Consider the following 57,671-nt stretch of genomic DNA (forward strand, 5'->3'; position numbering starts at 1 on the left):
CAACCTCTTCAATCGAGCCGAATGCTGGAACTTCTTCAAAGCGGCAGGATGTGCCCCGGATTAATCGTACGATGCTCTAGCCTCAGGCGGCTTTCTGCTGGGCTGCGGCGTTGACAGCCGTCTCGGCCAGTTTGGTGAGGTCCTCGTCGGTGCGGGATTCCTCTTCCAGCGTCATGTCGAGCAGCTTGACGGCGTCCTTGTAACCGAGCTGGTTGGCCCAGGTGCGCAGCGTCCCGTAGCGGGTGATCTCATAGTGCTCGACCGCCTGGGCCGAGGAAATGAGACCGGCGTCGAGAGCCGGGGCGCCCTTGAACTCGTCCATGATCTCTTCGCCTTCGGCGATGATGCCCTGGATGGCTTCGCAGGTCTTGCCCTGGGCGCGCTTGCCGATCAGTTCGAACACCTGCTGGAGGCGCTCGATCTGGCCCTGGGTTTCTTCCTTGTGCTTTTCAAAAGCCTGCTTCAGCTTCGGGTCGGTGGCGCTGCGCGCCATCTTCGGAAGAGCCTTCAGAATTTGACGCTCGGCGTAATAGATATCCTTGAGCGTATCGTAGAACAGATCATCGAGCATTTTCTGAGCCATGTTTTTCTCCTTAGGGAATAGTTTCCAATGAGGGAGAGAGATTGGATATATGCTTTGAAACGCCAAACTCCGCCCATCTGCGAAAGAGGCGTCAACCTCAGATCCGCATGCTTACCGCGTTTCCGACGCATGCCTTTCTCGAAGGGGATGATAGAGAAAGTTGCAGGCGTCACGCGGCCTCCAAACGAAAGGCATGCGTGGAAAGTTCCTGATCCGAGACGAGATTCGCGGCAAACGGGTCTGACGGCGCTAGCAACGGAAAGTCGTCTCGGTGACCAGATCGACGGAACCTTTCCTTCCCCGAGAAGTTTTTGGAGCACGGCAACACGCTACGGCGCGCCGACGGTTCAAAGTAAATGCGGCAGCATGGAAAAGACAGATAAAGATTAACTCAAGGAGATCGCGTGATGAAAAGCTTTTTGGCAACGACAGCAATTGTGCTCGTGATGGGCGGCAGCGCCTTTGCACAGTCTTCCGACCAGTCGACCACGACGCCGGCCGCAACCGCCGGGGCCGCGTCGCAGTTCAGCGCCTACCAGGCTGGCCCGTCCGATATCCGCGCTTCGGAATTCATCGGTCAGCGCGTCTATGCGACCGAACAGGCCATGGCGACCGATCAGGCCGTGCAGCCGGGCGCCGAGCGCGACTGGGATGACATCGGCGAAATCAACGAAGTGCTGCTGGACCGTCAGGGCGACGTGAAGGCCGTGGTGCTCGGCGTCGGCGGCTTCCTCGGCATCGGCGAAAAGAACGTCGCCGTGGCGATGGATCAGGTGAAGTTCGTCAAGAATGGCGATGGCGCCGACGACTACTTCCTGGTGATCAACGCCAACAAGCAGGCTCTGAACGACGCCCCCGCTTGGAAAGCTCCGGAAGAAACCGCTGACGCCGCGAACGACGCAACCCAGAATCAGGCCGGCGCCACCACGGCGACGGACACCAACATGGCTGCCGCTCCCGCGGCCACGGATGCCGGAGCCTCCGGCGCGGCCGGCTCGACTGATATGGCCGCCGGCAACACCAAACCCAATGGCGCCGCCACCGGCATGAACTCCGGCGTCGATACACAGGCCTCCAACACCACGACGGCGACCCCGCCGGCGACCGGCCAGGCCACGAATGACGCGGCCGCCCAGCAGGACATGCAGACGACGGCTTCGACCAATACCGGCGCCGCGATGGACGACAACCGCACGCGTCTGACCGCTCCCTCGGTCACCCGCGAAGGCTATGAAACCGCCCAGCCGACCGAACTGACGGCCGAAAAGCTGCAGGGCGCCACTGTCTACGGCCCGAATGACGAAGACGTCGCCACGATCAACCGTCTGGTGATGAACGAACAGGGCCAGATCAAGGACGTCGTCCTCGATGTCGGCGGCTTCCTCGGCATCGGCGCGCGCGAAATCGCCGTCACGCCGGAAGAGCTCAACATCATGCGCAACACCAAGGGCGACGATGTCCGCGTCTATATCGACGCCAACAAGGACACGCTGAAGGCTCAGCCGGAATACAAGGCTTCGGCCGAGTAATCCGCCTCCGTCCAGACATTCGAAGGGTCGCCGTTTCGGCGGCCCTTTTCGTTGCCGTCTTTCCGCACGGAAATCGGGTGTCGCGCTGCCTGCTCACTCCCTATGCCTGGGCCTTCAGCAACAGGAGAACCAGTCATGGGCGTTTTGGACAACAAGGTCGCGATCATCAGCGGCGCATCCTCGGGCATCGGCAAGGCGGCGGCGCATCTTTTCGCTCAGGAAGGCGCGAGTCTCATTCTGAATGCGCGCGGCCAGCAGGCGCTTGAGCGCGCCGCCGCCGAGATCCGGGCTGGCGGCGGCAAAGCGATAGCGATCTCAGGCGATGTCGAATTGGCCGGCACCCATGCGGAACTGGTGGACGAAGCAAAAAGCAGATTTGGTGGAGTGGACATTGCTTTCAACAACGCCGGCATGGTCGGCGCGATCAAACCGCTCGCGGAACTCTCGGTGGAGGACTGGCAGGCGGCGCTCACCTCCAATCTGACCGCCGCTTTTCTCGCAAGCCGCGTCCAGATCCCCGCGATGCTGGCACGCGGCGGCGGCGCGATCGTCTTTACCTCGAGCTTTGTCGGCACGAGCGTCGGCCTTCCCGGCATGGGCGCCTATGCCGCCGCCAAAGCCGGCCTGATGGGCCTGGTCAAATCCATAGCCGCCGATTACGGCGCGAAAAACATCCGCGCCAATGCGCTTCTGCCCGGCGGAACCGACACCGGCATGGCCGGCGATCAGGCCCAGAAGGACTGGGCCGCCAGCCTGCACGCCATGAAACGCATCGCGGAGCCCGATGAAATCGCGCGCGCGGCGCTGTTTCTCGCAAGCCCTGCCGCGAGTTTCGTCACCGGTTCGGCGCTTTACGCCGATGGTGGGAATTCGGCGGTAAAATAGACTGCGCGTTCGGATCGGCTCCACCCCGGCTGGGCGGTCACATGCATGAGCCAGGCGCTATGAGTATAGCGCTGACAGTGCGGCTGCTCCCCGGATCATGCCCTTCTTGGAATCTTTTGGGAAGCCGCGTCTTTAGACGCGGCTTCCGGTCGAAACGACACGCGATTGCGGTCAACTCGCAGCGCGCTGCGTGCAGGTCGGCTCCCGTCTCGCTAGGTCTGCGAACAGGTGGGCGTCCTCGCCGATACCGGAATTCGGCGTGGTGAGCAGCGTGTCGCCATAGAACACCGAATTGGCGCCCGCGACGAGACAGAGAATTTGCGCCTCACGGTTCAACGCAGACCGTCCGGCGGAGAGGCGAACCGTCGAACCGGGCATGACCAACCGCGCCGTCGCCACCATTCGAACCAGCTCGAGAGGATCGATGCGCGCGCGGTTCGCCAGCGGCGTGCCTTCGACCGGCACAAGGGCGTTTATCGGCACGCTTTCCGGATGCGGCGCCATTGTCGCCAGGACCTGCAACATGGACGCCCGGTCGCGCATCGTCTCTCCCATGCCGATAATGCCGCCGCAGCACAGATCGATGCCGAAGGAGCGCACGATCGCCAGCGTCTCCAGCCGGTCCTCATACGTGCGTGTGCTGATGATCTGTCCGTAGAATTCCGGACTCGTATCGAGATTGTGATTGTAGGCGGTCAGCCCCGCCGCCGCGAGGCGCTCGGCCTGATGCGGCTTCAGCATACCGAGCGTGACGCAGGCTTCCATGCCGAGAGCGCGAACGCCGGCGACCATATCGATCACGGCGTCGAACTCCTTGCCGTCCCGAACCTGTCGCCATGCCGCGCCCATGCAGAACCGCTCCGCCCCCGCCGCCTTGGCCGTTTCAGCCAAGGCGATGACTTTCTCAGGGTCCATCAGCCGATCGCGAGTCAGGTCGACTTCGCGATGATGGGCAGACTGCGGGCAATAGGCGCAGTCTTCAGGACAACCGCCCGTCTTGATCGACAGAAGGCTCGCTTTCTGGACCTTGTTGGGATCGTGATGTTGCCGGTGCACGGCATTGGCCCGGCCCACGAGTTCGAGCAACGGCGCGTCCTGAAGATCGAGGATCTCTTCGACCGTCCAGTCGTACCGGATGACGCCATCCAAAGCCGTCATTCGCTTTTGCTCCGGAGGCGGATGCCCAAGGCAGGAAGCGCTGCGCTGCCCAAAGCCACCACGGCTATTTTGACCAGATCACCCGGCAGGAAAGGCAAAACGCCGACCGCAAGAAGCTGAGCCGCCGGGACATAGAGCGCCAGCCAGGCTGCGCCGATCCCGTAGATCAGCGCCATTCCGGCGAGCATCGCCCCGGCGCGGCCGATCATTCCCCTGCCGGCAGCCAAGACGCCGACAACCCAGGACGCGACGAGAAAGCCGAGCAGATAACCGCCGGTCGGGCCGACCATGTAAGCGAGGCCGATACCCCGTTCCGGCGAACCCGAGAACACCGGAAGGCCCGCAGCGCCCGCGGCGAGATAGGCGAGAAAGATCGAAACCGCCATCCGCGGCCCGAACGCGACGGCGAAGGCCATGACGGCCATCGTGTGGAGCGTCATCGGCACCGGCCAGAACGGAATCTGGACTTTTGCGGCCAGCGTCATCAGCGCCGCGCCCGCTATGATCATCGCGCCCGTGCGGATGGCTTTGGATCCAGGCCTTGCGGCCTGCTTCGTAACGATATCCGACATTCCATGTCTCCTTCATTCCATAATTATAGATAATTTTTAGAGTCTATCGCTAAATGAATCCACAAAAATACAATCGTGGCAATAGCCGCGTGCGGCGCGCGATCATTTTAGAATGTGATGGGAAACGCAGGAGCGTCTATTTGGGCTTTTTCTGCCCAATCGTCTGGACGTGACGCGCAAGCGTGGTTGCCGCGATTTCGGTCTGCCCGGCTCTCAACGCGTCAAGGATGGCGCGGTGGTCGCGATCCGTGGGGGCCTCCCATTCGGCGCGCCAGCCGGAAAACAGAAAGCGGGCGCTCGCAGTATGCAGATCATCGATCGCCTTCAGCAAGCGGGGCATGCCGCATGGAGCCAGGAGGATACGGTGAAAGGCGCGATTGGCCATTTCCCACGCCTGAACATTAAGCGCTCGATCCCCGGCCCGGTTGGCTTCTTCGGCCTGATCCAGAATGGCTCTGGTCAAATGCGGGACCGCATTGCGCAACGCCAGAGTTTCGAGGGCGGCGCGCATCTCGGCCACTTCGCGCACTTCGTCGACGCTGAAGCCGGCGACGCGGACGCCGCGACGCGGCTCGCTGACGACCAGGCCCTGCGACTCCAGTCGCTTGAACGCTTCGCGAACCGGAACATGGCTCGCGCCGAACTCCTCGGCGATATGATCCTGTCGCAGCTTGGCGCCGGCCTCGATCTCGCCGGCGATAATCCGCGCGGCGAGCGTCTTGCTGATCTGGGCGGCAATCGTTTCTGATTTGGCGGTCGTCATGATTTTATAGATAATTCGGATGAGACCGCGTGTCGATCAGCGATTGACCGGAAATGAACCGCGCTTCACCCCACCGCCAACCTGATCTCATACCCCGTCGCGCCAGACCGGCTGACGAGGCTGCGAAACAGCGCCGCATATCTCCCCGCGCTGCGCTCCCAGGAGAACCGCGCCTTCATCGCCTGCGTCTGCAATTGCCGCCATTGGGCGGGATCGGCATAGACGTCCATGGCGCGGCGGATGGCGTGGCAGAGGCCGTCGGTGGTGACCGGGTGGAACTGGAAGCCGGTGGCCACCTCGGCGTTCATGGCGGCGTCATTGGCGTCGATGACCGTTTCCGCCAGCCCGCCGGTGCGGGAGACGACCGGGATCGCGCCATAGCGCAGGCCGTAAAGCTGCGTCAGGCCGCAGGGTTCGAAACGCGAAGGCTGGATGATGGCGTCGGAGCCGCCATGGATCAGATGGGCCAGCTCCTCGCTATAGCCGATGCTGACAGCGATGCGGCCGGGATGGCGCGCCTGCATGGCCTGCAGCATGCCTTCGATTTCCGGATCGCCTTTGCCGCAGATCACCAGCTTGCCGCCGTTGAAGACGAGGTAATCGGCGGCGTAGGCCACCATGTCCATGCCCTTCTGCCAGGTCAGACGGCTGATGCAGGAGAAGATCGGCGCATCGTCGTCATGCAGGCCGAGTCGGGCGTTGAGCGCCTTCTTGTTGACCGCCTTCAAATCTAGGCTGTCGACATCGAAGGCCTGCGGAAGGAGCGGATCGTGTCCCGGATCCCAGATATCCTCGTCGATGCCGTTGAGAATCCCGCGCATATCTTCGCGGCGATAGCGCAGCACGCCGTCGAGCCCCATGCCGAAACGGGGCGTGAGGATTTCCCGTGCATAAGTGGGGCTGACCGTGGTGATCAGATCCGACGTCATCAGCCCGCCCTTGAGGAAGCAGATGTCGCCGTAATATTCGAGGCAATCCATGCTGAGCGCGCTGGGCGGCAGGTGCAGATAGGGCAGAAGCGCTGCCGAATACTGACCCTGGAAGGCGATGTTGTGAATGGTCAGGACCACGGGCTTATCGCAGCCCATATGGCGCATATAGACCGAGGTCAGCGCCGACTGCCAGTCATGCGTATGCACCAGATCCGGGCTCCAGCCGGGCAATTCGCCATTGGCGATCAGCGCGCCGGCGAGCGACAGGGCCGCGAAACGCTTCCAGTTGTCGGGATGGTCGACCCCATGCTCGTTGACATAGGGGCCCCCGGGACGACGATAGAGCGCGGGAATATCGAGGACGAAGAGCGCCGCGTCGGGCGTCTGCACGAAATGCAAAGCCGCTTCTTCGCCGAGGATCTCGTCGAAGCGGAACAATGGCGGCTGCGCGCCCAAGAGCGTATCGAAAACGGAGTAGCCGGGCACCAGGGTAATCGAGTCGACGCCGAAGACTTTCAAGGCCTTCGGGAGAGAACCAGTCACATCCGCGAGGCCGCCAGTCTTGATATAGGGAAAAACCTCAGAAGTGACGGACAGGATTTTCATGGGCGTTTCCCACTGATGGGTTCTGATCTCTGCGGCATGCTGCCCCCCGGCTAGGTTCCAAAAATGAAATCTGGTATCCGCTACAACTTCGCTGGGCTTTTCCGGTTCCTCCCGCGTTGCCGAATCATATTCATTTTGTCGGAGAAACCGTGACAGCGACATTATCATCAGATTGAAGTTATTAAAATATTTTTGACGGCTGCAAAGGTTGCCGGCTTATGTTCGCTTATGACCAAATCAATCTTCGCCGAGACTTACTGAGCAAAGCGGCCGACGGAAAACCGATCGGTAAGTTTGTAACTCAAGTTTATGAAATACAATATTCTGACGTTAGGGAAGTCAGCTTCGATTGGGTGCGCAGAAAGTTACAAATCATGCAGGCAGGGCTGACAGATACCGATTTCTTCAATCGATCCGCCGAAAGCGTGGCGCGGGATCTTCTTGGAATGACTCTTATTTTTCGCGGTTGCGGCGGCGTGATCGTGGAGACGGAAGCCTATCATCGCGACGATCCCGCCTCGCACAGCTATCGCGGTCGGACGCCGCGCAACGGCGCGATGTTCGGCCCGGCGGGCCGCGCCTATGTCTATCGCTCCTATGGCGTGCATTGGTGCCTGAATGTGGTGTGCGAACCCGGAAGCGCGGTGTTGATTCGCGCGCTCGTCCCGACCGAGGGGGTAGAGGTCATGCGCGATCGTCGCGGCGGCCTCGCCGACCGCCTTCTCTGCTCCGGCCCTGGGCGGCTGACCGCCGCGCTCGGGGTCACCGGCGTGGAGGACGGCGCGGCGATTACCGCTCCGCCCTTCTGCCTGCAAAGCCGAGCATCGGAACCGGACATCGTGATCGGGCCACGCATCGGCATCACCAAGGCGGTCGAAGCACCGCTCCGCTTCGGCGTCCGGGGCTCGCCCCATCTGAGCAAGCCGTTCCGCTAGATCATATTTGTAGTCGTCATCGTCCGGCGTCCCTGGCCAACCGGTTGTTGGCACTTTCAGTTTGCGCCGGTCAGGCGTAGCAAACCCTCGAGCCTCAAGCCTTTGCCCAGACCATGACCGAGACGAACCGTCTGGACATCGCCGCCGCAGAAGCGGCGCTCGACCGAGCCAACACCAGAAGCCTGACCAACATCGATTGAGACGTCGGCGGGGCGCACCCCACGCGACCATCACCCGCTCTTCGGTTTGTCGGTCTGGCAACGAAGTCTGTTCTGGACCGGCAGGCCGCCCACGCGCGCGGCAATGTCGGCGGCGATCACCACTTCCTCCGGATAGAGCACAATGCCGTCGAGCACGATGGCGCCGTCGACTTCCGTCACCGCCACCTGGGTGGCGTCGAGATCGGCGGCGCACGCCAGCGCATCGGCCACCCTCGCCTCGACCTGGGCGCCGCCGGCGGATTTGTCGATTTCCGGCGTGTCGCCATGAAAGGTCTGGGGTTTGAACACCATGCGGCAGCTCCTGCTTTTGCTCTCACGCAACAACAGGCGGACGGCGCTTCGGGTTCCCGCGCGCTCGCGCCGCTCGGGAACCTCCTGCCGAGGCTGCGGTTGTTGAACGGCACAGGAGAACGTCATGACGGAAGACAGCAGCGACACGACCAAGATCCGCAAGGACGCCGAGGGCCAGTTCGCGCCCAGCCAGGCCGACCGCAAGTCAAGCGGCGTGGCGAGCGCCAAGCCCACGGTGATCACCGGCACGGAAGACGCGACAGCCGCGAAAAACCCGGGCCAGAAGAAAGGCCCGGGCGACTGGGATGTCAATTATGATGAGCGGGATACGGAAAACCCGGAACCGGATCATTGAGCGTGACCGCTCACACATGCCTCGGCGGCGCGCGGGTTTCGTCGGGGTTCGGCGAAGGATCTTCGTCGGGGAGGCGATCGGGTTCAGGCTCCTGAACCGGCGGATCGGGCTTCCAAACCGGCGGCGGCATCACGTCCGGGTCCGAAGGGTGCGGCGATCCGGGCTCGATGGACGACGAGAATGTTTCATATTTCAGCATCGTATGTCTCCTTCCTGTCAGCCAAACACCTCTCGCCGGGACTTGTTCCCATTGCGGGTTGCCGATCAGGACCGCTCGGCCCGGAGGCGCGCCGCGTCCACGATCCGCCGGATTTCGTCCGCATGAGCATGTTCGAGCGCAAAAGCCTCGCTCGGCAACACGCCGGGATCTTCCTGACCATTCATGAACTGGGTCTCCGGCGCGAGATGATAGAGGATCTCGGTCTGGCCGTTCCTGGCCAGAGCCGCGACGATGGTGGTGAGCACGTCTCGATGCGCGTTCAATCGACGTTCGAGTTCATCAGCGTCCATTTCGTGCTCCCGGAAATCAGTCGATGAAGGCGCCTCGGCTCATGGAGAAGCCGGCGCGGTTGGCTTTGGCGGTTCGATGGCGATGGGATCATTGACCTTCGGCGGCGGCGTCACGATGTCGGGATCGCCCAATCCTTTGGGTTTCAGCACGCTGTTGCAATCCTGCAAGCGCTCGGTGAGAGGCTGGGCGGGATCTGCCTGACCATCCGGACGCACATGGCAGTCCTCTTGCGCGCCGCCGGGCGTATCGAGCGCCCGCTGCGGAGCGTTTTGCGCCAAAGAGGGGTGCGTCGTCGCAAACATCACTGCAATGAGCCCAACCGAGGCGGCAAACGAGTGGATCTTTTTGATCGACGACATGAGATCGCTCCCTGTTTGCTCAGGGAAACAATATCACCGTGACAACGTTCCATCGGACAAATTCAACCCTATGCACAAAACCCACTAGCTTTGCGCCCTCTCAACACCCATAATATGAACAGCGCCTAACAGACCGTGGCGCGTACTTCGGAGGAGAAACGAGATTGGCCGGGTCACGGACATCAGGCGAACACTTCGGCGTAAACGACAGCCGCGAGACGGCGGGCGCAGCGAATTCGACGACGATCTCGGCGCGCGCCGCACGCAGCGTCAAGCCCGTGAAACCGGCGGCGTCGGGCCGAAAACTCCTGGTGCTTGAAGACGATTATCTCATCGGCGAACAGCTGGCGTCGGAACCTCTGGCGGACGGCTATACGGTGTCCGGCCCTTATACCTGCGTGCAGGACGCGCTTGTCGCGCTCAGGGCAGACAATGACATCACCGCCGCCATTCTCGATCTCAACCTGAACGGTCGAATTGCGTTCGATCTCGCATCCGAGCTCGTGGCGCGGAAAATTCCGTACATCTTCTACACCGGCTATGAAAGCGCCATCGTGCCGGAGGCCTTCCGCGACGCGGCTAGGGTGAGCAAGCCCGCCCCATGGCCCGTCATCCGGCGCGCGCTGGAACAGGCCGAAGCGGAAGCGAAGAACAACGGCGCTGAAACCTCAGAAGACGAGCGCAATTTTCTGGCTCTGCTGCCGCTGTTGCGCCAGAGAGCCCGTCAGATCACCCCCACGGACGAATCCGCCGAAACGCTGGTCGAACGGGCGCTGGAACGCGCCATTCAGGAAATCGAAAGCTGCCCGGCCGACGTTCCGGTCGAAAAATGGCTGGTGACCCTGCTCGAAACCACCGGCATCGGCGAACCCCGCCTGATCAATTGATCGATGGATAGCTCCCGAGGGTAAAAATCCGGCGCAAGGTCAGGCTCAATCCCGCGACGCAGGTTGTGGCCGTTATGAACACGCCGCCCTTCATGCAGTAAGTGGATGAATCCGGCGATGTTGATGCGGGACCGCGCAAAGCGCCGCCGCCGCGGAGGAGTTGCACAACACGCCGCCGATCAGCCGCAAGAGCTACATCCCACCCCAAAGTTCTTGATCTCGCTCTCGCTGACGGCGAGCCGGTCCGCAGAACGTTGGCGGGCCTGCTCGTCACTCCCCCCGAAACGCCGCGCGGCTTGACCCGCAGGGAATCTTTGCTGATCGCCTTTTTGCCGAAGCCTGACGAAAGGGCCGAATTCGAAGTGGCCCGATCTTTCAAAAATTCGGGTTCGCGCGGAACCGGACCAAAGCCGGCGACGTTGAGCGGTCATGCGTGTTGATTTCGGGAAGGACCGTGCATATGACCGTGTCGCCGCCTCAGGGAGAAACGATACGCGCCGAGATCGTCGAGCTCATTCCCGCCCTCCGCGCATTCGCCCGATCCTTCTGCCGCAATGCATCTGACGCCGACGATCTCGTCCAGGAGACGCTGCTCAAGGCCATTGCCAATATCGACAAATTCCAGCCGGGAACCAGATTGAAGTCCTGGCTTTTCACCATCATGCGCAACACCTTCTACACCCGGATCGTCATCGCCAAGCGCGAGGCTCCGGGTTCCGACGCCTGTGTGTCCGATGACAGCGCCATCTCCGCCACCCAGGAATGGACGGTGCGCGGGCGGGAACTCGAACGCGCGCTTTCCCGATTGCCGATGCATTACCGCGAGGTCCTGCTGCTCGTGGCGGTGATGGGCGATAGCTACGAGACCGCCGCACAGGTCTGCGATTGCGCGGTCGGAACGGTGAAAAGCCGGCTCAATCGAGCCCGGCATCAGATTTCACTGGAAGTCGACGGAGACCTTTCAGCCTGAAGGTCCGAGGTCTTTGTCACGAAGATAGGGGACTGACATATGCTGATGCTTGCCTTGACGGCGCTCGTGAGCGCCGCGTCTGGCGTTGTGCTGCTGGTGGGCGGCATCAATCTCCTCACCCTGGGCGGCAGCCCTTATTATGCGATTGCCGGCGCAGCGTTCGTCGTGGTCGCGGCGCTTCTGGTCATGAGGCGCAAGGAAGCCCTGGCGCTCTATGGCCTGTTCACGCTGGCCTCTCTCGCATGGGCGGTATGGGAAGTGGGCTTCGACTGGTGGCAGCTCGGACCACGCGGCGGCTTCATCATCGTCTTCGGCCTCTGGCTTCTGACGCCGCTTGTGCGCAGGCGCCTGGGCAGCTCGCTGGAGCGTGTGGAGGGCCGCACCGCCTCGTCCCTGTCGCTCGGCGTCCCGTTGCTCGTCTCCATCGCTGTCGCCGTCTATGCGATGGTCCAGACGCCCCATGATCAGCCCGGCGTTCTTCCCGATCCGCCGCCGCAGGTGCAGGCCTCGACAACCGAAACCGTCGATCCCGGCGAATGGCCCCGCTATGGACGCACCCAGCTCGGCCAGCGCTATTCGCCGCTCGCAGAGATCACGCCCGCCAATGTCGGCTTGCTGGAGGAGAAATGGCGTTTCGAAACCGGCGACAAGAAGGGCCCGAGGGATGTCGGCGAAACCACCTATCAGGTGACGCCGCTCAAGATCGGCAACACGCTCTATCTCTGCACGCCGCACAATTGGGCGATCGCGCTCGACGCCACGACCGGCAAGGAAGTCTGGCGCTTCGATCCCGGCGTGAAACTCGATTCCGCGCGCCAGCACCAGACCTGCCGGGGCGTCACCTATTTCAACGATGCGGAAGCCGCCGTCGACGCCCCCTGCAAGGAGCGGGTCTATCTGCCGGTGTCCGACGCCCGCCTGATCGCGCTCGACGCCAAGACCGGCAAGATCTGCACGAGTTTCGCCAATCAGGGTCAGTTGCAGCTCGAACAGGGCATGCCCTACAATCCCAGCGGCTATTATTATTCCACTTCGCCGCCCGTCATCACCGCCGACAAGATCATCATCGGCGGCGCCGTCAACGACAACTACTCGGTCAAGTCGCCTTCCGGCGTGATCCGCGCCTTCGATGTCCGCACCGGCGCGCTGGTTTGGAACTGGGACAGCGGCAATCCGGAGCAAACCGCTCCAATCGGACCGGGCCAGACCTATACGCCGAACTCCCCCAACAGCTGGTCGGTTTTCTCGACCGACGAAGCGCTCGGCCTCGTCTATATCCCGCTTGGCAACCAGGTGCCCGACCAGCTCGGCATGAACCGCAGCCCGGCCGTCGAGAAATTCTCGTCCTCGATCGCCGCCCTCGACGTCAACACCGGCGCGGTGCGCTGGGTGCGCCAAACCGTGCATCACGATCTCTGGGACATGGATGTGCCCGCCCAGCCGGCGTTGCTTGACATCACACAGCCGGATGGAACGACGGTTCCCGCCCTTGTCGGCCCCACCAAGCAAGGCGACATCTATGTGCTGGACCGCCGCTCGGGCGAACCGCTGATCCCGATCGAGGAGGTTCCCGCCCCGCAAAAGACCATCCCCGAGGACCGGGCGTCGCCGACCCAACCGCGGACCGGCCTCACCTTCAGGCCGCCGCCTCTTCAGGAGCGGAATATGTGGGGCGTGTCGATGTTCGACCAGATGGCCTGCCGCATCTCGTTCCACAAGCTCAACTATGAAGGCCAGTACACGCCGCCGTCGCTCAATGGCACGCTCGTCTATCCCGGCAATTTCGGCGTGTTCAACTGGGGCTCGGTCGCCGTCGATCCGGTGCGGCAAGTGATGTTCGGCATGCCGGCCTATCTCGCCTTCACCTCGAAACTGGTGCCGCGCGCCGACATCCCGCCGAAGGGCGCCGACGAGAAAGGATCGGAACAGGGCCTCAACCGCAATGAAGGCGCGCCTTATGGCGTCTATATGGGCCCGTTCCTCGGCCCGCTCGGCATTCCCTGCCAGGCGCCGCCCTGGGGCTATGTCGCTGCGGCGGATCTTCGCACCGGCGAAATCGTCTACAAGCATGTCAACGGCACGGTCTATGACATGCCGCCGCTTCCTCTCCCCTTCAAGCTCGGCGTTCCCGGCATCGGCGGCCCTATCATCACCGGCGGCGGCGTCGCCTTCCTCGGCGCGGCCGTAGACAACTATATCCGCGCCTATGACCTGAAGACCGGCCGCGAACTCTGGAAGGGCCGCCTTCCGGCCGGCGGCCAGGCGACGCCGATGACCTATACCGACGCGTCGGGCAAGCAGGTGGTGCTGATTGTCGCCGGCGGCCATGGCTCGGTCGGCACCAAGACGGGCGACTATGTCATCGCCTACAGCCTGCCGGCGAAATAGACCGAAAGGCCAGGAACATCGGAAGGAGCGGGATGTTGGATCGTCCCGCTCTTTTCCTTTGGAGAAGCGTTATGCCCTAAGAACCAAGACCCGCCGCCAACCAGAACGCCGCCGAAGGCGATCCGGCCGTCATCGATCGCGAACTGGCGCGGCAGGGGGAAAAGAAGGTTCAGAACGACAAGCGAGACATTCAGCCCAAACGAAGCTGAACCACCTCAGGACACGTCCGGTCCATTTTCGTCGGACGGATGTCGTCTTGGAGGCGCGAACGCCGTCGTATTCTCTTCCGGATCAATGCTTCGGCCGACCTCGACGGGAAAGGGAGCTTCCCCCTCGTAGCCATCGAACATGTGAATTGTTCCGGGCGGTGGAGGAGCCTCGTCCGTCCATTCGAAATAAATCCGACGTGCGAGAAAGCAGCCTGCAGCAGCAGCGCCCGCATAGGCCGCGATCACCGTCCATGCCCAACTTGAACCGAGCATACGGGCAAGCCATGGCTGGATGTAACGTAGATAAGGAAGAAGACCGAACCCAGCGGCAGTGGGCGTGTACAGTGCAAAGAGCAGATATTTTACAGAGGGAGGAATGGCCGCGGATCCGGAAATAGAACGAGACGTCCGATCATGTAGGAATGACGCTCGCCAGCGCAAGATCCGACCGTTGCTACTCTTGCGATTAATTTTTGGTCGCGCCGCTCGGCATCGCCGCCAATTTGCGAACGGCGTCCGCGACCGCATCGGTCAATCCCACCGCCCAGTTCGCGCAACGCTTGCTGCGAAACTTTGGACAGTCGGCCGTCCCGGATGACGCAATTCCGACGACGTCCCAACCGTCATCCGTTCGCCGGAGAACGGGGGATCCAGAGGACTTCATTGTCAGGTCGCAATCGGTCTCGAGACCACTGCCTGATATGCCGTCGATGGCCCATGTCTTGCGGACCTGACATTCCGAGACGATCCGTTCATTCCAATCCTGGAACGGAAAGCCATCCTGCCGGATCGACACCGCCGTCACCTTATCCTTGACCGCCGCAGGGCGGACCGGAAGCTTGTACGGCTTTACTCCGGGGATCGGTTCGGCGAGCTTCATGGCGATCCAGTCGAAGCGGTCCGTAAACGACCTTTGTCGATCATCGGGATAAATGATCGCCTTGACATCGATCCGATACCATTGCGACGTCTTGCCGTCCGTGACCTCGAAACCGCAATTTCCCAGGGCTGGACGACCGGCATATCTGACCATGCTTCTTTCGGGAAAAATCACATGCCGCGCCGTCAGGATGACATCGCCCTGATGCACGAGGAAAGCCGACGCCTCGTTGAACGGACACATGATGCGTCCGCTCGCGGCGAATTCTTTCCGAACATCCGCTTCGGACTTTTTGACCGAGGCGGCATAGGCCGAAATCGGCTGTCTTCTGTCCTTGCCGATCACGCCGGCGGCGACATCCTGCCATCCAGCAACAAGACAGAGAAATGACAGGGAAAATCGCAGCGATCGCATGTGTGACCGAAAGTTTTTGGTTTGGAAATTCAGTAAAGGATGTAGCTCGCCAAATAAGATGCGACTCGGCGGTGTTGTTTTCGTTAGGAAAAACTACGCCCCAGCCCACCGCTGACGCGACTCGTCGCCTGATGAGATGCGACTCAGAGGCCGCTTCGCCAGACAAGATGCGACTCCGCTTTGCGAGCTTCAAAAGCAAGTGGCCGGAGACCTAGAGAAGAACGCAGTACATACTGGGGGTCAAAAACTAGAAAAACTAATATCCCAGTTCACTAGGAATCACGGAAGGGCACTTCGTGATCATTTTAGCGACTTCAGCAACGATTGGGTCGCCAAATCCCTGAGTTGAGAGGAGGTATTCTAAACACTCAAGCAATCCCTTGAGTTTGTTTGGGGAACTTGAAGGGACGTTTCCGGTCAGGTACTTTCTAGGCTGTTTCTGAAAAGACCGGTTAAATAGCCGATCATGGTGTGCGCAAATATTTCGAAGGTCATTCAGGGCCTTGACCCAGTTTTCCAGCAGTTCATAGGTCGGTAGTCCGAACGCTGCAGCGAGGTCGTTTTTGACAGTGTTGGATACTTGCTCCATGGCATGACTTAGATTTCCAAATGTCATGAACTCTTTGAGCACCCAGATTGGGGGGAGCATTGGAGGATTATATTCGTCGAAATAGTGCCGCGCTCGCTGATCGTTCTTCTTGTAAAATATATCTGAAAGACGCCCTAAGGTCGCGGCCCGTGTTTTCGGGGTCTGGAAGCCAGCGTTGTCAAAGTATGGATGTGAACCATGACGGCGTGACATTATTTCGGATAATTGATTTCGGAGCGTGACTTCAAATCGGCCCGTGTGAAGGAAACAAAACAGCCTAAGCCGCTCATCAAACTCGTATAACGCTATTATATCCCGGAATTTAGTTCCAGGGATGAATGGTTTACCCGGTAGGCTTACTTGACGTCTGCTACGAAAATAGATGCGCAGGCGCTCATATCCGATTTGGGCAATCTTCTTTTCCGCGAAATTTCGGGTGCGCCCTGGCAAAGGGAGGCCGCAGCTGATGAGATGCTGCGTTAACTGAGCTGGATTTTGATGGAGTTTGGTATAAGGTCGACGCGCCATCAGACGTCGACCTCAAAAACGAGAAGGGCCACCCTGTTGCACGTCCTTTCGGACGTGTGGTGACCCGTAGCCAGATGAATATGCTCATCTCGTTCCCAAAAATCAAGAGAAATCTTCTAGGTCACCACAATTAATTCAGCAATTTCTATAAGGCGCAATGATCAACTTCAGGTAAACGAGCCGAGGGAAAACACCGCAAGCCTCGCCGCCAATATCGCGGGAATTCAAACTACGAGTCGCATTTTATGAGGCAAGGAGTCGCATCTAGTAAGGCGACAGTCGCATCTCATGTGGCGACCTATAAAGGATGGTGGGCGTGACAGGGATCGAACCTGTGACCCCTTCGGTGTGAACGAAGTGCTCTCCCGCTGAGCTACACGCCCATCCTATTGAAAAACCAGCCGGAGCTCGCTTCCCGTTTGCGGTGCGCAGCCTCTAACAGCTTTGCGGGGGGAATGCAAGCGCCGGCGTTGTTATCATGCGGTTTTCTGGAGCGGGATTTCGGAGCCCGCGAGTTTCAGCCGGTCGGCGGCGTCCTTGAGATCCTGGCTGAAGGTGGAGGCGGCGCTGGCGGCGGACAAAATAACCTCGGCGGCGGCGGCGTCGACATGGGTGGCGCGCGATTCGGCGGGCGCAGGTTTCCCCAGCAGATAGCCCTGCAATTCATGGCAGCCGATCTGCGTCAGGAAGCGCGCCGCCTCGATGGTTTCGACGCCTTCGGCGACCAGCGTCATGCCGAGCCCGCGACCCAGTTCGGCAATGGTGCGGATGATGACGCCCGAGCTTTCGGCCTCGTCGAGATTGGCGACGAAGCTGCGATCGATCTTGATCGTATCGAAGGGAAAACGGCTGAGATAGGAAAGCGACGAATAACCGGTGCCGAAATCGTCGAGCGCGATTTCGAAGCCCTTGCGCTTGAGTTCCTGCAGGATTGCCAGCGCGCGCGCGTCGTCGTCAATCAGCACGCTTTCGGTGATCTCGAGTTCCAGCCGGTCGGTGGAGACGCCCGCTCCGCCGACGATCGCCACGAGCGAGTCGACGAAGCCGGGTTGGCGGAACTGCAACGGCGAGACATTGACGCTGAGCTTGCCCTCGGGGATCTGTTCGGCGAGCAGCCTGCATGCTTCGGAAACCACCCAGAGGCCGATCGGCACGATCAGCCCCGAGGCTTCGGCGACCGGAATGAAGTCGGCGGGGCTGATCATCTGCCCCTCGGCGTCGCGCCAGCGCAGCAGCGCCTCATAGCCGGAAATCGAGGCGGTGGCGGCGTCCACGCGCGGCTGCAGATAAAGTTCGAATTCCTCGCGCTCCAGCGCCTGGGCGAGTTTGGCCTCGAGTTCCCGGCGCTTTTCCGTCAATTCGTTCATGCCGGGGCGGAAAATGGTCCAGCGATTGCGGCCGGCATTCTTGGATTCATAAAGCGCGATGTCGGCGAGCGCGATGAGGTCGTCCGGCGTCTGGGCGTGATCGGGACTGCGCGCCATGCCGATGCTCACGCTGACCGGGCAGACGGCGCCGCCGCCGATGTCTACCGGCGTCCGGAAGGCGCGCACCAAGCGGAATCCGAGATCCGTCAGTTGATTTTCGAACGCGGTGTTGAAAACGATGACGCCGAATTCGTCGCCTCCCAACCGCGCCACCATCGTGTTGTTGCCAGAGATGTCGGCCAGACGGCGCGCCACTTCGCAGATCACCTTGTCGCCCGCCTGGTGGCCGTAGACGTCGTTGATGTCCTTGAAATGATCGATGTCGACCAGCGCCAGCGCATGCGCCGCGCCATGCGCCGTCGCGGCGGTGCGTCGCGCCAGTTCCTCGTTGAACAGCACCCGGTTCGGCAGGTTGGTCAACGGGTCGTGCTGGGCCATGTAGCGAATGCGCTGCTCGGCCGCCTTGCGTTCCCTGAGATCGATGATGCAGACCACCCGGGCCTGCTGCGATCGATAATGGATATCGCGGCTGCGCACTTCGATCGGGATGTGTTCATCCTCCACGCTCACCATGATCGTCTCGAACGTCTGTTCGCCCGGCGCGCCCAGCCTTGATCGGAGCCGCTGCGCCTCCTCCTCAGGCACGAAGTCGAGGAGATGGCGCCCGATGACGTCGTGACGCGGGCCGCCGAAGAGCTTGCTGAACTGATCATTGGCGTCGACGACCGTGCCGCCGATATGGACCAGAATGGCCTCGAGCGCGGCATTGGCGAGAGCCGCGACGCGATCGGCCTCCTGCAGGTCGCGCTTGGCGTGCTCGACATCGAGCCGCTCCTTTTCACGCTCTTCGAGCGTATCCATCAGCCGGTTGAACAGGCCGGTCAACGTTTCCGCCTCGCCGCCATTGTCGTCGGGCAACCGGTGCTTGAGATTGCCGGAGCCATTGAGAAGATCGGTCAGCGCCGTCTCGACATGACCGACGCCGAGACGGGTGTCGTGTTCGGCGACATTGAGGCCGATATCTTCCGCTTCCGGAGTGACGCGGATCGGCGAAACCTTGTCGAGGAGCCAGAAAAAGGCGTAGCCCATCGAAAAAGCCCAGAGAAAATTGATTGCGGAGCCCAGCAACTGGATCTCGAACTGCGCCCAGCGACCGCCATTCGGCAGATTGTCGACCGGCGCGAGGAAGGCGAGCAGCAGCGTGCCGATGAGACCGGCGACGGCATGCACCCCCACTGCGCCCACGGCATCGTCGATGCGCAGATAACGTTCGATCGCATGGGTGCTCCACACCGCGGCCGCCGAACCGGCGGCGCCGATCGCCAAAGCGCCGGCGGGCGTCAGGATATGGCAGCCGGCGGTGACCGCCACCAGGCCGCCCAACATGCCGGTGAAGGACTTTTCGGGCAGGATGACGCCGTTGCGCAACCCCATGATATAACCCACGGACGCGCCCATGCCGCCGGCGAGCACCGTGTTGAGGATGATCATCGGCACGTCGGCGCTCATGCGGAGCGTGGAGCCGCCGTTGAAGCCCAGCCAGCCGAAGAACAGCAGGAAAGCGCCCGTGGTGGACAACACCGGACTGTGACCGGAAATCCGGGTGATCGATCCGTCTTCGCGGAAACGGTTCCGGCGCGCGCCGATCACCAGGCAGGCGGCGAGCGACACCCAGCCGCCGGTGGCGTGCACCACGGTCGAGCCGGCGAAATCGACGAAGCCGAGATTGGAGAGGAAGGCGCCGGAGGATGGCGCGAGCGCCCCGCCCCAGGCCCAATGCACGAAGACGGGGTAGATGATCGCCGACATGAAGATGGAGCCGGCGACATAGGCCGACAGCTTCATCCGCTCGGCCACCGCGCCGGAAACAATCGTCGCCGCCGTGCCGCAGAACATCACCTGGAAGACAAAGAAGCCCGCTTCCCAGGGTTCGAGACCGCCCAGCATGAAAAACTCTTTGCTGAGACCGAACGGCCAGCCGGCGGAAGGCGCAAACGCGATCATGAAACCGACGGAGGCGAAAGCGACGATGCCGAAGACGAAATCGAGCAGGTTTTTCTGCGCAACGTTGATCGAATTCTTCGACCGGACCATGCCGGCTTCAAGAAGCAGGAAACCCACCTGCATCATCATCACCAGCGACGACGCCGTCATCAGCCATGCCAGGTCGATCTGCGCCTTGTAGGACATGTCGTCTTCGGCGGCCGACGCGACAGCAGGCGTGGTCCACAACATGGCCGCGAACGCAAAAACGAGGGGTGACAGACGCGAAAACAGTACTCTGAACATGGGTCATCCCGGTATGGTCCGGCGAAAACTAGCCCCATGACATTAAATTATCGTTTCATTTTGACGCAGGTCGCTCATTATCCTGCTGATAGTAATGCGTATTTTAGAAACAAAGCAGGTAAGACAGGCCGGCTTGCGCCGGCCTTCGATATCAGATCAGGCGCCTTCGAAGCCCTGCAGCACGCCCACGGCGTTGACGCCGATGTCCGCGACGGCATAACCGCCCTCCTGGACGAAGAGCGTCGGCAGGCCGAGTTTGGCGATGCGCGCGCCGATCTTCGGAAAATCCTCCGTCTTCAGCTTGAATTTGCTGATCGGGTCCTTCTCGAATGTGTCGACGCCGAGCGAGACGACGACGACATCGGGCGCGTAATCGGCAAGCTTGCGGCAGCCGTCTTCCAGCGCCTCGCTCCAGGCGTCGAATGTCGTGCCCCAGCGCAAGGGATAATTGAGGTTGAAACCTTCGCCCTCTCCTTCGCCGATCTCGTCCTTGTGGCCGAGGAAATAGGGATATTCCTGCATCGGATCGGCGTGGAAGTTGATGACCTGCACATCCTTGCGGCGGTAGAAGATCTCCTGCGTGCCGTTGCCGTGGTGATAGTCGACATCGAGGATCGACACGCGCGACGCCCCCTGATCGAGGAACCACTGCGCGGCGACGGCGGCGTTGTTGATGAAGCAGTAGCCGCCCATGAAGCCGGCGCCGGCGTGATGGCCCGGCGGACGGCAAAGCGCGTAAGCCGCCGTCTCGCCACCCTTGACGAGCGCGGCCGCCGTCATAGCCACGTCGTGAGAGGACTTGATCGCGTCCCAGGAGCCTTCCACCATGCCGATGCCGGCGTCGAACGAGTAATAACCGAGCGCGCCGTCGATGAAATCAGGCACGACATCGCCGCGCAGGCCGCGCGTCGGCCAGGTGAAAGGCAGCGCGGTGCCGTCGCGTCCCGCCTCTTTCCAGCGCGGATAGACCGTCGGCAGGAAATCGAGGAAATCCTTACGATGGACGCGGGCGGCGGTGTCGAGCGTGTACTCATCCGGCCCCAGGATCGGGCCGAGCCCGACCTCCAGGATGCGGTCATGGATGAACTGAGCCCGCGAGGGCATCTCGAAAGCCGGCACGATGGCGCCGGCGACGAGTTCGAGATTGTTGGCGTGTCCCAGATGACGGGGCGAGAATATCGTTTTCATGGCGAGGAATTCCGTTGAATGAAAACCCGCCGCGACCTGTGTCGCGGCGGGACAGACTTGAACGGACCTTACTTCTGCAGTTCGGTCCAGATCTTGGTGTAGAGATCCTGCGTGGCGGGATCGCAGAGCCTCATGAACTCGGCCTTGGCTTTGACGTCGGCCGGCGGGTTGAGTTCGGGGGCGCCCTTCATGTCGGCGGGCATGAACTTGTCGGAGCCAGCGATGCCGTTGGAATAGCGCGCGAAGGCCGAGATCATCGCCGCATTTTCCGGATCCATGATGAAGTTCTGGAACAGCTTGGCGTTCTCGACATTCTTGGCTTCCTTCAGCACGACGACGTTGTCGGACCAGAAGGTGATGCCTTCCTTTGGATAGAAGTAGTGGATGTTCGGCTTGGCGAGCCGCTGGCGCAACGCCGAACCGTTCCAGTCCGATGTCGCGGCGAAGTCGCCGGCGGTCATCTTTTCGATGGTGTTGTATTCCATCGCCACCCAGTTCGGCTTGGCCTTCACCAGGGTGTCGCGCGCCTTCTTGAGGATCGCCTTGTCCGTCTCGCAGAGCTTGCCGCCGTTATAGGCGATAGCCGCGAAAACCACGTCGGACATCTCAGGCACGATGTTGATCTTGCCCTTCAGCTCTTCCGGCGGATCGAAAAGAATGCCCCAGCTGTCGGCAGGACCCTTGTAGACGTCGGTGTTGACCACCACGCCGACCGAACCCCACTGCCACGGAACCGAATATTTGCGGCCGGGATCGAAGTCGGGATTGGCCCATTCGGGAGAAATGTTCTTGGCGTTCTCCATCTTGCCGGGATCGGTTTCCTGGATCAGGCCTTCCTTGATCCAGATCGGCAGATGGCTCTGGCTGGGCACGGCGATGTCGAAGCCGGTTCCGCCCTGACGAACCTTGGCGAGGGCGGTGTCATTGGAGTCGTAGTCGGTGATGGTGACCTTGACGTTGTACTTCGTCTCGAATTTCTTGATCAGTTCGGGGCTGGTGTAGTTGCCCCAGTTGTAGATGTGCAATTCTCCGTCGGCATGGGCAAAGCTCGCCGACGCCATCAGCATGGCGAAGCCCGCCAGCATTTTTCGTCCCAGTATCATCTTGGTTCCCTTCCTTTATGAACTGCGTTTTCTGTTGATGAAGAAGAAGATGGTCACCGCCACCAAGGACAGCAGCAGGAACATCGTGGAAATGGCGTTGACCTCAGGCGTCGTGCCGCGGCGGATCTGGCCGAGCATATAGGTCGGCAGCGTATCCTGCCCGCCGGATTTGACGAATTCGGTGATGACGACATCGTCGAGCGAAATGACGAAGGCCAGCATGAAGCCGGCGATGATGCCCGGCCAGAGCAGCGGCAGGGTGATGTAGCGGAAGGCCTTGACCGGCGTGGCGTAGAGATCCGCCGCCGCGCGCTCGAGCGTGTTGTCCATGCTTTCGAGGCGGGCGCGAACCGGCAGATAGGCGAAGGGCACGCAGAAGGCCGTGTGCGCGGCGATCAGATAGCCCATGCCGGAATAGCCGGTCCACATTTTGAGCCGGGAGAAGAAGATCAGCAACGCCACGGCCGTGACGATTTCCGGCACCATCAAGGGCAAATTGATGAAGGCGTATTTGGCGGTCAGCCCGCGATAGGGCTCTGTCCTTGTCATGGCCACCGCCGCCAGCGTGGCGACCGCAGTCGCCACCAGCGCCGCCACAGTTGCGATCTGGAAGGAGCGCGCCGCCGCCTCGATCACCTGGATATTGCCGAGCGCGGACCGATACCAATCCAGCGAAAAGCCGCCCCATTCGGAAATGCTCTCGCCCGCATTGAAGGAAAACACCACCAGGACCGCAATCGGCACATAGAGCGCGAAGAAGGAGAAGAGAGCGATCGTGGTGAAGCCGCGCTGACGGCGGACGTCGAAGACACGGTTAGCCATGGCTCTTCTCCATCGAGCCGGAATTCCGGACATAGGCGATCAGCGCCACCATCACCAGCGCCATCATCACGATGGACAGCGCAGCCCCCAGCGGCCAGTTGCGCCCCTGGCCGAATTGCAATTCGATCAGGTTGCCGAGCATCAGGTTCTTGCCGCCGCCAAGGATGGAGGGCGTCACATAGGCCCCGAGCGAGGGGATGAAGACCAGGATGGAGCCCGCGATCATCCCCGGCTTGACGAGCGGGATGATGATGCGCCGGAGCACCTGGAACGGCGTTGCGTAGAGGTCGTATCCGGCCTCCACCAGCCTGAAATCGAGCTTCTCCATGCTGGCGTAGAGCGGCAGCACCATCAGCGGCAGATAGACATAGACCATGCCGGCCAGGATCGCGCCGTCGGTGAACAGCATCTGGATCGGCGCGTCGATCACGCCCAGCTTCATCAGGAGCGTGTTGATCAGGCCCTGGTTCCGGATCACTTCCAGCATCGCAAAGGTGCGGATGAGAAGATTGGTCCAGAAGGGAATGGTGATCGCAAACACCCAGAGATCCCGGCTATTCGCCGGGCGCGTGGCGATGAAATAGGCGGTGGGAAAGCCGAGAAACAGGGTCAGCAGCGTCGTCAGAACCGACAATTGCAGCGAGCGCAGGAAGATCGACACATGCGCATCGGCAATGGTCAGCGTGTCGTCGAAAATATCCCGCTGCAGCACGACGCCGACCCAGGATTCGGTCGAGAATTTCCATTCGACGTCGCCATACTGGCCGGGCGTCAGGAAGGAATAGACGAGAACGATGAGCAGCGGGCCGGTGGCGGCGAACAGGATGATCAAAAGCGCCGGCAATGACAGAAGCCAGCGGTTGCGAACATCCCGTCTTTGCTGCGCCTCGATGAGAGCCTCGTGACGCGCCATGGTCTCAGCCCCTCAACACGCGGATCGCGGCGTCGGGGAAGGCGACGCCGAGGGTCTGGCCCTCTTCGACAGCGCTTTCCTCGCCCGGCCGGTTCTGCTGGCGCACGGTGAAGATCGAACCGTCGGAAAGACGGAGGTTGAAATAGGTGTCGGTGCCGAAATAGACGATCGACGCGACCTCTCCGGCCAAGGCGCCGCCCTCGCGGGTCAACCGGCTATGTTCTGGCCGGATCATCACCGTCACGTCGTCGCCGGCGGACGCGCCATCGGGAAGCGGCCCGGCAAGGGAGACGCCGCAGGCGAGATCGACCTTCGCGGCGCCGGCTTCGATCGCGCCGATCCTGCCCTTGAGGAAATTCGTCTCGCCGATGAAATCGGCCACGAAGCGATCGGCGGGGCGGTCGTAGATGTCGCGCGGCGCGCCGACCTGCAGGATGCGGCCGGCCGACATCACCGCGATGCGGTCCGACATCGTCAGCGCTTCTTCCTGGTCATGCGTCACGAAAATGAAGGTGATGCCGGTTTCGGCCTGCAGCCGCTTGAGCTCCACCTGCATTTCCTTGCGGAGCTTGTAGTCCAGCGCCGACAGCGGCTCGTCAAGCAACAGAACTTTGGGCGCCGGCGCAAGCGCCCGGGCGAGCGCCACGCGCTGCTGCTGGCCGCCGGACAGTTGGCTGGTGGCGCGGCCGGCGAGATGCTCCATGCGCACAAGCTTGAGCATCTGGGCGACCCGCGCCTGGATCTCCGCCTTCGGCTTGCCGAGCATCTTCAATCCGAAGCCGATATTGTCGGCCACCGACATATGCGGAAAAAGCGCGTAGTTCTGGAAAACCGTATTGATCGGCCGCTGGAAGGGCGGCATCTCGGCGATGTTCTCGCCATAAAGGATCAGCTCGCCTTCCTGCGGAAATTCGAAGCCCGCGATCATTCGGAGCAGCGTGGTCTTGCCGCAGCCGGACGGGCCCAAAAGCGTGAAGAATTCATTTTGCCGGATGGAGAGATTGGCTTCCCGCACGGCCGCCACGCGGTACTCGCCATGGCCGTAATATTTTGTAACGCCGCGAATATCGATCGCGTTGGTGCTACTCATTCTAAATTACATCCCAGGTTTCGGTGCGCATCGTTATGACGCTCTCCGCCCACGCAAATTGCCTCCAAGATGAGGCGCCAGCATGAAGATGTTCCCCGGATCGCTTTGTTTTTTCTCATTTTTTGAAATGCTGTTTTCAGCGATCGCCCGATTAACTGACCACAGCGAAACGAAATTGACAACTCTGTTTTCGGCGTCCGAGACCTAAAATTTTTAAGTCTGAGACGCCGATGCATTTTCGGTGGGGGGTCAAGCCGAATAGGTAACGCGCCCGCCACAGACGACGAGCGCCGGCGTGACGCCATAAACATCCTGCGGATCGCGGGCTTCGAGATCGGCGCCGAACAAGGTGAGATCGGCGAAATAGCCCGGCTTGATCATACCCTTGCGATCCTCGCTGAATTCCGCATAGGCGCCCTCGGCGGTATAGGCGGCGAGCGACTCTTCAAGCGTGAAGCGCTGTTCGGGATCGCTGTCCTGCCACGTGTCCCGCGTCATCGCCGCCTGCACGGAATAGAGGGGGTCGATCGGCGACACCGGCCAATCCGAGGCGAAGGGAATATGCGCGCCGGCGTCCTTGATCGTCCGCCAGGCATAGGAATAGGCCCAGCGATCGCGCCCGATCATCGAAATCGTCGGCTCGAGCGCCAGAGACATCACGCCCGGCGCATGCGCCGGCTGCATCGAGGCGATGACGCCCAACTCTTTGAACCTGCCGATATCATCGGGATGGATGACTTCGATATGCTCGATGCGGTGGCGGCTGTCGCGCGGGCCATTGGCCTCGCGCGCCGCCTGATAGGCGTCGAGCACAGCGCGCACCGCGCCGTCGCCGATGGCGTGCACGGCGATCTGCAGGCCCCGGCGATCAGCCTCGATCACCACGTCGCGGAACTGGTCGGGCTCGAACAGGCTTTCGCCATAGGCGTCGGGCTTGTTGGCGTAGGGCTCGATCATCACCGCCGTCCAGCTGTCGATCACGCCGTCATGGAACAATTTCACCGTGCCGGATGAGAGAAAATCGGAGTTGTAGGCCTCCGCCATCGCTGACGCCTTTTCCAGCATCGGCAGGTCCATGAAACTCTTGTAGTGGAAGGGAATGCGCACCCGCAGCGGCAGGAAGCCGTCGCGCTTCTCGATCTCGGCGAGCAGTTCGAGCTGGTAGAGATTGCCGTCCATGCATTGCAGCGAGGTGAAGCCGTGCCGGGCGCAATAATCGAGCCCGCGCCGCATCACGGCGATGTCCTTCTCGTATTCGTCGCCTTCAGGATAAGGATCGGGCTCGCCGCCGGTGGCGAGACCGAGCCGGTAGCGCTCGAAGCCCGAAGCGCGCAACAGCGGACCAAAGGCCTCCATCTCGCGCAACTCCCCGGTCGCCAGTCCGTCCTCGCCCATCACCACTTCATTGCCCGGACGAACCTTGAGCCCATGCAGGAGCCCTCCGAATTCCAGCGCCTTGGTGTTGGCCCAGAGCGTATGATGATCATGGGCGAAAACAGCGAAAGGGCGGTCCGGGAAGATCCGGTCGAGGTGATGACGCGTCATGCGCTCGTCGCCCAGCACGGTGTAATTGGCGCCCTGACCATAGAGCACCGCCTCATCCGGCATGGCGGCGCCGTAAGCGAGCGCCTTTTCCTTCAGCGCCTCGAAGCCCTCGACGCCCGCAAGCTGCAGATGGTCGAGCTCTGCGGCGCCGGAGAAGAGGTGCAGATGGTTTTCCGAAAGCCCGGGCGTCAGCGTCTTGCCGCCGGCGTCGATGATCCGGGCGCCCTTGTCCGCAATCGCCCGCATGGCGGCGTTCGAACCGACGCCGACGATCCTGCCATCGGCGACATAGACCGCTTCGGCGCGCGGATTGGCCGGGTCCATGGTCAGGATGGACGCGTTTTCGATCAGGATGGGGGTGATGCCGGACATGAGCGACTCCGAAGGCTGGCTGATTCTGGTTAGGCTTAGCAGATCCCCATAAAAACCACAGGCGCGCGCCAGAGGGCGCACGCCTAAAAAAGATCGGGGCTCAGACCTCTCAAATCCGCGGCAGATAGGTGCGGTAGTCGAAGTCGGAGACGGTGCGAAGAAAGGTCAGCGCTTCCTTGCGCTTGGTGTCGGCATAGAGCTTCTGATATTCGCTGCCGAGAATGTCGCCGATGAAGGCGGAGGACGCGAAAGCCTCGACCGCTGTCAGGAAGTCATGCGTCAAACGCTCGGGATTTTCGGGACCGCCTTCGGGCGAGGTCGCCGGACCGGGATCGAGCGTCTCTTCCAATCCGAGCAGCATGCCGCCGAGAATGGCGGTCAGCAGAAAATAGGGATTGGCGTCGGCGCCGGCGACGCGATGCTCGACGCGCGCGCCCGGCCCATCCTTTTCTGGAATGCGCACCGCCGTGCCGCGATGGCTGAAGCCCCAGTCGATATCGACGGGCGCAAAAGAGCTGGGCTGGAAGCGGCGATAGGAATTGGCGAAGGGCGCAAACAGCAACTGGCTCTCGCGCATGGTCTTCAGCATGCCGGCGGTGACGGATTTGAGGAGCGTCGGCTCTCCGCCCTTGGCGTCCAGCACATTGCGTCCGTCCTTGTCGATCAGGCTCGCATGCACATGCAGGCCGGAGCCGGCCTGATCGGAATAGGGCTTGGCCATGCAGGTGGATTTCAGCCCCATCTTGCGCGCCGCCTGCTCGACCACCCGCTTGAGATAGATGCAGTCATCAGCCGCCGCCATGGCGTCGGCCTTGTGGTTGAGGTTGATCTCATACTGGCCAGCGCCGAATTCCGCCGTGGTGGCGTCGGCCGGCAGGCCCATCTCGGCGCAATAAGCGCGCACGAGATCGAGATAGGGCTGCATGCTGTCGACCGCGTCCATCTCGTAAAGCTGGAAGCCGTTGGGCGCGCCCTTGCAGGTAAGGATCGACGGCGGCATGGGCACGCCGGTCTCGCGGCTCGATCCCTCCATCACGTAGAATTCGAGCTCGGTGGCCACCACCGGCGTCAGGCCCTTGTCCTTGAAGCGTTCGAGAATCGCAGCCAGCTTGGCGCGCGGATCACAGAAATGCGGCGCGCCCGACAGCGTGTGCATCGTGGCGAGCGTCTGGCTCGATCCCTTGGGCGCCCAGGGCATCGGCCGATGGCTGGCCCTGTCAGCTATGACAGCTCCGTCGGGATCGCCGAGCGTCAGGGAGATCTGGGTGAGATCGTCATTGTCGTCGCCCCAGATGTCGAGCGATTGCGTGGAGGCGGGCAGCCGCACGGCGCCTTTCCAGACCTTGTCTTCGGCCTCGATCGGGATCTGTTTGCCGCGCAGGCGGCCATTCATGTCGACCAGAAGAATTTCGATGCGCGGCGGCGTCGCGGGGTTCGATTGGCCGGCGTCCGGTCTCGATGATGTCATGATGGAATTGGGCCTCGCTGAGCAGGTTTATCTGGCGAAACGGGCAAAAAGCCGCAGATCTCTTGCCAAAATCGTGAAGTCAGGCCAATTTGGTAACTGATAACACGTCGCCTTTCAATCAGGCAAAACCGCCGCATGCCCCGCCTTGCATCCCTCCGGAGCCGGGAGGGCTTTCTGCGGCAAGGGGGAATGACATGACCAGAACCGCCGCGCTCTCCAACATCGCCGCCATCGACGCAGCCCACCACATCCATCCCTTCTCGGATATGAAGAAGCTGAACGAGGCCGGCTCCCGCGTGATCGCCCGCGGCGAGGGATCGACCATCATCGACACCAACGGCAAACGCTATCTCGACGCTTTCGCCGGCCTGTGGTGCGTCAATATCGGCTATGGCCGCACCGAGATCGCCGACGCCGTGCGGGCGCAGATGGACGAACTGCCCTATTACAACACCTTCTTCGGCACCACGACGCCGCCGACCGCGCTCTTGGCACAGAAGGTGACGGCCCATGCCGGCCCCAACATCAACCATGTCTTCTTCACCAATTCCGGCTCGGAAGCCACCGACACCTGGTTCCGCATGGCGCGCGTCTACTGGGCGGCGCTCGGCAAACCGGAAAAGACCCATTTCATCTCCCGCCGCAACGGCTATCACGGCTCCACCGTCGCCGGCGCCAGCCTCGGCGGCATGAAATACATGCATGAACAAGGCTCGCTCCCGATCGAGAAGATCCATCATATCGGCCAGCCCTATTGGTATGCGGAGGGCGGCGATCTCTCGCCGGAAGAGTTCGGCGTGAGGGTCGCCCGCGAACTCGAAGCCAAGCTCGACGAACTGGGCGCGGAAAATGTCGCCGCTTTCGTCGCCGAACCGATCCAAGGCGCTGGCGGCGTCATCGTGCCGCCCTCGACCTACTGGCCGGAGATCGCCCGCATCTGCAAGGAACGCGACATCCTGCTGGTCGCCGATGAAGTGATCTGCGGCTTCGGCCGCACCGGCAGCTGGTTCGGCCATCAGCATTTCGGCTTCGAGCCGGATATGGCGCCGGTCGCCAAGGGCCTGTCCTCGGGCTACCTGCCCGTCGGCGGCGTGCTCGTCAGCGACCGCGTCGCAAGTGTGATCATGCAGACCGACTTCAACCACGGCTACACCTATTCCGGCCATCCGGTCTGCGCCGTCGCCGCGCTTGAAAATCTCCGCATCATTGAAGAGGAAAAGCTCGTCGAGCGCGTGCGCGACGACATCGGCCCCTATTTGGCTAAAGCGTGGCATGCATTCGCCGATCACGATCTCGTCGGCGAAACCCAGGCCGTCGGCCTGATGGCCGGCCTGCAGATGGCCAAGGACAAGAAGACCCGCGAGCGCTTCGAAAAGCCCGACGCGATCGGCACCTGGGTGCGCAATCACTGCGTCGAAAACGGCCTCATCCTGCGCGCCACCGGCGACCGCATGCTCGCCTCGCCGCCGCTGATCATCACCGAAGAGGAAGTGGATTTCATGGGCAAGACGCTGAAGGCCGCGCTGGATGGGGCGTGGAAAGAGTGGAAGTAAGAGCAAAGTTGCGGCTGGCCCCTCATCCGGCTGCCGCCACCTTCTCCCCGCACTGCGGGGAGAAGGGCGAGCGTGGCGCGGTCGGCGCTCCATCCTCCTTCGCCCCGCGATGCGGGGAGAAGGTCCCGGCAGGGGGATGAGGGGCCTTGCACGCCCGCGAACCTGAGCAAGCCCCGCTTGTCACATCCCTGACGCCTCCATCCGCTACCCACACGCAAGCCTCACATGGGAGCCGCACATGAAGTTCATCCACGTCACCGATCTTCATCTCCTCCCCGAGGGAGGCGCGCTCTGGGGTCTCGATCCCTTCGAACGGTTCGAGGCCTGTCTCGCCGATATCGAGGCGCATCACGCCGATGCGGCGTTCGTCGCCATCACCGGCGACCTCACCGACAAGGGCGATGAAGCGTCCTATCAAAGGCTCAAGGATCGGCTCGCGCGTTTCCCCCTGCCCCGCCATCTCATTCTCGGCAATCATGACGACAGGGCGAATTTCCGCTCCGTGTTCTCCGACCGCCCCCTGGATGAAAACGGCTTCGTCCAGTTCGCCATCGAGGCGGATGGCCGGTCGCTTCTGTTCCTCGACACGCTCAAGGGACCGCCCTCGTCGGCCGGTCTCTATTGCCCGGCGCGGCGCGAATGGCTGGCAGAGCAACTGGATGCGGCCGACGGCAAGCCGGTTTATCTCTTCATGCATCATCCGCCTTTCGGCATCGCCCATCCGCTGATGGACAAGATCATGCTCGATGATCCCGAGGATTTCGCGGAAATCATTTCGGGCTATGATGTCAGGCATATCTTCTTCGGCCATGGCCATCGCGCCGTCTCCGGCGTCTGGCGCGGCATCGGCTATTCCGCCCTGCCTTCGACCAATCACCAATTGCCTTTGGTCGGCGGATCGGTGGAAACAGTCTATAGCGACGAGCCGCCGGCCTATGCCGTGGTTCACCTGAGCGAAGAACAGACGATCATCCACAACGACGCCTTCCTCGACCGCCGTCCCGCAAGGATGCCGGTGGAGGCAGAACGAGACGACTGGTATTGATCGACAGGCGTTTCAGCCCTCCGCCGGCAACACCCGGCCGGGATTGAGGATGCCGTTCGGATCAAGCGCCGCCTTGATCCGCCGCATCAGGGCGATTTCCTCCGGGCTGCGGCTGTGGCCGAGATAGGCCCGCTTCAACCGTCCAACGCCATGCTCGGCCGAGACGGCGCCCCTGTAAAGCCTGACATGGTCATAGACGATGGCGTCGACGGCGTGATGATCGGCCTCGTCTGCTTTTCCGACCGAAATGCAGAGATGAATATTGCTGTCGCCCATATGGCCGAAGACCGACACATGCGCCTGCGGATAAGCGGCGAGCATCTCGTCGGTCACGGCCTTGGAATAGGCGTCCAAATCGCCGATCGGCAGGCTGACGTCGTAATTCATCAGGTCCGGCAGATGGTCGAGCGCATAGCCCTCGCGCACTTTCCAGAAGTCGAGCCGCTGCTTCTCCGATTGGGCGATCACCGCATCCGAAATCAGCTCCTGTTCGAACGCCGTTTCGAGAAAAGCTTCGATCGAGGCAGCGCTTGTCTGCTCGATGAGCACGACGAAGGGCGGGGTTTCCTCGAAGAAGCGCAGCCCTTCGGCCTTTGAACTGAACTCGAAGAAGACCCGCCACATCACCTCATAGGCTGACAATCCCGCCATACCCTTGCGCGCCGCATGCAATAGCGACACCGCGGATTCATAGTTATCCACCGCGCAAAGGCAGGTTTCCCGGCCCTCGCCGAGAGGCTTGAGCTTGAGAACCGCCCGCGTGATGACCCCAAGCGTGCCTTCCGAGCCGATGAACAGCTGCTTGAGGTCATAGCCGGTATTGTTCTTCTGCATCTTGTTGAGCGAGGAGATCACCGTGCCATCGGCGAGCACCGCTTCGAGGCCGAGCACATTGTCGCGCGTGACGCCATGCGAAATGACCCTGACGCCACCGGCATTGTTGGCGAGATTACCGCCGATCTGACAGGAGCCGCGCGCGCCGAGATCGATCGGCAGCAGGAAGCCTGCCTCCTCCGCAGCCTTCTGCGCCGTCTCCAGCACCGTCCCCGCCCATACCGTTATCGCGCCCGCATCCCGGTCGATCTCTTCGACGCCGGCAAGACGATCGAGCGACAGCGCCACGTCGCCGGCCTCGGGATTGGCGCCGCCGGCAAGACCAGTCATGCCCCCTTGAATGGTGACCGGCCACCGCGCCGCGTTGCAGAGTCGCAGCGCCTCAGACACCTCGGCGACCGTGCGCGGCCGGAGATAGATCAAGGGCATGGCGTGCCCGGTGCGGCTCTCGTCGGACCTGGCTTTGCCCGGGATACGGTCTCCGTTGAACACGACCTCCTCCCCAAGCGTGTCGAGCAGATCCTGCAGCAAGGGGTCGGAGGGTTGGGTCATGACGGTCTCAAGGTTTATGGAGAAAAGAGGGTAGGTCCGAAAGCGTCGCCGCGCCGACCTGCTGCATCGTGCCGAACAGCTCCTGCTTGAGCACGTCGATCAGATGCGCCGGGCCCTCGTCGCTGACAGCCGCGGCGAAGAGGAAGGGTCTGCCGAGAAACACATAATCGGCGCCGAGCGCGATCATCCGGGCAATGTCGAGGCCGGAGCGCACGCCGCCATCGACCATCACCAGCGCTTCCGGCCCGAGCTTCGCCCGGATCTTCGGCAGCATGGCGGCGGACGACGGCGCAGCGTCCAACTGACGGCCGCCATGATTGGAGACGATGACGCCATCGGCGCCGGCGGCCATATAGATGGCGGCCTCATCGGGATCGAGCACGCCCTTGACGACAAGTTTTCCGGGCCATTGATCACGGATGCGCTTCAGCCGGTCGGCGGTGATGTGGCCGGACAGGATCTTGCCGAGAAAGGCGCCGAGCTGGGTGATGCTCAGACCCGGCGGCGCATAGGGTTCGAGATTGCGGAAATGCGGCATGCCGTATTGGGCCAACCGCAAGAGCCAGCGCGGTCGCGTCAAGACATGCGACAGTGTCCGCATCGTAATCTCAGGCGGCACCGAGAGCCCGTTGCGGATATCGCGGTCACGCCGGGTCGGCGCGGGAATGTCGACGGTGACGACCAACACCTGATAGCCGGCCTCGCGCGCCTTGCGGATCAGATCGCTCTCCATCTCGGGATCGTTGGGCGGATAGAGCTGGAACCAGCCACTCGCGCCGGAATGCCGTTTCATATCCTCGAGCGATTGCGTCGCATGCGTCGACAGCACATGCACGATGTTCTGCGCACGGGCGGCGGCGGCGATCGGCTTTTCGCAGCCCGGCCAGATCAGACCGTTCAACCCCATCGGCGCCACGCCGAACGGCGCATCCAGTTGCGCGCCGAACAGCGATGTCGAGAACAGAGGAACATCGGCCTCGCCGTTCAAATAGCGCGGCATCATCTGCACCGCCTGGAGATCGTCGACATTGCGCCGGACATTCTCTTCGGGGCCGATCCCGCCGGTCATGTATTCCCAGGCGAAGCCCGGAATGCGTGTCCGGGCTTCTTCTTTCATATGCGCCACCGAGGGGTAGCGCCGGCTCAAATCGGCCATCAATGCCTTCCTGCGTGTCAGGCGGCTTCGCGCTTCAGGGCCTGCGCCATGCAGTGGATTCCGCCGCCGGTCTTGGAAATCTCGCTGGTGTCGACGGCGGCCACTTCGAAGCCACGCGCCTTCAACTGCTCGATCAACGTTTTGCTCGTGGTGGGGGCGATGATGCGGTCCTTGCCGAGCGCCATGAAATTGCAGCCGAGCGCCATCGTGTCCTGGAACGGCACGTTGACGATCTCATGCCCCTTGTCCTTCAGCCAAGTTACGATCGCGGGATCGGTGCAGTCAAGGCAAACGGCGGTCAGCTTCTCGGCGATCGGCACCACCATCAGGTCGATATGAACGTAATATTCGTCGATGAAGGCGAGCCGCGTTTCCCAGCCTTCCTTGTCGAACCATTCTTTCACCTGGCGGGCGCCTTCTTCCTGGGTTCGGGCGCCGCCGCAACCGATCAGCACCACGCCGTCTTCGATGACGTTGAAGTCGCCGCCTTCGAACGTGCCGGCGGTGACCATGTCGTAGATCGGGATGCCGAGTTTCTCATAGGTGCGGATGGCGGCGTAATTCTCGCCGCGCCGCCACCATTGCGCCATGGCGGTGATGATCGCGCCATAAGGGGTCATGACCGAGGAGTCGCGGCTATAGACCTGCATCGGCAGTTCCGGCGTCGGCTCATGCCAGTGAATGCGCACGCCGAAATGTTCATAGGCCGACACCAGCTCCTTGTGCTGCGCTTGCGCCACCTGAATGTTGCAGGGGTTCTCGCGCAGATGCTTGCGCGACAGCGAACTGGTGGCCATGTGGCGGAGATAGGCCGGCGAGCCGAGCAGCACATCGGTCAGCGGATCGGTTTCGTTCTGAAAGCCCCAGGCGGTCAGCCTGGGGGTGTTTCCGGTGAGGCTGCGGCGCTGAAGTGAGAAAGGCTCGTTGAAGGGGCTGGTCATGATCGGGTCTCCTGGGTTTCGGGGGCAAGGGTCGAAGGTCGAGGGATCAAAGAGAGGGTATCCACCAGTCGCGACCGCGCGGCGTCTCGATATATTCGGGCCAGCGGAACTGGATGGGCGGGTCGTAATCGCAGAGCGGGGCAAGCCATCGGTCGCCGCTGACCCCGCCGCCGGTGCGGGCGTCGAACTCGGCTTTGGCGGCGGCGCGCGCGGCGGGATCTTCGAGGATGCGCAAGCCCGCATGCGCCAGCACTTTCGCCGCCGTCGTCACCATTGGGTCGATGGTCTCGGGGATGCCGCCAAGCGCATTCATCGCCCAGGCAGGATAGCGAAAACCATTCGGTCCCTTGAGCGTGGGCCGGGCGATGTAGAAGCGGGCGAGCGGCGCGTGCCAGCTCATATCGGTGTAGTCGTCCGAGGTCGAATGCGTCTGCGACGGCGCGAGATCGCGGCGCAGGATCGCCTCGGCCTCTTCGGGATCAATCAGCCTCTCGCATTCGTCGAGGAATGGATTTTGCATCGGCTCGACGCCACAATTCTCTTGTACGGCGCGAGCGATCTCGCGGGCCGGCTCATCCCACTGAGGCGCCCCCACCGCCTGGATCGTCTCCCACACCGTTCCGGCCAAAGCGAGATTGGGCAGACCGGGCCGAGATTTGCACACCCAATGCCGCTCGACCCGGCAGCCTGACATTTTCGCCGCCGCCTCGGAATTGCGGTCGAGCACAGCGATCACCTGCTCGGCCATGTCGATCGTTGGCATGCGCAGCATGTACTGGATCTCGGCGAGCCCAGCCGGAAGATTGTCTGCGGTCGCCTGCCCAGCGGTCAGAATGGCTTCAGACACCGACCACCCACCCATATGCGGCAGCATGGATTCGCGCAGGCCCTTGGAAGACATATACATCAGCATCAGTGCGTCATTGGCGCCCGGCGCGCGCACGGCGGAATGCGCCTGCGGGATCGGCGCGCCATCGGAACGTCCCCAACCCTCGGGCTCATCGCAGATGAATCGATAGATCATCGAATAGGCGGCGCCGCAATGCGTCTCCAGCCGAACCGTGTTGCACATCGGCAGCATATAGAAAGGATGGAAGGACAGGATGGCGTCGAGCCCGTCATAGTAACCCTTGGCGGCATGGATGGGCTTGGAGCCGCGCACCTTTTCGGCCGCCTCGCCGGTGAAGCGAAGCGTGCCCTTGACGTCATGCCGCTCCATCGCCGATTTGATGGCGAACAGCGCCGCGAGCCCCGCCGTGCCGAGACCCGAATGCGGATCCGTATGCCCACCGGCGTGAACGCTGAGACCCTCGCGCGGCCGCTTTTCAACCGCCGCCGCCTGGCAGTTGCCCGGCACGGCGTCGTATTCGGCGTAGAGACCGAGCGACGGGCCGGACCCATTGCTCCACTCGGCGGCAAAGGCGGTCGGCATGCCGGCGGAGCTTTCCTCGACGGTAAACCCGTTCGCCCGGAGGATCTTCACATACCATTCGGCGGAGCGATATTCGCGCCAGGCCGTCTCGCCGAAATCGAAGATCGTCGCGGTCCAGGCGGAACGCGTCGACGACGTCGCATCGATTTGGGCTAGGGCATGGGCTTGCGCCGCTGTATCGGCCATGGCCTATTCTCCTCGGGTATCGCTGTCACTGGCCACTACAGCGCAAGTCGCTTATTCGAAAAAGTGAATTGTTTTCCGGGCTCGTGCAAATTCGGTTCACCAATGCCCAAGATTTGGCTAGCCTTGGGTCAGCATGGGAGACTGATCATGACCCGTATTCCCTCCACGCAAGCGCTGCGTGCTCTGGAAAGCTTCGCCCGCCACGGCTCCGTCTGGAAGGCGGCCGACGAGCTCAATCTGACACGGTCGGCCGTGAGCCATCAGTTACGCCTGCTCGAACGCGATCTCGGCTTCCAGCTTCTCAACCGAATCGGCACCAAGGTGGAACTCACCGAACAGGGCCTCGGCTATGCGCTGGATGTGCGCAAAGCCTTGACCACGATCGCCGGCTCGGCGGTCCGCCACGCCAATCGCGGCGTCACCGGTTCGGTGAAGGTCTCCTGCCCGCCGGGCTTCGCCTCCAGCTGGCTTTGCGCCCAGGTGGGCGGCTTCACCGAGATCCATCCCGATGTGCGCCTGTCGATCACCACGCCGGGCCGCCTCGACGACGTCTCCAATCCCGATGTCGACGTCTTCATCGCCTTCGGTCATGGCCATTGGCCGGAGATGCAGGTGGAACTGCTGGCCGAGGTGGAGTTCACGCCGCTCTGCAGCCCGGTCCTTCTCAACAGAGGAGCGGCGCTGTCGGGCCTGGCCGATATCGGCAAGCTCACGCTACTCCATCTTGTCGATCACGAAGACTGGGAGTTTTTGCTAACGCAGGCCGGGCTGGACCGATCGCTGGCGCAAAGCGGCATCGTGTTTTCGGACATGAACCTGGTCTATGCCGCCGCCATGGCCGGTCAGGGCGTAGCGATGGGCGATGAATTTATTTGCCGCAGCGCCATGGACCTCGGCCATCTCGTCCGCCCCTTCGACATCAACATCCAGTCGAGCCGCGCCTATTATCTCGTTGTCTCCGAAGCCAAGGCCGACAATCAAAGCGTCGCCGCCTTTTCCTCCTGGTTAAAATCGGAGGTGATGAAAAATGATGCAGCGCAGCGAAGAGCATGAGGCAGAAATGGCGGTGAAGGTGAATTTAATTTGTCGGTAGGGCGAAAAGATTTCGTTTGTGCAAGGGAAGCATCGCCCATAGGCTCCTCAAAAAAAGGGAACGGCGATGCAGACTGCGACACGGGCGGCCGAACTTTCCGCCCAAGGGATCGGCAAGACTTACGGGAATTTTAAAGCGCTTCACGATGTGTCCCTGACCATCGGACGCGGCGAGTTCCTGACGCTTCTCGGGCCATCCGGCTCCGGCAAGACCACCTTCCTGATGATCCTTGCAGGGTTCATCCAGGCGAATTCCGGAGCCCTCACCAGGGACGGGACAGACATTACCCGGCTGCCGGCCGAAAAACGCGGCTTCGGCATGGTGTTTCAGGGCTACGCCCTGTTTCCGCATATGACGGTCGAGAGAAACATCGCCTTTCCGCTGCAGGTGCAGGGCCGCAGTCCCGCCGAGATCAAGGCGCGCGTCGACCAGATGGTCGACACCGTCGGCTTGCGCGGCCATGAGAAGAAGCGCCCGGCCGATCTCTCCGGCGGCCAGCAGCAGCGCGTGGCGCTCGCCCGCGCGCTCGCCTTCGAACCCTCCGTGCTGCTGCTCGACGAACCCTTTTCAGCGCTCGATAAGAATTTGCGCGGCTCGATGCAGGAGGAAATGCGCCGGCTGCACAAGGAAACCGGCACCACCTTCGTCTTCGTGACGCATGATCAGTCGGAAGCGCTGGCGCTGTCGACCCGGGTGGCGATCTTCAACCATGGCCAATTGCAGCAGGTGGCGGCTCCTCGGGAAATCTACGACCGGCCGTCCAATCGCTTCGTCGCCGAGTTTCTCGGCGACATCAACATCCTGCCCGTCACCGACGCGATTTTCAGCGGCGACGGTTATGTGGCCCGTTGCGCCGGCGAGATCATCCGGCTTGCGCCCGACGCCGGCTCGCTGTCGAACACCATTGCCATCAGGCCAGAATATATCACGCTCACATCGACACGCGGCGCCGACGGCAACGCCCTGCCCGTGACTTTGACATCGTCGACCTATCTCGGCGGCGTCACCCGTTTCTCGGCCGTCACCACCGATGGCGCGGCCGTGGTGGCGGAATTGCCGACGCATCTGACGCCTGCGGATTTCGTTCCAGGCGCCCGCGCTTTCGCGTGCTGGCCTGAGGAGCGCGGCTACTTTCTCTGACTTTCCGGCCGGGCCTGATGGCCCGAGGGAATGCGCATGCCATAACCATAAAACAGAGGTGAACGACATGACTGACAATTTCGAGAAAGACTGCCTTGATATTCTGGAAGCGAAAGCCGCGCGCGGGGAGATTTCGCGCCGCCGCTTCACCCAGATCGCCGCTTTCGTGCTGGCCGGCGCGCCGCTGGCGCTCAAGGCCAAGGGCGCCCAGGCCGCAGCCAACGAACTGGTCTTCGTCAACTGGGGCGGCGACGCCGGCAAGGCCTATGACGCCGCTTACGGCGCGCCCTTCCTCAAGGAAGCCGGCGTCACCGTGAAGCAGGACGGCTCCGGCCCGACCGAAGGCGCGATCGAAGCCCAGGTCAAGAGCGGCAAGCCCAGCTGGGACATCGTCGACGCCGACCCTTTCTCCGCCGAAGCGCTCGGCAAGAAGGGCCTGATGGAAGAGATCGACTATTCGATCGTCGACAAGAACAAGATGCGCCCCGGCTTCGGCTGGAAATATTCGGCCTCGACCTATTTCTTCTCCTACATCATCGCCTATGACGCCTCGAAATTCGGCGACAAGGTCCCGACCGGCATGGCCGACTTCTTCGACGTCGAGAAGTTCCCGGGCAAGCGCTCGCTCTACAAATGGGGCGCCGGCATGTGGGAAGCCGCGCTCCTCGCAGACGGCGTGGCGCCCGACAAGCTCTACCCGCTCGATCTCGACCGCGCCCACAAGAAGCTCGCCGCCTTCAAGGACAATGTCGTCTCCTATTGGGGCGGCGGCGCCGAAAGCCAGTCGGTGCTTCTGAACGGCGAAGCCTCGATGGCGCTGATCTGGTCGACCCGCGCCAGCCTCATCGAACAGGATTCCGGCGGCTCTATCAAATTCGTGTGGGACCAGGGCCTGATCTCGCCCGGCGCCATGGGCGTGGTGAAGGGTAATCCGGGCGGCAAGGAAACCGCGATGAAGTTCATCGCCTCGGCCCAGGATCCGGCCAAGCAGATCGTGATGTTCGACATGCTCGGCCAGGGCCCCGCCAACCCCGCCGCCGACGCGCTGATCCCAGCCGACAAGAAGCGGCTGAACCCTGTCGATCCCGAAAACATGAAGAAGCAGATCGCGCTCGACATGGCCTGGTACGAAACCAATTACGGTCCGGCGCTCGACGCCTACACCAAGATCATTTCGGCCTGACCTGAGCGTCTGCCCCTCATCCGACTGCCGCCACCTTCTCCCCGCACGCGGGGAGAAGGATGATGGTGAGCCAACCTCGCCAAACTCCCCCTTCTCCCCGTAATACGGGGAGAAGGTCCCGGCAGGGGGATGAGGGGCGGCGCACCACTTACATTTTTCCCGGAACCCCGCCATGCCGCACAGTCTCAAGCCCTTCGTCCTCATCGGCCCGCTGATGCTGTTTCTGGCGGCAGCCTATGTCATGCCGTTCCTCGGCGTGCTGGAATGGAGCGTGACGCTGCCGGAACCGGGTCTCCAGAACTACGCGACCGCCGCCAGCGATCCGCTGATCCTGTCGGTCATGGTCCGCACCTTCCGCATCTGCCTGATTGTCACGCTGGTGGCGGTCGCGGCCGCCTATGCGATCAGCTATATCTGGGTGCGCGGCACGCCGGGCCAGCGGCTCGCCATGGAGCTCTGTATTCTCATCCCCTTCTGGATCTCGGTGCTGACCCGCGCTTTCGGCTGGGTGGCGCTGCTCTCCAATCGCGGCCTGATCAACACCTGGCTGACCCAGCTCGGCGTGATTGCCGAGCCGCTGACCATGGTGCGCAACGAATTCGGCGTCGTGCTCGGCATGGCGCATTTTCTCATCCCCTTTGCGGTCTTCCCGATTGCCTCCTCCATGCGCAATCTCGACGAACGGGTGCTGCTCGCAGCCCGCGGCATGGGCGCGACGCCGCGGCGTGTGTTCTGGCAGGTCTATCTGCCGATGACCGCTGCGGGCATTTTCGGCGCCGCCATTCTCACCTTCGTCTTCTCGCTGGGTTTCTTCATCACGCCCGCCATCCTGGGCGGCGGACGCTCGGTCATGGCCGCTGAACTCATCTATCTCCGCATCTTCCAGAGCCCGGACTGGGGTTTGGGCGCCGCGATCAGCGTGATGATGATGATCGTGGTCGGCCTTCTGCTCTCCCTGCTCATGCGCTATGCGCGCCCCAGCGGCATGTTGAAGTGAGGTCACGCCATGTATAAGCCTTCCGCCCTCGCCGTCATCGCCGCCGCCTTTGTCGCGATTTTCCTGCTGATGCCGCTGGTCGCCGTGGTCCCGGTGTCGTTCACCCCGGCCCGTTTCCTGTCCATGCCCAATGGCGTCTGGTCGATACGCCACTATCAGGCGCTGGTCGCCGACCCCGCCTGGGCCCAGGCTGCCTGGCTTTCCATTCGCATTGCGCTGATGAGCACGATCTTCTCGACCGCGCTGGCGCTGGCCTTCGCGCTGGGCGTCTGGATGTTCCGCCCGTGGTTTTCGAGCATGTTGATCAGCTTCGTGCTGATCCCCATGGTGGCGCCGCCGGTTGTTTCGGCCATCACGCTCTATTTCTTCCTGACCTCGCTGTCGAAGATCAACGACTGGATCGGTTACGACACGCCGCTCGGCGTCGCGCTCGCGCATGCCGTGATGATCGCGCCCTATGGCGTGGTGCTGATCCTGGTGGCGCTGTCGCAGGTCGATCGGCGCATTGACCTCGCCGCGCGCGGCTTCGGCGCAGGCGTCTTCACCCGCGTTTTCAAGGTCATCCTGCCCAATATCCGCTTCGGCGTGCTGACCGCCGCCTTCATGGGCTTCGTTCTGTCCTGGGAAGAGATCGGCGTGACGCTGTTCATCACCTCGGTCAATGCCGTCACGCTGCCGCGCATGATGTGGATGGGCCTGCGCGACAATATCGATCCGGCCATCGCCGCGATCTCGGTCATCCTCATCGTTCTGGTGGCAATCGGCGTGATCGTCAAAACGCTGTTCTCCGGCGGCGAGAAAAAGCCTGCCGAGTGACTTGCCGCCGCCTTCAAATTATACAATTGTAGAATAACAGACTCGCAGACAGGGAGCGCGACGTGATCAGCACGGGCATGTATCTCACCAGGCTTCTGGAAGCCTATGGCGTCGACACGGTGTTCGGCATTCCGGGCGTGCATACGGTGGAGCTCTATCGCGGCCTCGCCGGCAGTTCGATCCGCCACATCACCCCGCGCCATGAACAGGGCGCCGGTTTCATGGCCGATGGTTACGCCCGCGTTTCGGGCAAGCCGGGCGTCTGCTTCATCATCACCGGCCCTGGTATGACCAATATCGTCACCGCCATGGGCCAGGCCTATGGCGATTCCATTCCGATGCTGGTGATCTCCACCGTCAACAGCCATGGCCGCATGGGCTCGGGCGAAGGCTGGCTGCATGAATTGCCGGACCAGCGGGCCCTTGTCGAAAACGTCGCCGCCTTCAGCTACACCGTCAACCGCCCCGAGGAGCTCGCGCCTGCGCTCGCCCGCGCCTTCGCCGTCTTCGACAGCGCCCGCCCCCGCCCCGTGCATATCGAACTGCCGATCAATGTCATGCTGGCCTCCGCCGAACATCTGACGGTTCCCCGCCAGATCGCTCGTCTCAGCCGGCCGGAGGCGAAATCCGATGACATCGCCGCAGCCGCAGAACTTCTGAATGGCGCCAAAAGCCCTGTCATCCTCGTCGGCGGCGGGGCGGTGCGTGCGGCCGACGAGGTCCGCTCGCTCGCCGAAATGCTCGACGCCCCCGTGGTCATGACCACCAACGCCCGCGGCCTTCTCCCCGTCGGCCATCCTCTCGCCGTGTCGCTGTCGGCGAGCTACTCCGCCACGCGGCAGATGATCGAGGCCTCAGACGTGGCGCTCGCCATCGGCACCGAATTCGGCCCAACCGATTATGACATGTATGAAGACGGCTTCTTCACCATTCCGGGCCGCCTGATCCGCATCGACATCGACCCGACCCAGATCATGCGCACCATCCTGCCCGAAATCGGCATCGTCGCCGACAGCGCCGAGGCCGCCGGACACCTTGCCGCCCTCATCGAGCCGGCGTCGCGCAACGGCTCGGCCCGCGCCGCCCATATCGCGACCAATCCCAACCAGGATCTCTCGCCGCAGATGCTGGGCGATCTCAAGATCCTGGAGACGATCCGCGACCGGGTTCCCGACGCCATCTTCGTCGGCGACTCCACCCAGCTCGTCTATGCCGGCAATCTCGGCTACGCCTCGGCCGCGACCGGCTCCTGGTTCAACTCCGCCACCGGTTACGGCACGCTCGGCTACGGCCTGCCCGCCGCGATCGGGGCCAAGCGCGCCGCGCCCGAACGGCCGGTCATCGCGCTTGCGGGCGACGGCGGCGTGCAGTTCGCCATCGCCGAACTGGCCTCCGCCATGGAAGCGCGTCTTCCGGTGACATTGCTGCTCTACGACAACAAGGGCTATGGCGAGATCAAATCCTATATGGTGTCGCAGAACATCCCGCCGCTCGGCGTCGACTTGTTCACGCCAGATTTCCTGGCGCTCGGCCAGGCCTATGGCTGGGAAACCACACGCGCCGAGACGCTGGACGACCTCTTCGACCTCGTCGAAGCGGCCGCCAAGAACACCGAGCCGACGCTCGTGCTGTTCGGCCCGGACGTGCGGGATCAGGCGGTGAAGGCGGGTTCTTGATGCTGCCGGTCTAGGCATGACGAGGTCGAATACCCCGCAGTCGTCATCCTCGGGCTTGTCCCGAGGATCTGCTGAGCAAGCGAGGAAACGCAAGTTCATCCGCTTGCGGATCCTCGGGACAAGCCCGAGGATGACGTCGTGCAAAAGGTTTCGCCCCTGAAAATATGATGAGCCAAACCCGAAAAGGGTCGGCGCGTTTGCGAGGGGCGAACAGATTTCATGACAAGGAAGAACACCATGACCCAGTTCAACCAACCCCTCGGCGGCAATGAGATGCCGCGCTTCGGCGGCCCCTCGACCATGATGCGCCTGCCGACGCAGCCGACAGCGGAAGGCCTCGACGTCTGCTTCGTCGGCATTCCGCTTGATATCGGCGCGTCCAACCGCTCCGGCACGCGGCTAGGGCCCCGCCAGATCCGCCAGGAAAGCTGCATGATCCGGCCGTACAACATGGCGACCGGCGCGGCCCCCTTCGACAGTCTGCAGGTGGCCGATATCGGCGATGTCGCGATCAACACCTTCGACCTCAAGAAGACGGTGGACATCATTACCGCAGCCTATGACGAGATCCTCAGTCATGACTGCATCCCGCTGACGCTGGGCGGCGATCATACGCTGACCTATCCAATCCTCCGCGCCATCGCCAAGAAGCATGGCCCCGTGGCGCTGATCCATATCGACGCCCATGCCGACATCAATGACGAGATGTTCGGCGAGAAGATCGCCCATGGCACGCCCTTCCGCCGCGCCTATGACGACGGCCTGTTGATCAACGACAAGGTCTTCCAGATCGGCCTGCGCGGATCGGGCTATTCGCCTGACGATTTCAACTGGGGCCGCTCCAAGGGCTGGACGGTGGTGCAGGCCGAGGACTGCTGGGGCAAATCCATGACGCCGCTGATGGCCGACATCAGGGCCAAGATCGGCGACGCGCCCGTTTATTTCACCTATGACATCGACAGTCTCGACCCAGCTTTCGCGCCGGGCACCGGCACAGTCGAGGTCGGCGGGCTCACCACCTGGCAGGCGCTGGAAATCGTCCGCGGCGCGGCCGGCCTCAACATCGTCGGCGGCGATCTGGTCGAAGTCTCCCCGCCTTTCGACCCCTCGGGCAACACCGCGCTGATCGGCGCCAATATCCTCTATGAAATGCTCTGCGTTCTGCCGGGCGTGAAAAGGATAGTCTGATGTCTGCTGCCCAGAACCGCGAACAGACTGTCCGCACGCTGATCGCGGCGCTGGATGATTATCTTGACCGTTTCAGTGGTGGGGGCGTGGCGGACGTCCGCGCCGGCATCACTCGTTTCCGCGACGGGCCGCTGCGGGAGAAAGCGCCAAACCGGATTGCGGCTGTCGAACACGTCGACGCGGCGCTCGGCTGGATGGCCGCCAACGGAGAGGCGCTGCTTGCCGGCGCCATCCGCGCCGCCATGCCCTATCTCGACTGGCGCGCCTATGATCCCTATCCGCGCGAGATCATCGGCGAGACCTACGCCACCAATCACTGCGCGACGATCCTGATCGGCGAACATGGGCTGATCCAGGCGGAGGATTTCGATCTCGGTCTGTTCGGCTTTGGCGCAAACATTCTCTACCGCGACCACAAACACGCCGCGCCGGAACTCTACGCCCCCTTCACCGGCCCGAACGGCTGGCGTTTCAGGCCCGGCGACCCGCTTGATTGGCGGCCGGCGCATGAGCCCGTCTGGAACGAAGCCTGGGCTCCGCACGCTTTTCGTTCCGGGGATGTTCCGTTTCTCTGCGTCTATGGCTGGACGAAGGATGTGAACATCCCGGCGGAAATGATCCTTTGCGACGATTGGGCCGCGATCGAAGCGGAAAACCCGCCTCTATCCGCCTGAAAGAGGCGGAAACGTCTCGGTGAATTTGCTTTTGGCAAGCGGGAATTGCCGCTTGCTTTCCCCCGCTGCATTGCACAAACTCTTGTTCAAACAAGGGGAACCACCGCGCATATGTCGATCAAGGCCAGCATCTATCATCTCACGCATTACACATACGACAATCCAGTTGTCCTGAGCCCGCAGATCATCCGTCTCAAACCGGCGGCGCATTCCAAGACCAAGGTGCTCAGCCATTCGCTGAAAGTCACGCCGTCCAATCATTTCGTCAATCTGCAGCAGGATCCCTACGGCAACTACCTCGCTCGTTTCGTCTTTCCCGAGCCGGTGACGGAACTGAAGATCGAAGTCGACCTCGTCGCCGATATGACGGTCTACAATCCCTTCGACTTCTTCGTGGAGGAGTCGGCGCAGAGCTGGCCGTTCGAATACTCCGAGGACCTCGTCGAGGACCTGTCGATCTACCGCAAGCCAGAACCGACCGGCCCGCTACTCGAAGCCTTCTTGAAGACGCTCGATCGAACCGAGGGCCAGCACACGGTCGACATGGTCGTGGCGCTGAACGCGCGCCTGCAGCAGGAAATCGGCTATGTCATCCGCATGGAGCCCGGTGTTCAGGAGCCGGATGAAACGCTGAAAACGAAGAAAGGCTCCTGCCGCGACACCGGCTGGCTGCTGGTGCAGATCCTGAGGCATCTCGGTTTCGCCGCCCGCTTCGTCTCCGGCTATCTGATCCAGCTTGCGCCCGACCTCAAGGCGCTCGACGGCCCCTCGGGCACCGAAGTCGATTTCACCGATCTCCACGCCTGGTGCGAAGTCTATATTCCCGGCGCCGGCTGGGTCGGCCTTGACCCGACCTCGGGGCTTCTGACCGGCGAGAGCCATATCCCGCTCGCCGCGACCCCGCATTACAAGAACGCCGCGCCGATCACCGGCGGCTATTTCGGCAAGGCGGAGACGGAATTCGCCTTTGACATGACCGTGACGCGCGTTTCCGAACATCCGCGCATCACCAAGCCTTTCCCGCAGGACAGCTGGGAGAAGCTCGATGAACTCGGCGAGGAGGTCGACGCCTATCTCAAGGCCGAGGACGTCCGCTTGACCATGGGCGGCGAGCCGACTTTCGTCTCCATCGACGACTTCCAGTCGGAGGAGTGGAACACAGGCGCCGTCGGCCCTATGAAGCGCGGACTTGCCGACACGCTGATCCGCCGTCTGCGCGACCGTTTCGCCCCCGGCGGCTTCCTGCATTACGGCCAGGGAAAATGGTATCCCGGCGAAAGCCTGCCGCGCTGGACCTTCTCGCTCTACTGGCGCCGCGACGGGCTGCCGATCTGGAACAATCCCGATCTCATCGCCATCGAGACGCGCGATCACAAGGTGACGCATGAGGATGCGGGACGCCTCCTGCAGGCCATCGCCGTCGAACTCGACATCAAGACCGACAATGTCATGCCGGCCTATGAGGACCCGGCCGAATGGATCGTCCGCGAGGCCAATCTGCCGGAGAATGTCGACCCCTCCAATTCCAAGCTCAAGGATCCCGAAGAGCGCAACCGCATCGCCAAGGTGTTCGCCAACGACCTGACGACGCCGGCCGGCTATGTGCTGCCCGTGCAGGCCTGGCAGGCGCGTGTTTCGGGCCGCACCTGGGTGTCGGAGCAATGGCGCACGCGCCGCGGCCGCATCTATCTCATTCCGGGCGACAGTCCCGTCGGCTTCCGGCTGCCGCTCAATTCGCTGCCCTATATTTCGCCCTCCTGGTATCCCTATATCAATCCTGCCGATCCGATGATCGAGAAGCCGCCGCTGCCGGATTTCTCGACCGAAAAGGGTCGCGTGATGCCGGAACATTCCTTTCAGCGCGACATCGCCCAGCGCAACCAGCCCATGGGCCAGTCCTATGAGGAGATCGGCGGCCGCGTGCGCACCGCGATTTCCGTGGAAGTGCGCGATGGACGAGTTTGCGTCTTCATGCCGCCGACGGCGACGCTCGAGGAATATCTCGACCTCATCGCCTCGGCCGAGCGCGCCGCCGCCGCCCTCAAGCTGCCCATCCATATCGAGGGCTACAGCCCGCCGCATGACGAACGGCTGAACGTCATTCGCGTCGCGCCCGATCCGGGCGTGATCGAGGTCAACATCCATCCTGCCTCCAGCTGGAAGGATTGCGTCGACATCACCTCGGCGGTCTACGAGGAGGCTCGACTCTGCCGCCTCGGCGCGGAGAAGTTCATGATCGACGGCCGCCACACCGGCACCGGCGGCGGCAACCATGTCGTGGTCGGCGGCTCCACGCCGTTCGACAGCCCCTTCCTGCGCAGGCCGGACCTGCTCAAGAGCATCGTGCTCTATTGGCAGCGCCATCCGTCATTGTCCTATCTGTTCTCGGGCCTGTTCATCGGCCCGACCAGCCAGGCGCCGCGCATCGACGAAGCCCGCCATGACGGGCTCTATGAACTCGAGATTGCGCTTGCCCAGGTGCCCATCCCCGGCAAGGGCGCGCCGCCCCTGCCCTGGCTGGTCGACCGCCTGTTCCGCAATCTGCTGGTCGACTCCACCGGCAACACCCACCGCTCGGAAATCTGCATCGACAAACTCTTCTCGCCGGACGGGCCGACGGGTCGTTTGGGGCTTGTGGAGTTCCGCGGCTTCGAAATGCCGCCGGAAGCGCGCATGTCGCTCGCCCAGCAATTGCTGATCCGCGCGCTGATCGCCCGCTTCTGGAAGGCGCCGCTGGAGGGAAGCTTCACCCGCTGGGGCACGGCGCTGCATGACCGCTTCATGCTGCCGCATTTCGTCTGGGCCGATTTCATGGATGTGCTGGCCGATCTTCGCCAACACGGCTTCGACTTCCGTCCCGAATGGTTCGAAGCGCAGCTGGAATTCAGGTTCCCCTTCTATGGCGAGGTGTCCTACGAAGGCGCGCGGCTCGAATTGCGCCAGGCGCTCGAACCCTGGCACGTGACCGGCGAAACCGGCGCGGTGGGCGGCACAGCCCGCTTCGTCGATTCCTCCGTCGAACGTCTGCAGGTGAAGCTCGACAACGCCAATCCCGGTCGCTTCACCGTCGCCTGCAACGGCAGGCCGGTGCCGCTGACCCAGACCCATGCCGGCGGCCCCGCCGTGGCGGGCGTGCGCTTCAAGGCCTGGCAGCCGGCTGCCGGCATCCATCCGGTTCTGCCGGTCAATACGCCGCTAACCTTTGACATCTATGATCAATGGACGGGAAAGGCAGTGGGCGGCTGCATTTATCATGTTGCCCATCCAGGTGGGCGGAACTATGAGACCTTTCCCGTCAACGGATATGAAGCGCAGGCCCGGCGGCTGGCGCGCTTCGAGCCCTGGGGACATACGGCCGGTCGCTATCAGCTCTGGCCGGAGCACCCCCATCCCGAGTTCCCGTTGACGCTGGATCTCAGAAGGCCGCCAGGAGTCTGAATTGGCAGCAATTGAAGCGAACGGCAGGAAGGACGACGAGGCTTTGGCGAACAGCAGTTTCGACTATAAGCCGATCGCCGGCGCGCCGGACGAAATGCTCGGGCCGGACGGCAAGGTCCGCCCGGTCTGGCGGCATTTCGTCGACTCGCTCGGCCGAATGCCGGAAACGGAACTGGAGCGGCGTCTCGACAAGGCCGACCGCTATCTGCGCGACGCAGGCGTCTTCTATCGCGCCTATGGCGGCGCGCCGAACGCCGAACGCTCCTGGCCGCTTAGCCATGTTCCCGTGCTGGTCGACGCCCGCGAATGGGAAAACCTGGCCGAGGGCCTCGTTCAGCGCGCCGAACTGCTCGAACGCATCGCCGCCGACATCTATTCCGACAACAGGCTGGTGCAGGAAGGCTTCCTGCCGCCAGGCCTTATCGCCGGCAATCCCGAATTCCTCCGGCCGATGGTGGGGGTGAAGCCGGTCAGCGGCCATTTCCTGCATTTCGTCGCCTTTGAAATCGGCCGCGGCCCCGACGGCAACTGGTGGGTTCTCGCCGACCGCACGCAAGCCCCATCAGGCGCGGGCTTCGCGCTCGAAAACCGCGTCGCCACCACCCGCGCCTTTTCCGACATCTATGCCGAAACCCATGTCCATCGCCTTGCCTCTTTCTTCGGAGCGTTCCGAGATGAGTTGCAGAGCTACAAGAAAAACGCCGACGACCGCATCGCCATCCTGACGCCGGGTCCGGCCAACGAAACCTATTTCGAACATTCCTACATCGCCCGCTATCTCGGCTTCATGCTCCTCGAAGGCGAGGACCTGACCGTGGTCGACGGCCAGGTCATGGTGCGCACCGTCGCCGGCCTCAAGCCGGTCAGCGTGCTGTGGCGCCGCCTCGACGCCAGCTACGCCGATCCCTTGGAATTGAACCAGCAATCGCAGATCGGCACGCCGGGCCTGACCCAGGCGCTGCGCGCCGAGACCGTGACGATCGTCAATGCGCTGGGCGCAGGCCTGCTCGAAACCCGCGCCTTCCTCGCCTTCATGCCGGCCATCTGTCGCCGACTCCTGAACGAGGATCTCAAGCTGCCGTCGATCGCCACCTGGTGGTGCGGACAGAAAAAAGAGCGCGAACATGTCGCGCGCAATCTCGACAAGATGGTGATCGGCCCCGCTTATTCCCGCCTGCCCTTTTTCGACGACGCCGGCGAATCCAAGCCGGGCCGCGCGCTACGGGAAAAAGACCCGGAAATCCTGAAAACGCTCGCCGAGCGCGGCGGCCGCCTGGTCGGACAGGAAATCGTCAAACTGTCGACCACACCCGCCTTCGTCGACGGCAAGCTCGCGCCGCGTCCGATGAGTCTGCGCGTCTTCGCCGCCCGCACCCGCGACGGCTGGACCATCATGCCCGGCGGCTTCGCCCGCATCGGCGCCGGCGACGACGTCTCGGCCATCGCCATGCAGAAGGGCGGCTCGGTCGCCGATGTCTGGATCGTCTCCGACAAGCCGGTGAAATGGTCGACGCTGCTGCCGTCTGAAGAAAACTTCACCCGCAACATGCCCGGCAGCCTGCCGAGCCGCGCCGCCGACAATCTGTTCTGGCTCGGCCGCTATATCGAGCGGGCGGAAGGCGCGCTGCGCATCCTGCGCGCCTGGCACGGCCGCTTCGCCGAATATGCCGACCGGAAGCAGCCTCTGCTCGCCAATGTCTCCGACTATCTGGCGGCGCTCGACATCGACACCGAAGAGGTGGTGCCCGAAAGCCTGCTGATGAACATTTCGAGCGCGCTCTATTCGGCCTCGAACATCCGCGACCGCTTCTCGCCCGATGGCTGGCTGGCGCTCAACGACCTCTCCAAGACCGCGCGCGAATTCCGCGAGAAGATCCAACCCGGCGACGACGCCACCAGCGCCATGACCGTGCTCTTGCGCAAGCTCGCGGGCTTCGCCGGTCTGGTGCATGAAAACATGTATCGTTTCACCGGCTGGCGATTCCTGTCGATCGGACGCTATCTCGAACGCGGCCTTCACATGTCCAGGCTGCTCGGCCATCTCTCCGGGCCGAATGCGCCCGATGGCGCGCTCGATATGCTGATCGAGATCGGCGACAGCGTCATGACCCATCGCCGCCGCTACAATGTCGCCACCGCCCGCCTGACCGTCACCGATCTCCTGGCGCTCGATCCGCTCAATCCGCGTTCGGTCCTTTACCAGCTCAACGAGATCAAGACCGAAGTGGAGCAGTTGCCGAACGCCATCATCAACGGCCAGATGTCGCCGGTGCATCGCGAGGCGCTCAGGCTCTATTCGACGCTGGCGTTGATGACGCCGGAAGGCATGTCGGTCGATGTCTACGCCCGTCTCGAACGGGAGATGGAAACCTTCTCCGATCTCCTCACCCGCACCTATATCGGCTAGGCTCCGCCATGCTTTACGACATCTCGATGAAGATCGGCTATCTCTACGAGGTCCCGGCCAGCGGCGCCCGCCATATGGTGCGCGTGCTGCCGCTGACGCTCGGGCCGGGCCAGCGGCTGATCGCCGGCACGATCAGCTTCGATCCGCCGCCAGAGGAACGCTCCGACTTCGTCGACTTCTTCAAGAACCCGGCGGTCGCCGTGAGCTTCCGCCGGCCTCACGAGAAGATGGAGATCCGGCTCCAGGCCCGCGTCCAGGTCGAGAACCCGTCGCCGCAGGCCGATTTCTCGCCGACCGTCGCCAAGCTCGGGGCCGAAATCGCCGATTGCTGGTCGGTCGAGGCGGAATCGCCGCATCATTTCGTCAGCGACAGCCCGCGCCTCGGCCCCGCGCCGGAGATCGCCGCTTGGGCCAAGACGATCGTCAAGCAGGACATGTCGATCCGCGAAGCGGCCACCGCGCTCTGCAGCCGCATTTACCGCGAATTCAAATATCTGCCCGGCGCCACCAAGGTCGACACGCCCGCCAAGGAAGCCTTCAAACTCAAGAAGGGCGTCTGCCAGGATTTCGCCCATGTGATGATCGTCGCGCTCCGCTCGCTCGGCATCCCCGCCGGCTATGTCAGCGGCTTTCTGCGCACCATTCCGCCGCCGGGCAAGGAGAGGCTGGAGGGCGCGGACGCCATGCATGCCTGGGTTCGCGTCTGGTGCGGCCGCGCCACGGGCTGGATGGAATGGGACCCCACCAACGACATCATGGCCGGTTCGGACCATATCCGCGTCGGCTTCGGCCGCGATTACGCCGATGTCGCCCCCGTTATCGGCGTGCTCAAGAGCTATGGCAGCCACACCACGACGCAAGCCGTCGACGTTGTTCCGGTCAAGCTTTAACCCACTGTAAACACCGGTAAAATTTGCATTAAATTCGCGTATGCGCGGAAACCGGACTACAATATTTCGCTGTTAACTTTTGCGTCGTGACCACTCCATGACGAGAGTAGCATGATGCGACCACGCGGTAGATGTATTACCGAATTGCGCCGCCTGCTGAAAAACAAGCGCGGCAATTTCACTATTATGAGCGCCCTGATCCTGCCGGTCGGGCTCGGCGCTGCGGGCCTTGCGATCGACGCGTCGCAATTGATCGCCAACAAGAACGCTCTTCAGGCGGCGGCCGATGCGGCGGCGCTCGCTACAGCCTCCGCTCTCGCCAAACAGACGATCACCACTGAGCAGGCCGAGGCTTTCGCGGTGGACTTCGTCAAGGGCCAGATGTCGAATCAGGCCAGTGTCGATGAAGCAGAAGAAGAAAATAGCGACTTCGACTTATCCTCCTGCACGCATGTGGACGCAACGGAGACGACGACGGTCGGCACGGCGAAGAAATACAACGTCACGGTCACCACCTGCTACGACGTCGACTATTCGGCGCTATCGAACTTCCTCGGACAAGACGGCGGCCGGATCACCGTCAGCGCCTCGACCATGTCGACCACCGAAAGCAAGAACGCGCTGTCGATGTATCTGGTGCTCGACCGCTCGGGCTCGATGGCGGAATACACCAACACCGTCTCCGGCACCTATACCTGCCGCTATGGCCGGCGCACCTATACCTGCTACACCTATTACGACAAGATCACCGCGCTGCGGAACGCCGCAAACAGCCTGATGAGCCAACTGGCGAGCGCAGACCCCGATACGGTGCTGGTGCGCACGGCGGCGGTGTCCTACAATTCGTCCATGCAGACGCCAGTCAATCTGGCCTGGGGCGAAAACCACACCAAGACCTATATCAACGCGCTGACCGCCACCGGCGGCACGGATTCCAGCGCAGCCTTCAAGACCGCCTATCAGGCGCTGAACGCCTCGACCGAAGACGCGGCGCACGCCAATGTAAACGGTCAGACGCCCTCCAAGTTCATCGTGTTCATGACCGACGGCGACAACAACTACACCTCGGCCGACACCACCACCAAACAATGGTGCGACGCCGCCCGAACCGCCGGGATCGAGGTCTATTCCGTCGCCTTCATGGCCCCGGATCGCGGCAAGGCCTTGCTCAATTATTGCGCCACCACCAGCGCACATTATTTCGCCGCCGAAGACGCCGACGACCTCAACGCCGCCTTCGAATATATCGGCGAACGCGCCACCGAAACGGCCACGCGGCTCACTCAGTAAGCCTCTTTTCTTTTGCCTGCCCGCACGACTTGCCGCCGGCCCCGCGCCGGCGGTTTTTTTGTTTGTCGATCAACAGTTGATCTTGTCGTCGCGGAATGCCTATTATCGGCAAAACAACAAAGATGTTCGGCGGGGACAGACCGGCATCGCAGAGGGGAAACGCCAGATTGGGCAGGGTCGCATTGACACCAAAGAATGCCAGGCCGAGGGGGATTTTCGCACATCATGATCCCGGTCAGCACATCGTCCCGTCACCTTCGATGCGCATAACGGCTGCATCGACATCTCCAATTCGGTAGCGACATCGAGAAGACCATGACCACAAACACCGAGACGTCCGAAATCCCCTTTCCGTCGCCGCGCCCGACCGATCCCGAGGCGCTCGCCAAGGACATCGTCGAACGCCTGACCTACCGAATCGGCAAGGATGTGAAGGTCGCCAAGCCGCATGACTGGCTGACCGCCGCCATCCTGGTGATTCGCGACCGCATCATCGACCGCTGGATGGCCTCGACCCGCCAGACCTACGAATCCGGCGGCAAGCGCGTCTATTATCTCTCGCTGGAATTCCTCATCGGCCGCCTGATGCGCGACGCCGTGTCCAATCTCGGCCTGATGGAAGAATTGCGCGACGCGCTGAAGACGCTCGGCGTCGAAATCGACCTCGTCGCGGCGCTGGAGCCGGATGCGGCGCTCGGAAACGGCGGCCTCGGCCGTCTCGCCGCCTGCTTCATGGAATCCATGGCCACCACCGATGTTCCGGCCTATGGCTACGGCATCCGCTATGTGCACGGCCTCTTCCGCCAGCAGATCGCCGACGGCTGGCAGGTGGAACTGCCCGAATCCTGGCTCGCCCATGGCAATCCCTGGGAGTTCGAACGCCGCGAAAGCGCCTATGAAGTCGGCTTCGGCGGACAGGTCGAATCCGTCCTCGCCCCCGATGGCGACGCCCGTTACGTCTGGAAGCCCGCCGAGCGCGTGATTGCGGTCGCCTGCGACACGCCGATCGTCGGCTGGCGCGGCAAGCGCGTCAACACGCTCCGCCTCTGGACGGCGCAACCGATCGACCCGATCCTGCTCGACGCCTTCAACGCCGGCGACCATATCGGCGCGCTGCGCGAGAGCAACAAGGCGGAAAGCCTCGCCCGCGTGCTCTATCCCGCCGACGCCACGCCAGCCGGTCAGGAACTGCGCCTGCGCCAGGAGTTTTTCTTCTCATCGGCCTCGCTGCAGGACATTCTTCGCCGCCATCGCCAGAAGTTCAACACCTTCGACAATCTGCCGGACAAGGTGTCGATCCAGTTGAACGACACGCATCCGGCCGTTTCCGTCGCCGAACTGATGCGTCTGCTCTGCGATGTGCATGGCTACGAATTCAACGCCGCCTGGGATCTGGTGCGCAAGACCATCTCCTACACCAACCACACGCTCCTGCCGGAGGCGCTGGAGACCTGGCCGGTGCCGCTGTTCGAGCGCCTGCTGCCACGCCATATGCAGATCATCTACGGCATCAACGCCAAGATTCTTCTGGAAGCCCGCAAGGAAAAGAACTTCACCGACACCCAGATCCGCTCGATCTCGCTGATCGACGAAGGCGGCGAACGTCGCGTGCGCATGGGCAACCTGGCCTTTGTCGGCTCTCATTCGATCAACGGCGTCTCGGCGCTGCACACCGACCTCATGAAGGTCACGGTGTTTTCGGATCTGCACAAGCTCTATCCCGAGCGCATCAACAACAAGACCAACGGCATCACGCCGCGCCGCTGGCTGCAGCAGTGCAATCCCGGCCTGACCGGTCTGCTGCGCGAGACGATCGGCGACAAATTCCTCGACGAAACCGACGCGTTGCAGGATCTCAACAAATTCGCCGACGACGCCGAGTTCCAGAAGAAGTTCGCTGCGGTCAAGCGCGACAACAAGGCCCGTCTCGCCCAGTTGATCCAGAGCCGCATGGGCCTGAAGATCGATCCGTCGGCGATGTTCGACATCCAGGCCAAGCGCATTCACGAATACAAGCGCCAGCTTCTCAACATCATCGAGGCGGTGGCGCTGTACGATCAGATGCGTTCGCGTCCCGAACTTGACTGGGTGCCGCGCGTGAAGATCTTCGCCGGCAAGGCGGCGCCGAGCTATCACAACGCCAAGCTGATCATCAAGCTGATCAACGACGTCGCCCGCGTCGTCAATTCCGATCCGGCCGTGCGCGGCCTGCTCAAGGTCGTCTTCGTGCCGAACTACAACGTCTCGCTCGCCGAGATGCTGGTGCCGGCCGCCGATCTCTCCGAACAGATCTCGACCGCGGGCATGGAAGCCTCGGGCACCGGCAATATGAAGTTCGCCCTCAATGGGGCGCTGACCATCGGCACGCTCGACGGCGCCAATGTGGAAATGCGCGACTGCGTCGGCCCCGAAAACATCAAGATCTTCGGCCTGACCGCCGAGGAAGTGTCCAAGGCGCGCGCCGACGGCCACAATCCGCGCGCGCTCATCGAAGGCTCGCGCGAACTGTCGCAGGCGCTGCACGCCATTTCCTCCGGCGTCTTCTCGCCGGATGATCCCGGCCGCTTCGCAAGCCTGGTGGAAGGCCTCTATCAGCATGACTGGTTCATGGTCGCCGGCGATTTCGACGCCTATGCGGCGGCCCAGCGCGACATGGACCAGCTCTGGACGGACGAAGCCGCCTGGTTCTCCACGGCGATCAAGAACACCGCCCGCATGGGATGGTTCTCGTCGGATCGCACGATCCGGCAATATGCAAAGGAAATCTGGAGGGCGGGATGAGCCAAAAGGCAGGAACGGCCGGACGCAAGACAGGTTCAGGGGGAGGAGTTGCGAACGACCGGGCCATGCCCGAAGCCTCAGCGGAGGCGGGCGCAAACGCGCCTTCCGCCGAGCGCCCGAAGGACAACAGGGACTTCCGCATTTTCAATGAGGAAGTCGCCGCCATCGTCAACGGCGTGCACGCCAACCCCTTCGCCGTGCTGGGCGTGCACGAATTCGGCAAGCAGTTCATCGCCCGGACGTTCATTCCGGGCGCCGAAAGCGTGATCGCCTATACGCTCGCAGGCGATGTGGCGGGAGAAATTCCGCGCCGCGATCCGGCCGGTTTCTTCGAAGGCCCCGTCTCGATCAAGAGCCGGCAGCCGCTGCGCTATCACGCGCAGAACGCGCTCGGTTCCTGGGATGTCGTCGATCCCTACGGCTTCGGCCCGGTGCTCGGCCCGCTCGACGATTTCTATCTGCGCGAAGGCTCGCATCAGCGGCTGTTCGATCGCCTCGGCGCGCATCCGCTTCGCCATGAAGGGGCCGACGGCTTTCATTTCGCCGTCTGGGCGCCGAATGCCGCTCGCGTCTCCGTGGTCGGCAATTTCAACAGCTGGGACGGCCGCCGCCATGTGATGCGGCACCGCTCCGACACCGGCGTCTGGGAAATCTTCATTCCCGGCATCGGCGCGGGCGAAACCTACAAGTTCGAAATCCTCGCCAAGGACGGCGCGCTTCTGCCGCTGAAGGCGGACCCTTTCGCCCGGCGCTCCGAACTCCGTCCGAAGAACGCCTCGGTGACGACCGGTGAAATGGCGCATGATTGGCAGGATGCGGCCCATCGCGCCTGGTGGTCCAGCATCGACGCCCGCCGCCAGCCGATCTCGATCTATGAGGTCCACGCCGCCTCCTGGCGTCGCAAGGCCGACAACGAGATGATGAGCTGGGATGAACTCGGCGACACGCTCATCCCCTATTGCGTCGAAATGGGCTTCACCCATATCGAATTCCTGCCGGTCACCGAACATCCCTTCGATCCGTCCTGGGGCTACCAGACCACGGGCCTGTTTTCGCCCTCCGCCCGCTTCGGCGAACCGGAAGGCTTCGCGCGCTTCGTAGACGGCGCGCATAAAGCCGGCGTCAGCATCATTCTCGACTGGGTGCCGGCGCATTTTCCGACCGACGAATTCGGCCTGCGCAATTTCGACGGCACGGCGCTTTACGAACATGCCGACCCCAGACAGGGCTTCCACCCCGACTGGAACACCGCGATCTACAATTTCGGACGGACGGAAGTGGCGAGCTTCCTCGTCAACTCGGCGCTCTACTGGGCGGAGAAATTCCATATCGACGGGCTCCGCGTCGATGCGGTCGCGTCGATGCTCTATCTCGATTATTCCCGCAAGGACGGCGAATGGGTGCCCAACAAATATGGCGGGCGCGAAAATCTCGAAGCCGTGCAGTTCCTGCAGGAGATGAACAAGCAGCTCTACGGCTCGCATAACGGCATCATCACCATTGCCGAGGAATCCACTTCCTGGCCGAAAGTCTCCGCTCCCGTGCACGACGGCGGCCTGGGCTTCGGCTTCAAGTGGAACATGGGCTTCATGCATGACACGCTGCAATATCTGGCGC

At 62.4% G+C, this 57,671-nt stretch carries 47 protein-coding genes and 1 tRNA gene (1 of these 48 running past the window's edge); 24 read left to right on the plus strand and 24 right to left on the minus strand.

Going from position 1 to position 57,671, the window contains the following annotated elements; genetic code table 11:
• Nucleotides 1-82 precede the first annotated feature (82 nt).
• Nucleotides 83-583 carry a ferritin-like domain-containing protein gene (locus tag E8Q41_RS21300; protein WP_137157586.1) on the minus strand — a complete coding sequence of 167 codons (501 nt, stop codon included), beginning with the start codon at nt 581-583 and terminating at the stop codon, nt 83-85.
• Between the two features lie 407 nt (nt 584-990).
• Between E8Q41_RS21300 and E8Q41_RS21305 the strand changes: the two genes are divergently transcribed.
• Nucleotides 991-2,112, plus strand: coding sequence for a PRC-barrel domain-containing protein (locus E8Q41_RS21305; RefSeq protein WP_137157587.1), 1,122 nt, complete (start codon nt 991-993; stop codon nt 2,110-2,112).
• A 135-nt stretch (nt 2,113-2,247) separates the two neighbouring features.
• Nucleotides 2,248-2,997 (plus strand): SDR family oxidoreductase, encoded by a 750-nt coding sequence (locus tag E8Q41_RS21310; protein WP_137157588.1) that lies wholly within the window; start codon nt 2,248-2,250, stop codon nt 2,995-2,997.
• Between the two features lie 171 nt (nt 2,998-3,168).
• On the opposite strand, the gene bioB is transcribed toward E8Q41_RS21310, so the two are convergent.
• From bioB to glgA, 4 genes are all read right to left on the minus strand, one after another.
• Nucleotides 3,169-4,155 carry a biotin synthase BioB gene (gene bioB, locus E8Q41_RS21315; RefSeq protein WP_137157589.1) on the minus strand — a complete coding sequence of 329 codons (987 nt, stop codon included), beginning with the start codon at nt 4,153-4,155 and terminating at the stop codon, nt 3,169-3,171.
• Nucleotides 4,152-4,664 (minus strand): biotin transporter BioY, encoded by a 513-nt coding sequence (locus E8Q41_RS21320; RefSeq protein ID WP_246660281.1) that lies wholly within the window; start codon nt 4,662-4,664, stop codon nt 4,152-4,154. The genes bioB and E8Q41_RS21320 overlap by 4 nt, the downstream gene beginning before the upstream one ends.
• Before the next feature lie 199 nt (nt 4,665-4,863).
• The gene (locus tag E8Q41_RS21325; RefSeq protein ID WP_137157591.1) at nt 4,864-5,490 is read right to left on the minus strand and encodes a GntR family transcriptional regulator; all 627 of its coding nucleotides are present in this window, start codon (nt 5,488-5,490) and stop codon (nt 4,864-4,866) included.
• 65 nt (nt 5,491-5,555) lie between these two features.
• The gene (gene glgA / locus E8Q41_RS21330; protein ID WP_137157592.1) at nt 5,556-7,028 is read right to left on the minus strand and encodes a glycogen synthase GlgA; all 1,473 of its coding nucleotides are present in this window, start codon (nt 7,026-7,028) and stop codon (nt 5,556-5,558) included.
• Nucleotides 7,029-7,402: 374 nt separating this feature from the next.
• On the opposite strand from glgA, the gene E8Q41_RS21335 reads away from it, so the two are divergent.
• Nucleotides 7,403-7,963 carry a DNA-3-methyladenine glycosylase gene (locus tag E8Q41_RS21335; RefSeq protein ID WP_137157700.1) on the plus strand — a complete coding sequence of 187 codons (561 nt, stop codon included), beginning with the start codon at nt 7,403-7,405 and terminating at the stop codon, nt 7,961-7,963.
• 230 nt (nt 7,964-8,193) lie between these two features.
• On the opposite strand, the gene E8Q41_RS21340 is transcribed toward E8Q41_RS21335, so the two are convergent.
• Nucleotides 8,194-8,475 (minus strand): BON domain-containing protein, encoded by a 282-nt coding sequence (locus tag E8Q41_RS21340; protein ID WP_137157593.1) that lies wholly within the window; start codon nt 8,473-8,475, stop codon nt 8,194-8,196.
• A gap of 124 nt (nt 8,476-8,599) precedes the next feature.
• On the opposite strand from E8Q41_RS21340, the gene E8Q41_RS21345 reads away from it, so the two are divergent.
• On the plus strand, nt 8,600-8,830 hold the full coding sequence (locus E8Q41_RS21345; protein WP_137157594.1) for a hypothetical protein: 231 nt from the start codon (nt 8,600-8,602) through the stop codon (nt 8,828-8,830).
• Between the two features lie 10 nt (nt 8,831-8,840).
• Here the strand turns inward: E8Q41_RS21345 and E8Q41_RS21350 are convergent, their stop codons facing one another.
• The 3 genes from E8Q41_RS21350 to E8Q41_RS21360 form a co-directional block, all read right to left on the minus strand.
• Nucleotides 8,841-9,029: a hypothetical protein gene (locus E8Q41_RS21350; RefSeq protein WP_137157595.1), complete on the minus strand. Its 189-nt coding sequence runs from the start codon at nt 9,027-9,029 to the stop codon at nt 8,841-8,843.
• 65 nt (nt 9,030-9,094) lie between these two features.
• Nucleotides 9,095-9,340, minus strand: coding sequence for a hypothetical protein (locus tag E8Q41_RS21355; RefSeq protein ID WP_137157596.1), 246 nt, complete (start codon nt 9,338-9,340; stop codon nt 9,095-9,097).
• Between the two features lie 39 nt (nt 9,341-9,379).
• Nucleotides 9,380-9,700 (minus strand): hypothetical protein, encoded by a 321-nt coding sequence (locus tag E8Q41_RS21360; protein WP_137157597.1) that lies wholly within the window; start codon nt 9,698-9,700, stop codon nt 9,380-9,382.
• A gap of 164 nt (nt 9,701-9,864) precedes the next feature.
• Between E8Q41_RS21360 and E8Q41_RS21365 the strand changes: the two genes are divergently transcribed.
• The 3 genes from E8Q41_RS21365 to E8Q41_RS21375 all read left to right on the plus strand — a co-directional run bounded on the left by E8Q41_RS21365 (nt 9,865) and on the right by E8Q41_RS21375 (nt 13,945).
• A complete protein-coding gene (locus tag E8Q41_RS21365; RefSeq protein ID WP_137157598.1) occupies nt 9,865-10,587 on the plus strand; it encodes a hypothetical protein in 723 nt (240 codons plus the stop codon).
• Between the two features lie 460 nt (nt 10,588-11,047).
• Nucleotides 11,048-11,557 (plus strand): sigma-70 family RNA polymerase sigma factor, encoded by a 510-nt coding sequence (locus E8Q41_RS21370; RefSeq protein WP_137157599.1) that lies wholly within the window; start codon nt 11,048-11,050, stop codon nt 11,555-11,557.
• A gap of 42 nt (nt 11,558-11,599) precedes the next feature.
• Nucleotides 11,600-13,945 (plus strand): glucose/quinate/shikimate family membrane-bound PQQ-dependent dehydrogenase, encoded by a 2,346-nt coding sequence (locus tag E8Q41_RS21375; RefSeq protein WP_137157701.1) that lies wholly within the window; start codon nt 11,600-11,602, stop codon nt 13,943-13,945.
• A gap of 675 nt (nt 13,946-14,620) precedes the next feature.
• Here E8Q41_RS21375 and E8Q41_RS21380 read toward each other — a convergent pair.
• A complete protein-coding gene (locus E8Q41_RS21380; RefSeq protein ID WP_246660282.1) occupies nt 14,621-15,277 on the minus strand; it encodes a serine protease in 657 nt (218 codons plus the stop codon).
• Between E8Q41_RS21380 and E8Q41_RS26005 the strand changes: the two genes are divergently transcribed.
• Nucleotides 15,209-15,424: a hypothetical protein gene (locus tag E8Q41_RS26005; protein WP_246660287.1), complete on the plus strand. Its 216-nt coding sequence runs from the start codon at nt 15,209-15,211 to the stop codon at nt 15,422-15,424. The genes E8Q41_RS21380 and E8Q41_RS26005 overlap by 69 nt on opposite strands.
• Nucleotides 15,425-15,704: 280 nt before the next feature.
• Here E8Q41_RS26005 and E8Q41_RS21385 read toward each other — a convergent pair whose 3' ends face one another.
• The 10 genes from E8Q41_RS21385 to E8Q41_RS21430 form a co-directional block, all read right to left on the minus strand.
• Complete coding sequence (locus E8Q41_RS21385; RefSeq protein WP_137157601.1) at nt 15,705-16,565, minus strand: Abi family protein; 861 nt, start codon at nt 16,563-16,565, stop codon at nt 15,705-15,707.
• A 308-nt stretch (nt 16,566-16,873) separates the two neighbouring features.
• A tRNA-Val gene (locus tag E8Q41_RS21390) sits at nt 16,874-16,948 on the minus strand.
• 93 nt (nt 16,949-17,041) lie between these two features.
• Nucleotides 17,042-20,281 (minus strand): ammonium transporter, encoded by a 3,240-nt coding sequence (gene amt / locus E8Q41_RS21395; RefSeq protein ID WP_246660276.1) that lies wholly within the window; start codon nt 20,279-20,281, stop codon nt 17,042-17,044.
• Nucleotides 20,282-20,437: 156 nt separating this feature from the next.
• Nucleotides 20,438-21,469, minus strand: a complete 1,032-nt coding sequence (locus E8Q41_RS21400) for a histone deacetylase family protein (protein WP_137157602.1) — start codon at nt 21,467-21,469, stop codon at nt 20,438-20,440.
• 68 nt (nt 21,470-21,537) lie between these two features.
• Nucleotides 21,538-22,554, minus strand: a complete 1,017-nt coding sequence (locus tag E8Q41_RS21405; RefSeq protein ID WP_246660283.1) for an extracellular solute-binding protein — start codon at nt 22,552-22,554, stop codon at nt 21,538-21,540.
• Nucleotides 22,555-22,587: 33 nt separating this feature from the next.
• Nucleotides 22,588-23,394: an ABC transporter permease gene (locus E8Q41_RS21410; protein ID WP_137157604.1), complete on the minus strand. Its 807-nt coding sequence runs from the start codon at nt 23,392-23,394 to the stop codon at nt 22,588-22,590.
• Nucleotides 23,387-24,307 (minus strand): ABC transporter permease, encoded by a 921-nt coding sequence (locus E8Q41_RS21415; protein WP_137157605.1) that lies wholly within the window; start codon nt 24,305-24,307, stop codon nt 23,387-23,389. The genes E8Q41_RS21410 and E8Q41_RS21415 overlap by 8 nt, the downstream gene beginning before the upstream one ends.
• A gap of 4 nt (nt 24,308-24,311) precedes the next feature.
• Nucleotides 24,312-25,397, minus strand: coding sequence for an ABC transporter ATP-binding protein (locus E8Q41_RS21420; RefSeq protein ID WP_137157606.1), 1,086 nt, complete (start codon nt 25,395-25,397; stop codon nt 24,312-24,314).
• 249 nt (nt 25,398-25,646) lie between these two features.
• Nucleotides 25,647-27,314 (minus strand): amidohydrolase, encoded by a 1,668-nt coding sequence (locus E8Q41_RS21425; protein ID WP_137157607.1) that lies wholly within the window; start codon nt 27,312-27,314, stop codon nt 25,647-25,649.
• Nucleotides 27,315-27,423: 109 nt separating this feature from the next.
• A complete protein-coding gene (locus E8Q41_RS21430) occupies nt 27,424-28,782 on the minus strand; it encodes a glutamine synthetase family protein (RefSeq protein WP_137157608.1) in 1,359 nt (452 codons plus the stop codon).
• Nucleotides 28,783-28,976: 194 nt separating this feature from the next.
• On the opposite strand from E8Q41_RS21430, the gene E8Q41_RS21435 reads away from it, so the two are divergent.
• Together E8Q41_RS21435 and E8Q41_RS21440 are read left to right on the plus strand one after the other, a co-directional pair.
• A complete protein-coding gene (locus E8Q41_RS21435; protein WP_137157609.1) occupies nt 28,977-30,335 on the plus strand; it encodes an aspartate aminotransferase family protein in 1,359 nt (452 codons plus the stop codon).
• Nucleotides 30,336-30,573: 238 nt separating this feature from the next.
• Complete coding sequence (locus tag E8Q41_RS21440; protein WP_137157610.1) at nt 30,574-31,380, plus strand: phosphodiesterase; 807 nt, start codon at nt 30,574-30,576, stop codon at nt 31,378-31,380.
• A 12-nt stretch (nt 31,381-31,392) separates the two neighbouring features.
• Here E8Q41_RS21440 and E8Q41_RS21445 read toward each other — a convergent pair whose 3' ends face one another.
• Genes E8Q41_RS21445 through E8Q41_RS21460 form a run of 4 tightly spaced genes read right to left on the minus strand, consistent with a single transcriptional unit; the run spans nt 31,393 to nt 36,481 of the window.
• Nucleotides 31,393-32,766: an FAD-binding oxidoreductase gene (locus E8Q41_RS21445; RefSeq protein WP_137157611.1), complete on the minus strand. Its 1,374-nt coding sequence runs from the start codon at nt 32,764-32,766 to the stop codon at nt 31,393-31,395.
• A 7-nt stretch (nt 32,767-32,773) separates the two neighbouring features.
• Nucleotides 32,774-33,922 carry an alpha-hydroxy acid oxidase gene (locus tag E8Q41_RS21450; RefSeq protein WP_137157612.1) on the minus strand — a complete coding sequence of 383 codons (1,149 nt, stop codon included), beginning with the start codon at nt 33,920-33,922 and terminating at the stop codon, nt 32,774-32,776.
• A 17-nt stretch (nt 33,923-33,939) separates the two neighbouring features.
• Nucleotides 33,940-34,863, minus strand: coding sequence for a dimethylarginine dimethylaminohydrolase family protein (locus E8Q41_RS21455; protein WP_137157613.1), 924 nt, complete (start codon nt 34,861-34,863; stop codon nt 33,940-33,942).
• A gap of 46 nt (nt 34,864-34,909) precedes the next feature.
• Nucleotides 34,910-36,481 carry an amidohydrolase gene (locus E8Q41_RS21460; protein ID WP_137157614.1) on the minus strand — a complete coding sequence of 524 codons (1,572 nt, stop codon included), beginning with the start codon at nt 36,479-36,481 and terminating at the stop codon, nt 34,910-34,912.
• 147 nt (nt 36,482-36,628) lie between these two features.
• Between E8Q41_RS21460 and E8Q41_RS21465 the strand changes: the two genes are divergently transcribed.
• The 14 genes from E8Q41_RS21465 to glgB form a co-directional block, all read left to right on the plus strand.
• Nucleotides 36,629-37,534: a LysR substrate-binding domain-containing protein gene (locus E8Q41_RS21465; RefSeq protein ID WP_137157615.1), complete on the plus strand. Its 906-nt coding sequence runs from the start codon at nt 36,629-36,631 to the stop codon at nt 37,532-37,534.
• A 106-nt stretch (nt 37,535-37,640) separates the two neighbouring features.
• A complete protein-coding gene (locus E8Q41_RS21470) occupies nt 37,641-38,714 on the plus strand; it encodes an ABC transporter ATP-binding protein (RefSeq protein ID WP_137157616.1) in 1,074 nt (357 codons plus the stop codon).
• A gap of 67 nt (nt 38,715-38,781) precedes the next feature.
• Entirely contained in the window at nt 38,782-39,897 is a 1,116-nt protein-coding gene (locus E8Q41_RS21475) for an ABC transporter substrate-binding protein (protein ID WP_137157617.1), read from the plus strand.
• Between the two features lie 172 nt (nt 39,898-40,069).
• Entirely contained in the window at nt 40,070-40,894 is an 825-nt protein-coding gene (locus E8Q41_RS21480) for an ABC transporter permease (protein ID WP_137157618.1), read from the plus strand.
• A 9-nt stretch (nt 40,895-40,903) separates the two neighbouring features.
• Entirely contained in the window at nt 40,904-41,710 is an 807-nt protein-coding gene (locus E8Q41_RS21485) for an ABC transporter permease (protein WP_137157619.1), read from the plus strand.
• A gap of 62 nt (nt 41,711-41,772) precedes the next feature.
• Nucleotides 41,773-43,386 (plus strand): 5-guanidino-2-oxopentanoate decarboxylase, encoded by a 1,614-nt coding sequence (locus E8Q41_RS21490; RefSeq protein WP_137157620.1) that lies wholly within the window; start codon nt 41,773-41,775, stop codon nt 43,384-43,386.
• Nucleotides 43,387-43,623: 237 nt separating this feature from the next.
• On the plus strand, nt 43,624-44,574 hold the full coding sequence (gene speB / locus E8Q41_RS21495) for an agmatinase (protein ID WP_137157621.1): 951 nt from the start codon (nt 43,624-43,626) through the stop codon (nt 44,572-44,574).
• Nucleotides 44,574-45,248 (plus strand): dimethylsulfonioproprionate lyase family protein, encoded by a 675-nt coding sequence (locus E8Q41_RS21500; protein WP_137157622.1) that lies wholly within the window; start codon nt 44,574-44,576, stop codon nt 45,246-45,248. The genes speB and E8Q41_RS21500 overlap by 1 nt, the downstream gene beginning before the upstream one ends.
• Before the next feature lie 111 nt (nt 45,249-45,359).
• Nucleotides 45,360-48,686: a transglutaminase family protein gene (locus tag E8Q41_RS21505; protein WP_137157623.1), complete on the plus strand. Its 3,327-nt coding sequence runs from the start codon at nt 45,360-45,362 to the stop codon at nt 48,684-48,686.
• Between the two features lies 1 nt (nt 48,687).
• Nucleotides 48,688-51,093: a circularly permuted type 2 ATP-grasp protein gene (locus E8Q41_RS21510; protein WP_246660277.1), complete on the plus strand. Its 2,406-nt coding sequence runs from the start codon at nt 48,688-48,690 to the stop codon at nt 51,091-51,093.
• Nucleotides 51,094-51,101: 8 nt separating this feature from the next.
• Nucleotides 51,102-51,983: a transglutaminase family protein gene (locus E8Q41_RS21515; RefSeq protein WP_137157624.1), complete on the plus strand. Its 882-nt coding sequence runs from the start codon at nt 51,102-51,104 to the stop codon at nt 51,981-51,983.
• A gap of 114 nt (nt 51,984-52,097) precedes the next feature.
• Nucleotides 52,098-53,273 carry a TadE/TadG family type IV pilus assembly protein gene (locus E8Q41_RS21520; protein ID WP_137157704.1) on the plus strand — a complete coding sequence of 392 codons (1,176 nt, stop codon included), beginning with the start codon at nt 52,098-52,100 and terminating at the stop codon, nt 53,271-53,273.
• A gap of 315 nt (nt 53,274-53,588) precedes the next feature.
• The gene (locus tag E8Q41_RS21525) at nt 53,589-56,054 is read left to right on the plus strand and encodes a glycogen/starch/alpha-glucan phosphorylase (protein ID WP_137157625.1); all 2,466 of its coding nucleotides are present in this window, start codon (nt 53,589-53,591) and stop codon (nt 56,052-56,054) included.
• 65 nt (nt 56,055-56,119) lie between these two features.
• Nucleotides 56,120-57,671, plus strand: partial view of a 1,4-alpha-glucan branching protein GlgB gene (gene glgB / locus E8Q41_RS21530; protein ID WP_137157626.1) — the 5' portion only. Its footprint extends 689 nt past the window's final position; only the first 1,552 of its 2,241 coding nucleotides appear in the window; the start codon lies at nt 56,120-56,122; its stop codon lies beyond the right edge, outside the window.

Source organism: Rhizobium sp. FKL33, assembly GCF_005222915.1.
Taxonomy (GTDB): Bacteria; Pseudomonadota; Alphaproteobacteria; order Rhizobiales; family Rhizobiaceae; genus Rhizobium_E.

Coding starts and splice junctions, on each gene's coding strand:
- E8Q41_RS21300 (WP_137157586.1), bottom strand. CDS start 583: ATGGCTCAGAAAATGCTCGATGATCTGTTCTACGATACGCTCAAGGAT.
- E8Q41_RS21305 (WP_137157587.1), top strand. CDS start 991: ATGAAAAGCTTTTTGGCAACGACAGCAATTGTGCTCGTGATGGGCGGC.
- E8Q41_RS21310 (WP_137157588.1), top strand. CDS start 2,248: ATGGGCGTTTTGGACAACAAGGTCGCGATCATCAGCGGCGCATCCTCG.
- bioB (WP_137157589.1), bottom strand. CDS start 4,155: ATGACGGCTTTGGATGGCGTCATCCGGTACGACTGGACGGTCGAAGAG.
- E8Q41_RS21320 (WP_246660281.1), bottom strand. CDS start 4,664: ATGATCATAGCGGGCGCGGCGCTGATGACGCTGGCCGCAAAAGTCCAG.
- E8Q41_RS21325 (WP_137157591.1), bottom strand. CDS start 5,490: ATGACGACCGCCAAATCAGAAACGATTGCCGCCCAGATCAGCAAGACG.
- glgA (WP_137157592.1), bottom strand. CDS start 7,028: ATGAAAATCCTGTCCGTCACTTCTGAGGTTTTTCCCTATATCAAGACT.
- E8Q41_RS21335 (WP_137157700.1), top strand. CDS start 7,403: ATGCAGGCAGGGCTGACAGATACCGATTTCTTCAATCGATCCGCCGAA.
- E8Q41_RS21340 (WP_137157593.1), bottom strand. CDS start 8,475: ATGGTGTTCAAACCCCAGACCTTTCATGGCGACACGCCGGAAATCGAC.
- E8Q41_RS21345 (WP_137157594.1), top strand. CDS start 8,600: ATGACGGAAGACAGCAGCGACACGACCAAGATCCGCAAGGACGCCGAG.
- E8Q41_RS21350 (WP_137157595.1), bottom strand. CDS start 9,029: ATGCTGAAATATGAAACATTCTCGTCGTCCATCGAGCCCGGATCGCCG.
- E8Q41_RS21355 (WP_137157596.1), bottom strand. CDS start 9,340: ATGGACGCTGATGAACTCGAACGTCGATTGAACGCGCATCGAGACGTG.
- E8Q41_RS21360 (WP_137157597.1), bottom strand. CDS start 9,700: ATGTCGTCGATCAAAAAGATCCACTCGTTTGCCGCCTCGGTTGGGCTC.
- E8Q41_RS21370 (WP_137157599.1), top strand. CDS start 11,048: ATGACCGTGTCGCCGCCTCAGGGAGAAACGATACGCGCCGAGATCGTC.
- E8Q41_RS26005 (WP_246660287.1), top strand. CDS start 15,209: ATGCCGCGCCGTCAGGATGACATCGCCCTGATGCACGAGGAAAGCCGA.
- E8Q41_RS21380 (WP_246660282.1), bottom strand. CDS start 15,277: ATGTGTCCGTTCAACGAGGCGTCGGCTTTCCTCGTGCATCAGGGCGAT.
- E8Q41_RS21385 (WP_137157601.1), bottom strand. CDS start 16,565: ATGGCGCGTCGACCTTATACCAAACTCCATCAAAATCCAGCTCAGTTA.
- amt (WP_246660276.1), bottom strand. CDS start 20,281: ATGTTCAGAGTACTGTTTTCGCGTCTGTCACCCCTCGTTTTTGCGTTC.
- E8Q41_RS21400 (WP_137157602.1), bottom strand. CDS start 21,469: ATGAAAACGATATTCTCGCCCCGTCATCTGGGACACGCCAACAATCTC.
- E8Q41_RS21405 (WP_246660283.1), bottom strand. CDS start 22,554: ATGCTGGCGGGCTTCGCCATGCTGATGGCGTCGGCGAGCTTTGCCCAT.
- E8Q41_RS21410 (WP_137157604.1), bottom strand. CDS start 23,394: ATGGCTAACCGTGTCTTCGACGTCCGCCGTCAGCGCGGCTTCACCACG.
- E8Q41_RS21415 (WP_137157605.1), bottom strand. CDS start 24,307: ATGGCGCGTCACGAGGCTCTCATCGAGGCGCAGCAAAGACGGGATGTT.
- E8Q41_RS21420 (WP_137157606.1), bottom strand. CDS start 25,397: ATGAGTAGCACCAACGCGATCGATATTCGCGGCGTTACAAAATATTAC.
- E8Q41_RS21425 (WP_137157607.1), bottom strand. CDS start 27,314: ATGTCCGGCATCACCCCCATCCTGATCGAAAACGCGTCCATCCTGACC.
- E8Q41_RS21430 (WP_137157608.1), bottom strand. CDS start 28,782: ATGACATCATCGAGACCGGACGCCGGCCAATCGAACCCCGCGACGCCG.
- E8Q41_RS21435 (WP_137157609.1), top strand. CDS start 28,977: ATGACCAGAACCGCCGCGCTCTCCAACATCGCCGCCATCGACGCAGCC.
- E8Q41_RS21440 (WP_137157610.1), top strand. CDS start 30,574: ATGAAGTTCATCCACGTCACCGATCTTCATCTCCTCCCCGAGGGAGGC.
- E8Q41_RS21445 (WP_137157611.1), bottom strand. CDS start 32,766: ATGACCCAACCCTCCGACCCCTTGCTGCAGGATCTGCTCGACACGCTT.
- E8Q41_RS21450 (WP_137157612.1), bottom strand. CDS start 33,922: ATGGCCGATTTGAGCCGGCGCTACCCCTCGGTGGCGCATATGAAAGAA.
- E8Q41_RS21455 (WP_137157613.1), bottom strand. CDS start 34,863: ATGACCAGCCCCTTCAACGAGCCTTTCTCACTTCAGCGCCGCAGCCTC.
- E8Q41_RS21460 (WP_137157614.1), bottom strand. CDS start 36,481: ATGGCCGATACAGCGGCGCAAGCCCATGCCCTAGCCCAAATCGATGCG.
- E8Q41_RS21465 (WP_137157615.1), top strand. CDS start 36,629: ATGACCCGTATTCCCTCCACGCAAGCGCTGCGTGCTCTGGAAAGCTTC.
- E8Q41_RS21470 (WP_137157616.1), top strand. CDS start 37,641: ATGCAGACTGCGACACGGGCGGCCGAACTTTCCGCCCAAGGGATCGGC.
- E8Q41_RS21475 (WP_137157617.1), top strand. CDS start 38,782: ATGACTGACAATTTCGAGAAAGACTGCCTTGATATTCTGGAAGCGAAA.
- E8Q41_RS21480 (WP_137157618.1), top strand. CDS start 40,070: ATGCCGCACAGTCTCAAGCCCTTCGTCCTCATCGGCCCGCTGATGCTG.
- E8Q41_RS21485 (WP_137157619.1), top strand. CDS start 40,904: ATGTATAAGCCTTCCGCCCTCGCCGTCATCGCCGCCGCCTTTGTCGCG.
- speB (WP_137157621.1), top strand. CDS start 43,624: ATGACCCAGTTCAACCAACCCCTCGGCGGCAATGAGATGCCGCGCTTC.
- E8Q41_RS21500 (WP_137157622.1), top strand. CDS start 44,574: ATGTCTGCTGCCCAGAACCGCGAACAGACTGTCCGCACGCTGATCGCG.
- E8Q41_RS21505 (WP_137157623.1), top strand. CDS start 45,360: ATGTCGATCAAGGCCAGCATCTATCATCTCACGCATTACACATACGAC.
- E8Q41_RS21515 (WP_137157624.1), top strand. CDS start 51,102: ATGCTTTACGACATCTCGATGAAGATCGGCTATCTCTACGAGGTCCCG.
- E8Q41_RS21520 (WP_137157704.1), top strand. CDS start 52,098: ATGCGACCACGCGGTAGATGTATTACCGAATTGCGCCGCCTGCTGAAA.
- E8Q41_RS21525 (WP_137157625.1), top strand. CDS start 53,589: ATGACCACAAACACCGAGACGTCCGAAATCCCCTTTCCGTCGCCGCGC.